Genomic DNA, 42,634 nt, shown 5'->3' with positions numbered 1-42,634 from the left:
CCATGGGCGCCGGTGCGAGCCTTCGACGACGGCGAGCTGCGGAGCGCGATGCGAACCGCGCGCCGGCTGCTGCGGGCGAACACGCGGGGAGGGGCGCGCGTCACGACCGGCAGTCGGGCACCGGGCGAGGCGCTGTGGGTCTACGGGCGCGGCGGCCGGGGGTGCCGTCGCTGCGGGACGCCGATCCGGCACGGCCGCCAGGGAGAGCTGGCGCGCCTCACGTACTGGTGCCCGCGATGCCAGCCTCAGCGGAGCGCCCTGTGAGCGGCAGCCCGAACCGGACGATCAGGCCTCGATGCGGTTGATCCGCGCACCGAGCGCGACGAGCTTGGCCTCGATCTGCTCGTACCCGCGGTCGACGTGCTCGATCCCGGAGACGACGCTCGTGCCGGTCGCAGCGAGCCCGGCGAGGATCAGCGTGGCGCCGGCCCGGAGGTCGGCGATGCCCACCTCGGCGCCGTGGAGCGGCGTTGGGCCGGTGATGCGGGCGCGCCGCTCGTCGATCAGCTCGATATCGGCGCCCATGCGGACGAGCTCGCGCATGTGGTCGAGACGGTCCTCGAAGATCGTCTCGTGGACCGTGGAGACGCCCTCGGCCTGGGTGAGCAGCACCGACAGCGGCGCCTGGAAATCCGTCGCGAATCCGGGATACGGCTCCGTCTCGACGTCGACGGCGCGCAGCGGGACGCCATCGGCGCAGCGGATGCGCAGGCAGCGGTCGGTCGGATCCGCCTCGTAGGCGATGCCCATCCGCTCGCAGACCTCGAGAAATGCGCCCAGGTGGGCCGGATCGACGCCACGCAGGTCGACCTCGCCACCGGTGATGGCGGCCGCGATCGCGAAGGTCTCGGCCTCCAGCCGATCGCCGAGGACGCGGTGCTCGGCGCCACGCAGCCGGTCGACGCCGTCGATCTCGATTCGCCGTTCAGCCGTCCGCGCCACGTGCGCGCCCATCGCGCCGAGCATGGCGATGAGGTCGTCCACCTCCGGCTCGAGCGCCGCGTTGTCGATCACCGTCGTCCCGCGAGCCAGCGTCGCGGCGAGGATCACGTTCTCGGTGCCCATCACGGTGACGCGGGGAAACTCGACGTGTGCGGCCCGCAGGCCGTCGGGGGGCGCTGCGGCGAAGTAGTAGCCGTTGCGGTACGCGATCGTGGCGCCCATCTGCTCCATCGCCCGGACGTGATAGTCGACCGGCCGCCGGCCGATCCGGTCGCCGCCGGGGTTGGGCAGGATCACGCGACCGAAGCGCGCGAGCATCGGCCCGAGCAGGATGAAGCTGGCCCGCATCTTCACCGCCGCCTCGAGCGGCACGAACGGCCACGGCGCCTCGCTGGCCCGGATCTCGAGGGCGTCGCCGTTGACGCGACGGACGTCGAAGCCGATGTCGGACATGAGCTCGCGGAGGATGACGACGTCGCTGATGCGCGGGACGTTGCGGAGCAGGACCGGCTCGTCGGTCAGGGCGGCGGCGGCCATCTGCTTGAGGACCGCGTTCTTGGCGCCGGCGATGCGGACCTCGCCGTGGAGCGGGATCCCGCCGGTGATGACGAACTTCTGCATGGACCGGTGCAGTCTATCGGGCCGGTGTGGACCGCGGGCAACGGGACCATCGGCGGCTCACCCCGGCCACGCTTCCTTCCACTCGTGGGCGCCGGTGTGATGGCCGTCGCACAGTCCCACCCGACCGCCCATGTGCCGGCTCGGCAGGTACGGCTGCATGCCGTCCTCGAAGGGGGTCGGCTGGCGGTTGCAGATCATCATCTGCTGTTCGCGCACCCAGGCGTACAGGTGCTCCGCCGAGCAGAACCGATACGGCCGGGTGAAGTTCACCGTCTCCCCGTGCCTGGGATCGCTCGGAAGCCCGATGGGCCCGGTCTCGCGGACGACCTCGATCCTCACCGGAAGCTGCGGCATCCTCGTTCCGCAGTGTTCGCAGGTCAGCACGGGTCAGCGGTGCTGATGGATCGGGCCGAGGGGCGCACGGGGGCTTGCTCGCGCGCAGGCTGCCCGATGCATCGGGCCGAGAAGCACGGGAGACGGCGTCGCCCGCGGTTCATGCGCTGGATTGCCCGATGTATCGGTCCAAACGCAGCGCGAGAACCCGCCATGCGTCGCCCAGCCCGATAGATCGGCGGAACTCAGCCGCGCGTGCGGCGGCGGGTGGCGATCCGCTCGCGCATGAGCGCCGTCTGGAGGGCCGCACGGACGCGGGCCAGGTCGACCGGGTCCTTCGCCGACTCGAGCTCCTGCTCGGCCTGGCGACGCGCCTCGGCGGCACGAGCCTCGTCGATCTCGTCGGAGTGCTCGGCGAGGTCGGCCATGACGATCACCTTGTCCGGCCGGACCTCGACGAAGCCGCCGGAGATGAGCAGGGTCTGCTCGGTGCCGCCCTTCTTGATCCGCAGCTCGCCGATGCCGAGCGCGCTGATGAGGCGCGTGTGGTTCGGCAGGATGCCGAGCTGGCCGTCGATGCCGGGCACGACGACCATGTCGACCTCGTCGGTGTACGCAAGTCGCTCCGGACTGACAATCTCGAGCTGAAGCGGCATCGGTCAGCCCATCTTCTCCGCGTTCTCGACGACGTCCTCGATCGGGCCGGCCATGAAGAAGGCCTGCTCGGGAAGCGCGTCGTGCTTTCCCTCGAGGATCTCGGCGAAGCCGCGGACGGTCTCCTTGAGGTCCACGTACTTGCCAGGACGGCCGGTGAACTGCTCGCCCACGAAGAACGGCTGCGACATGAAGCGCTGCAGCCGGCGGGCGCGAGTGACGGTCACCTTGTCGTCCTCGCTGAGCTCGTCCATGCCGAGAATGGCGATGATGTCCTGCAGGTCCTTGTAGCGCTGCAGCGTCTCCTGCACCTGCGTCGCCACGTCATAGTGGCGCTGGCCGACGACCTGGGGGTCGAGGATGCGCGAGTTCGAGTCGAGCGGGTCCACCGCCGGGTAGATCCCGAGCTCGGTGATCGACCGCGACAGCACCGTCTGCGCGTCGAGGTGGGCGAAGGTGGCGTGCGGGGCGGGGTCGGTGATGTCGTCGGCGGGCACGTACACGGCCTGTAGGCTCGTGACCGACCGGCCCTTGGTCGAGGTGATGCGCTCCTGCAAGATGCCCATCTCGTTGGCGAGGGTGGGCTGGTAGCCCACCGCCGAGGGCATCCGGCCGAGCAGCGTGGACACCTCCGAGCCGGCCTGCACGAAGCGGAAGATGTTGTCGATGAACAGCAGGACGTCCTGGCGCTCCTCGTCGCGGAAGTACTCCGCCATGGTGAGCGCGGACAGGGCGACCCGCAGGCGCACGCCCGGCGGCTCGTCCATCTGCCCGAACACGAGGGCGGCCTTCTCGAGCACGCCGCTCTCCTGCATCTCGAGCATGAGGTCGTTGCCTTCGCGGGTGCGCTCACCCACGCCGGCGAACATCGACACCCCGCCGTGCTGCTCGGCGACGCGGTAGATCATCTCCTGGATGACAACGGTCTTGCCCACGCCGGCGCCGCCGAACATGCCGATCTTGCCCCCCTCGACGTAGGGCTCGATGAGGTCGATGACCTTGATGCCGGTCTCGAACATCTTCGACTGCGGCTCGAGCTCGTCGAAGGGCGGCGGGTCCCGGTGGATCGGCCAGTAGGTGTCGGGGGAGATCTCCTCCGGGGACACGTCGAGCGGGTCACCGAGGACGTTGTAGAGGTGGCCGAGGATGCCCGGGCCGACGGGCACGGAGATCGGCGCCCCGGTGTTCTTCACCTTGGTGCCGCGCACGACCCCGTCGGTGGGCTGCATGACGATGGCCCGGGCCACCCGGTCGCCGATGTGGCCGGCGATCTCGGCGGTGAGCGTCTGCTTGGCGCCTTCCACGGTGCGGTCGAACTTCAGCGCCGTGTAGATCGGGGGTAGGGCTCCGGGCGGGAACTCGACGTCGATGACCGGCCCGACGACGGTCAGGATGCGGCCGTCCTCCAGGTCGGTGTCCTGCGGCGGGGTGGCGGTATCGGTCATACGCGTTGCTCCTAGCTGGCCAGGGCTTCTGCCCCGCCCACGATCTCGGAGATCTCGGTGGTGATGGCCGCCTGCCGGGCCCGGTTCGCCTCGCGGGTGAGGTCCTCGACGATCTCTCCGGCGTTGTCAGTGGCTGCCTTCATCGCCCGCTGGCGGCTGGCGTGCTCGCTGGCGGCGGACTCCAGCAGTGCGGCGTACAGGCGGTGCTCGACGTAGCGGGGCACGAGCCGGGTAAGGATGGTGACCGGGGCGGGCTCGAAGATGAATTGCGGCGGGAACTCGTGGCCGCCGGCGAAGGCGCGCGCGTCGACCGGCAGCAGCTTGGCCACACTGGGCACCTGGTTCAGCGCGGAGCGGAAGTCGGTGTAGGCCACCGACACCCGGTCGATGCGCTCCTCCTGGTAGGCCTGGGTCACGGCGTTGCCGATGCTCACAGCGTTGGCGTAGCGCGGCTGGTCGCTCATGCCCGTCCACACCTCCTCCAGCGGCTGGCCGCGGTAGCGGAAGTAGGACTCCGCCTTTCCTCCCACGGCGTAGACGAGGACGTCGTTGCCTGCCTCGCGATGCTCGTCCATGAAGCGCTCGGTCCGGCGCAGGATGTTGGTGTTGTACGCCCCGGCCAGTCCCCGGTCGGAGGTGATGACGATGATGCCCACCGCCTCGGTGCGTTCGCGGGCCGCCAGCAGCGGGTGGTCGGCGATAGTGGACTCGGTCGCCAGGTCGCGCATCACCCGGGTGATCATCTCGGCGTAGGGCCGGGCGGCCTCCACCATGTTGCGCGCGCGGGCGATGCGGCTGGCCGCGATCAACTCCATCGCCCGCGTGATCTTCTGCGTCGACTTGACGCTGCGGATCCGACGGCGAAGCGCACGCATCTCCCCGGCGCCTGGCATTGCAGTCCTCCTCTCGCTCGAAGCCTCGGGGCTCGAGCAGGCTAGGCGGGCGGCTCCCCGCCCTTGACGGGCTCCGCGCTGTCGGGTGCCTGCCGGGTCTCGTCGGTCGGCAGCTCGGTCGTGTGCGCTGCCTCGACGGGTTCCTCCTCGTCCTCGGAGCGCAGCGTGTCGAGGGACTCCTGCGTGCGGTGGTCCCCGGGCTCAGCGACCTTCGAGGGCCGGAAGCCCTCCTTGAAGGCGGCGATCACCTGCTCGAGCTCGCTGACGCGCTCGTCGCTGAGCGCCTCCTCGCGCAAGGCGTCGAGGAGCTCGCCGTGGCGGTCCCGCGCGTACTCGCGGAGCTCGCTCTCGAAGCGGCGGGCGTCGACGACGGGGATGTCGTCGAGCTTGGCGTTGGTCACGGCCCAGATGACGAGCACCTGCTCCTCGACCGGCACCGGCGAGAACTGCGGCTGCTTGAGGACCTCCACGATGCGCGCGCCGCGGTCGAGCTGTGACTGCGAAGCCTTGTCCAGCTCCGAGCCGAACTGCGCGAACGCCTCCAGCTCGCGGTACTGCGCGAGCTCCAGGCGCATGGTGCCCGAGACCTTCTTCATCGCCTTGCGCTGCGCGGAGCCGCCCACGCGGGACACCGAGATGCCCACGTTGATGGCGGGGCGCACGCCCTGGAAGAACAGGTCGGTCTCCAGGTAGATCTGACCGTCGGTGATCGAGATGACGTTGGTGGGGATGAACGCCGAGACGTCGCCGCCCTTGGTCTCGATGATCGGCAGGGCCGTCATCGAGCCGCCGCCGAGCTCGTCGGACAGCTTCGCGGCACGCTCGAGCAGGCGCGAGTGCAGGTAGAACACGTCGCCGGGGTAGGCCTCGCGGCCGGGAGGCCGGCGCAGCAGCAGCGACAGCTGGCGGTAGGAGTCGGCCTGCTTGGACAGGTCGTCGTAGACGATCAGCGCGTGCTGGCCCTGGTACATCCAGTAGGAGCCGATGGCTGCGCCGGAGTAAGGGGCGATGTACTGGAACGGCGCAGGCGTGGCCGCCGGCGCGGACACGATGGTGGTGTATTCCATCGCGCCCGCCTGCTCGAGGCGGTCGTTTATCTCCGCGACCGTGGAACCCTTCTGCCCGATGGCGACGTAGATGCACTTCACCTGGCGCCTGGGGTCACCGCTCGCCCAGTTCTGGCGCTGGTTGATGATCGTGTCGACGGCGACCGCGGTCTTGCCGACCTGGCGGTCGCCGATGATGAGCTCGCGCTGACCGCGACCGATCGGGGTCATCGCGTCGATGGCCTTGATACCGGTCTGCAGGGGTTCCTTCACCGGCTGGCGGTCGATCACGCCAGGCGCCTGCACCTCCAGGCCGCGGGTGCCGTCGAGCTTGCTGTCGTCCAGCGGGCCCTTGCCGTCGAGCGGGCGGCCCAGCGCGTCGACCACCCGCCCGAGGTAGGCGTCACCGATCGGCACCGACAGCACCTGACCGGTCGGCTTGACCTCGTCGCCCTCCTCGACCTCGGCGGCGTCACCGAGGAGCACGGCGCCGATGCTGTGCTCGTCGAGGTTGAGGGCGAGGCCGTACAACCGGCGCCCGTCGTGGGCGATGCCGAAGTCGAGGAGCTCGTTCGCCATGGTGCCCGGCAGGCCAGACACCCGGGCGATGCCGTCACCGGACTGGGTGACCACGCCGACCTGCTCGCGCGCGGGCCGGTACGCGTAGTCGTCGATCTTTGCCCGAAGAACGCTGGTGATGTCCTCGGGGGAAAGCCTCAAGTCGGTCATATAAAGACTCCTCGTCAGCTGGCGCCGGTGAGGCGCCCACGGAGCTCGGCAAGCCGGCGGGCGACGCTGCCGTCGATCACGGTGTCGCCCATCTTCACCACCATGCCACCAACGACGCTGGGGTCCACGACGACTTTCAGCTCGACGGGCGAACCCGTCGACCCGCGCAGGGCCTCGGCCAGCTGGTGGCGCTGGTCCTCCGACAGCGGCACCGCGGTGCGCACCTCCGCCACGACCGCCGACCGGGCCGCAGCGGCCCGGGCCGCCAGCGCGTCCGCGATCGCGCCGAGCTGGCGGGCCCGGCCGGCCTGGACCAACCACATCACCGCGCTCGCGCTCTGCGGGTGGCCGCCGAGCAGCTCGTCGATGAGCTCGAGCTTCGCGCCGACCGGGACCCCCGGGTCGACGAGGCGGTTGCGCAGCTCCGGGTTGCCGTCGACCGTACGGGAGAAGCGGTACAGGTCGTCCTCGACGCGCGACAGCGCCCCCTCGGCCTCGGCCACCTCGAGGATGGCCCGTGCGTAGGCGCCGACGACCGGGTCGGTGGTGTCGGTGGCGTCGGTCACCCCACCCTCCCACCTGGCTGCTCGGGTGCCACTAGTTCAGGCCCGACAGCTCGTTGATGTACTGGTCGACGAGCTGGCGGTGCTGGGCGGGGTCGAGCTCGCGCTGGACGATCTTGCCGGCCAGCTCGACCGAGAGCTCGGCCACCTGCCCGCGCAGGTCCTGCACGAGCCGGCCGCGTTCGGCGACGACGTCGTCGCGGGCGCGGGCGACGATCTGCGCCGCCTCCTCCTCGGCCTTGCGCAGCGCCTCGGCGCGCACCCGCTCCGCCTGGCTGCGCGCATCCTCGATGATGTCGTTCCCCTGGTTGCGGGCGTCGGCCAGCTGCTCCTCGTACTGGCGGCGCAGCTGCTCGGCCTGCGAGCGCTGCGACTCGGCCTCCTCGATCTGGCCCTGGATCTTCGCGCTGCGCTCGTCGAGCATCGCGTTCATCTTCGGGAACACGAACTTCGACATGAAGGCCATGAGCAGCGCGAACGCTACGAGGCCCCAGATCAGCTCGGGAACGTCGGGCAGCAGCAGCCCGGCGCCGCCCTGCTCCTCCGCTTCGACGGCCAGCACCATCGACGCAATTGGTCCGCTCATGGTGTCGAGCTCCTTGTCGAGGTAAGCGGCGGCTAGCCGCCGATGACGAACACGAGAACGAAGCCGAGCAGCGCCAGAGCCTCCACGATCGCGATCCCGATGAACATGGTGGTGCGCACCATGCCGGCGGCTTCGGGCTGGCGGGCCATGGCCTCGATGGCCTTGCCGACGAGGATGCCCAGGCCGATCCCCGGCCCGATGGCTGCCAGGCCGAAGACGAGACCCTGTCCGATCGGTTCCATCAGTGTGCTCCTTTTTGCGGCGTGCTGGCCGCGGTCAACAGCGGTCGGGCGAGATCACCGCTCGCAGCGCTCAGTGCGCGGCATGGAGCGACGAGGAGATGTAGACGGCGGTCAGCATCGTGAAGATGTACGCCTGCAGGGAGATGATGAGGAGCTCGAAGCCGAACACGAGCGGGGAGGCCACGAGGGCGAAGAGCCCGACGGGCAGGCCCGGCCCCAGGACGAGGAACGCGTGGATCGTGATGAGGGTGATGACCACGAGGATGTGACCCGCGACCATGTTGGCGAACAGACGGACGGCCAGCGTGAAGGGCCGCAGGATGATGTTCGACACGAGCTCGATGGGCGCGAGGATGACGTAGACGGGCTTCGGCACGCCGGGCGGGAACGCCATGTCCTTGAAGTAGCTGATCGGGCCCTGCTCCTTCATTCCGACACCCACGAACACGAGCCAGGAGATGACGGCCAGGAAGCCGGGGATGGCGATCCGTGAGGTCGGCGGCAGCATGAGGAAGGGGGTGATCTTCGCGAGGTTGTTGAGGAACACGAAGACGAACATCGTGAAGAGCAGCGGGACGAAGCGCGACCCCTCGGGGCCGATGATCTCGATGGCCACCCGGTCGCGCACGAACGACACCGCGGCCTCGGCCGTCGCCTGGAGCTTGCCGGGCACGACCTGGGGAGACCCGAGGGCCATGCCGAAGAAGGCCATCGAGACGAGCACCGTGAGGAAGATGATGAGTATGGTGCGGTTGATCCCGAGCTCGAGGCCGAACAGCTGGAAGTCCAGCCACGGGAGCGTCGGCATCTCGAACAGGTGGCTGATGTCCGGCAGCTCCCAGGGGCCGCCGTAGGGCACGGCCGCCACCATGGCGTTGAGGGACGTCACAGGTCGCTCCTTGTCGCGGCGCTCGTCGGAGGGGCGGCGCGCACCCAGAAGAATTCGGGCGTCGTCGAGATGACGCGAATCTCGTAGGCGAGCGTCGCCGTGAAGGCCACTGCGGTGGCCATGGCGAGGCTCGGGCGGTGCAGGCCGTCGAACCTCGCGAGCACCGCCAGCGCGGCGCCGTAGCCGGCGAGCCGCAGCCCCACGCCGGCGAGGCTCACGCCGACGACGACCGAGGGGTGCACACGCTTCAGCGGGGCGAGCAGCAGCCCCGTCACGCCGAACAGCACGACGACGAGCAGGACGCCTGCGGCGGCGCCGGCTGCTCCCCCGCTGCCCGCGACGAGCCAGGAGCCGCCCATGAGCGGCACGGCGAGCAGCGCGAGCAGCTTCGCCGCGGCGACGCCCATGGCCTGTTCGGGGCGGTGGTCGGGCGCCGCCAGCCGCTCAGCCACCTCCACGCGCTCGTTCCTTGCCTGCGCGCGCCGCGCGCGTCGCGGGGCGGGGGACGGACCGCCGTCCCTCATCGGTTCGGAGCCAGACGAGGTAGAGACCCGCGGCGAAGCCGAGCATCACGCCGACGCCGAAGAACCAATGGGCGGTGCCGAGCCACCGGTCGACCAGCCACCCTGCACCTCCCCAGACGAGGATGCCCGACAAGAGCTCCAGCGACATGACCGTCGCCTGGTCGATGCCGACCCAGAGCTCCCGACCATGGCTCGTGGCACGACCGCTCGGTGACTCCCCGTTCTCGGGGGAAGGCGGCACGCCGACGTGCGAGGGCTCCGAGGAGGTCATGACCGCGGCTAGTCTACGCATCGCCCGCTGAGGGTGTCAAAGACGGTTACGGGATCGTTTTCGCTGGTCAGCGGCAGGTTGGGGCGCGTGCGGGGGGGACTTCGTGAAAGAAGACACAAACCGGCGGGCACGTCCCGCGCGCCGGTGTCGGGCCCGCAGGAGGCGCCCGACGACCATCGCCGCGAGGGCGAGCACGACGCCGGCGGTGAGCACGCCGACGACCACGGGGAGCGGCAGGAGGCTGACGCCGACCCCGGCGAAGGCGAGCAGGGCCGACCAGTAGTACATGATGAGGACCGCGCGCCGCTGGGAGTGCCCGATCTCCACCAGACGGTGGTGGAGGTGCTGCTTGTCGGGGCTGAACACCGCCCGGCCGCTGCGCAGCCGGCGGAGGATCGCCCAGACCGTGTCGGCGAAGGGGACTGCGAGGACGATCGCGGGAACGAGCACGGGGATGGAGAACGCCGCGAACGCCCCACGGCTCGGCTGGATGGTGCCGCCGACCGCCGACACGCCGGCCGCCGCGAGCAGCAGGCCGAGCAGCATCGCGCCGGTGTCGCCCATGAAGATCGAGGCCGGGTTGAAGTTGTAGAGCAGGAAGGCAAGGCACGCCCCGACCACGGCGGCGAGGACGAGCCCCGCCGACGACGGCAGCCCGTCGGTCACGGCCACCGAGAGCTGGACGTAGGCGAACAGCGCCCCCGCGGCGATGGCGACGATCCCCGGCGCCAGGCCGTCGAGGCCGTCGACGAGGTTGACGGCGTTGACCATCGCGACGACCGCAAGGATGGTGACGAGCGCGGCGAGGTCGGGGCCGAGGGCGACGACGTTGCCGGGAGGCACGTAGACGAAGGTGAGGTTGACCCCGGACAGTGCGAGCACACCCGCGGCGACGACCTGGCCCGCGAGCTTCGCCGTGGCGGAGATGCCCCGGATGTCGTCGAGCAGGCCCACCCCGACGATGACGAGGCAGGCGAGCACGATGGCCTGCGGCTCGCTCGTCTCCTCGAAGACCCGGCTAAACCCCGGCAGCTGCGAGCCGACGGCCAGGCCGGCGAGCACCCCGAGGAACAGCGCGAGCCCGCCGAGCCTCGGGGTGGGTTTCGTGTGGACGCGGCGCTCGTCGGGTTGGTCCACCGCCCCGATGCGCAGCGCGAGCCGCCGCGCCCCCGGGGTCGCGACGGCCACCGTCGCGAACGCCACCCCGACGACGACGAGCTCGCTCAGCACGGCGGACCCCCGCGCTCAGTCTGCGGGGCCGTCGGGGTAGGCGGGGAAGCGCCGGACGAGCTCGGCGACCTGCGAACGGACGTCGGCGGCCTCGGACTCCGACTTCAGGACGCGTCCGATGAACCGGGCGATGTCGGCCATCTCGGCCGGCGTCATGCCCTGCGTGGTCACCGCCGCCGTCCCGATGCGCACACCGGAGGCGATCATCGGCGGCCGCGGGTCGTAGGGGATGGCGTTCTTGTTCAGTGTGATCCCCGCGGCGTCGCAGCGCTCCTCGGCCTCGGCGCCGGTGAGCTCGAGGGGTGAGAGGTCCGCGAGCAGGTAGTGGATGTCGGTGCCTCCCGACACGATGCGCAAGCCCTCCCCCGCGAGGGCCTGCGCGAGCGCCCGCGCGTTGGCGACCACCCGGCGGGCGTAGTCGCTGAACCCGGGCTGGCTGGCCTCCCTGAACGCGACGGCCTTCGCGGCGATGACGTGCATGAGGGGGCCGCCCTGGAGCATCGGGAACACGGCCTTGTCGACGGCCTTCGCGTACTCCTCACCGCAGAGGATGGTGCCGCCCCGCGGGCCCCGCAGGGTCTTGTGGGTCGTGAACGTCACGACGTCGGCGTAGGGCACGGGCGAGGGGTGCGCGCCCCCGGCGACGAGGCCCGCGAAGTGGGCGGCGTCGACGAGCAGCTTCGCGCCGACCTCGTCGGCGACGGCGCGGAACGCCCCGAAGTCGATGACGCGCGGGTAGGCGGTGTAGCCGGTGACGATCACCTTCGGCCGGTGCTCGCGCGCGAGGGCCGCGACCGCGCCCATGTCGAGCAGTTCGGTGCCCTCGGCGACGCCGTAGGGCACCACGGAGAACCACCTGCCGGTGAAGTTCACCTTCGAGCCGTGTGTGAGGTGCCCCCCGTGGGCCAGCGACATGCCCATGATCGTGTCGCCGGGCTCGACACCGAGCGCGACGTAGGCGGCCATGTTCGCCTGCGCCCCGGAGTGCGGCTGGACGTTCGCGTGGTCCGCGCCGAAGAGGTCCTTCACCCGCTCGATCGCGAGCGCTTCGGCGACGTCGACGAACTCGCAACCCCCGTAGTAGCGCCGGCCCGGGTAGCCCTCGGCGTACTTGTTCGTGAGGACGCTGCCCTGGGCGGCGAGCACGGCCGGCGAGGTGAAGTTCTCGCTCGCGATGAGCTGGAGGTTGCCGCGCTGGCGGGCGAGCTCGTCGGCGAGTGCCCGGGCGATCTCGGGGTCGGCCGTGGCGAGGTCGGTGTTCCAGTCGGTCATGTCGACCGCTCCTCTCGTGTGCTCGTCGACTCGATCTCGCGGATCTGGTCGATGCGCCGCTGGTGGCGTCCGCCCTCGAAGTCGGTGGCGAGCCACACGCCGACGATCTCCTCGGCGAGGCCGTCGGCGACGATGCGTCCTCCCATGGCGAGGACGTTCGCGTCGTTGTGGGCGCGCGACATGCGGGCGGTGTAGAGGTCGTGGCAGAGCGCCGCACGCACGCCGGGCACCTTGTTCGCGGCGATCTGCTCACCCTGCCCACTGCCCCCGAGCACGATGCCGCGGTCGGCGGCCCCCTCGACCACCGCGCGCCCCACCGCGGCGCAGATCGGTGGGTAGTCGACCGACTCGGTCGAGTCCGTGCCGTGGTCGGCGACGTCGTGACCGAGCTCGCCGAGCACCGTCACGAGGTGGCGCTTCAGCGGGTAGCCGGCGTGGTCGGAGCCGATGGCGATACGCATGCGGGGGGTTCCCTTCCGTCAAGCCGGGTCGTGTCGGTGGGTGGAGGGTTCGTCGAGGTCGCCAGGTGCGGGGCGCTGCCCCCACCCGACGGTGCCATCGGCCACCTGCCTGATGTGCGCTTCGGCGATCGCCCCGGGGCGGAGCACGTGGGCGCCGTCGCGGGTGACGTCGACCACGGTCGAGGGAGGGCCGTCCCGGCGACCGCCGTCGACGTAGAGTGCCACGTCGGCGCGGAGCTGCCGGCGCACCTCCGCCACGTCGGCCGCCAGCGGGACGTCCCGGCGGTTGGCGCCCGTGCAGGCGAGCGGGCCGATCTCCGCGACGAGGTCGAGGAGGAAGTCGGCGGCGGGCATGCGCAGACTGACGCTGCCACGGGTGTCGCCGAGGTCCCAGGTCATCCCCGGGGCGGCGGGGAGCACGAGGGTCACCGGCCCCGGCCAGTACGACGCCATGAGCCGCTCCGCCGCCTCGGGCACGTGCTCGACGAGACCCGACACCTGACGGGGGCTGCGGACGACGACCGGCAGGGGCACGTCAGGACCTCGGCGCTTCAGGGCGTGCAGCCGCCCCGTCGCCGGCCGGGAGAACGCGTCGGCCACCACCCCGTACACCGTGTCCGTGGGGACCACCACGAGGTCGCCGGCGCGCAGGGCCCCCACGGCACGGGTGTGGGCCTCGTCCGCGTCGTCGAGGGCCACGATGTCGCTCACGCGCGGGATGCTAGCGGGCCCCGCGCCGGCCCCCGAGGCGGGGAACCGGCCGGCGGGAACGCCGGCGATCGCGCCCGGCGCCATGGCACACCGTGCCGGCCGTGGCGGGTTCGCTCAGGCGCGGCGGGCCACGACGATCCGCTCACGACCGGCGAGGTCGGCGACCACGGCCACGTCGGTCAGCCCGGCGGCCGAGGCGCGCCCCGCCGTCGCAGCCGCGCGGGTCTCGGCGACCTCGAGCAGCAGCCAGCCCCCGGGGACGAGCCAGCGGGTCGCCGCGGCGAGGAGGCGGTCGCTGGCCTCGTGGCCGGTCGGGCCCGCGACGAGCGCCGCGGGGGGGTCCCATGCGACCACCTCGGGCTCGAGGCCGTCGAGCTCGTCGGCGGCGACGTAGGGCGGGTTCGCGACGAGCACGTCGACGCGGCCGCGCAGGACGGGGTCGACGGGGTCGAGCAGGTCGCCGCACGCCACCGTCACCTCCACCCCGCAGCGTGCGGCGTTGTCGCGGGCGAGGGCGACCGCCGCGGGTGACACGTCCGTCGCCACCACCAGCCCCGGATCGGCCTCGGCAGCGACCGCGCACGCCACCGCGCCGCTGCCGGTGCACGGCTCGACGGCCACGCCGCCGGCGGGCAGGCGGGCGAGGGCCTCCCCGGCGAGCACCTCGGTCTCGGGTCGGGGGATGAACACCCCCGGGCGGACCTCGAGCTCGAGGTGGCGGAAGCCGACCGAGCCGAGGACGAGCTGGAGGGGCTCGCGGGCGGCCCGGCGACCGCCGAGCTCCTCCAGCCGGCTGAGCTCGTCGGCGCCGAGGACCGCGCCCGCGCGTGCCCGGAGCTCCGCGCGCGACCACCCGGTGACGTGGCGAAGGAGCCACTCCGCGTCCACCGCGGGCGTCGGCACCCCCGCGGCCGCCAGGCGGTCGGTGAGGACGTGCCGCATCGCGCCGACGACCGGTGCGCCCCCGTCGGCGAGCGGGACGCCGGTCACCGTCAGCGGCCCTCGGACAGCACGGCGAGCCGGCGGCGCTGCTCCTCCTCGGCGAGCGCGTCGACGACGGCGCCGAGGTCACCGTCGAGCACGTCGGTGAGGTTGTGGACGGTCAGCCCGATGCGGTGGTCGGTGACGCGGCTCTGCGGGAAGTTGTACGTGCGGATCTTCTCGGAGCGGTCCCCCGTGCCGATCTGGGCGGCGCGGGCGTCGGCGCGCTCGCGGGCGGCCCGCTCCTGCTCGGCCTGGAGCAGCCGCGCGCGGAGGATGCGCAGCGCCTTCTCCTTGTTCTGCAGCTGGGACTTCTCGTCCTGGCAGCTCACCACGAGCCCGGTCGGCAGGTGCGTGATACGCACCGCCGAGTCGGTCGTGTTCACCGACTGCCCGCCGGGACCCGACGAGCGGTACACGTCGATGTCGAGGTCCTTCGGGTCGATCGTCACGTCGACCTCCTCCGCCTCGGGCATGACGGCCACCGACGCCGTGGACGTGTGGATGCGCCCCCCCGACTCGGTCACGGGGACGCGCTGGACCCGGTGGACGCCCGACTCGTGCTTGAGGCGCGAGTAGGCGCCGGTGCCGCGCACCTCGAAGATGACCTCCTTGAAGCCGCCGACGCCCTGCGGGGAGCTCGACAGTTCCTCGACCTTCCAGCCCCGCCGGTCGGCGTAGCGGGCGTACATCCGGTAGAGCTCGCCGGCGAACAGCCCCGCCTCGTCGCCTCCCGCGCCCGCCCGGATCTCGACGATGACGTTCTTGTCGTCGAGTGGGTCGCGGGGCACGAGCAGCAGGCGCAGGCGGTCGGCGAGCCGCTCGGCGCGGGTCTCGTTCTCCTCGGCCTCCGCGCGAAACAGCTGGCGGTCCTCGGTCCCCGACTCGCGCGCGAGCTCGCGCGCGGCGGCGGCGTCGTCGCGTGCCTGCCGGTAGGCCGCGGACACCTCGACGATCTCCGCGAGCTCGGCGTGGCGCTTCGCGGTCTGGGCGTAGCGGCCGGAGTCGGCGAGCACCTGCGGATCGGCGAGCGCGGCGGTGAGCTCGCTGTAGGTGCGCTCGATGTCGTCGAGGCGGCGGTCGAGGCCGGTCGTTGCGGTCACAGGAATGCTCCAGCTCGGGGCGGCGAGAGCGGCGGGCGTCGGTCTCGCGCCGTGGCCCGCCGGTGCTCACCCACCGCTATCCCCCGGAGTGGGGCTCCTCGGGTGCGATCGGCGCGCCCGTGACGTCGGCGGGCAGACCGTAGGCGTTCGGCTGCGCGTCGTCGGGCCCCCACACGACGGGCGAGGTGAGCCCACCGTAGGTGCGCCCCTCGAGCTGCGCGCTTGGCACGACGGCCTCGAAGGCACGGATCGCGACCTCGATCTGGTCGTCGTCCGGCGGCTTCGTCGTGATCATCTGGAGCCACAGCCCCGGCTTCATCATCGCCCGGACGAGGAGGTTGTCCCGGCCGGCCCCGAGCCGCAGCGCCTCGTAGGCGAGGCCGGCCACCACCGGAAGCAGCACGACGCGCAGCACGATCTGGTAGGTCGCGTAGCCGAGCCAGCCGGTGGCCTCGGCCGGTGGCACGAGCGCGCCCGCGAGCGTGTAGACCACCATGGCGATGAGCATCACCATGAGCAGAAAGTTCGTCCCGCAGCGCACGTGCAGGGTCGTGTACTGGTCGACCGCGCGGGGTTCGAGCCGCTCCCCGTGCTCCCACGCGGCGATGGTCTTGTGCTCGGCACCGTGGTAGGCGAACACCCGCTTGATGTCGGCGAGCAGCGAGATCGCCCAGAGGTAGCCGAGGAAGATCGCCACCCGGGCGACGCTCTCCACGACGTGGTAGACCCACTCGGAGCCGAACACGTCGCGCAGCGTCGCGAGGCCCACGTTCGGCAGGATGATGAAGACGCCGATGAACAGCAGCAGCGCGAGGGCGAGGCTGCCGCCCATCGCCCTGCCCGACAGCTGCTCCTCCTGCTCCACGGACTGGTTCGCCGAGATGGTGAGCGCGCGGGTGCCGATGGTCAGGGCGTCGACGAGCCCGTACATGCCCCGGAACATCGGCTTGCGGAACAGCGGGTGGCGCTTGGGGAAGTCGCTGACCGGGTGGCGCTCGAGGTAGATCTCACCGCCCGGCCTGCGCACCGCGACCGCCCAGTTGTCCTGGCCGCGCATCATGACGCCCTCGATGACCGCTTGGCCACCGTAGTAGTGCGGCGAGTGGGCGCGCGTCGCCCGGTCCGTGTCCTGCCCCACGTCGGCGTCAGGCCCGCTTGCCGGTGTCGGCCTGGTTGGCTCCGGCCTGCTTCTCGAGCGACTTGGCGTAGCGCTGCTTGTAGCGCTCCACGCGTCCCCCGGTGTCCACGAGCTTCTGCTTGCCCGTGTAGAAGGGGTGGCACTCGTTGCAGAGCTCGACGCGGATCTCGTCCTGCGTCGCGCGGGTCGTGAACTCGTTGCCGCACGAGCAGCGGACCGTGGCGAGCACGTAGTCGGGGTGGATCTCGGACTTCATGGTCGTGTGGCTCCTGGAAGAGGTCGAACGCCGATGGTAGCAGCGGCCGCCCCGGCGTCGGCGCGCCGCGATCAGGGCGTGTCAGCTCTGCAGGTTGGACTGCTGGATCTGCAGAAGGAACTTGTTGTTGCTCCGCGTGGAGCGCATCTTGTCGATGAGCAGCTCCAGGGCGGCCGGGCCGTCGAGCGCGTGGAGGACGCGCCGGAGCTTCCAGATGATCATGAGCTCCTCCTTGTCGAGCAGGAGCTCCTCCTTGCGGGTGCCGCTCGCCTCGATGTCGATCGCCGGGAAGATGCGCTTCTGCTCGAGGCGCCGGTCGAGCCGCAGCTCCATGTTCCCCGTGCCCTTGAACTCCTCGAAGATGACCTCGTCCATCTTCGACCCGGTCTCGATCAGCGCCGTGGCGATGATCGTGAGCGAGCCGCCGCCCTCGATGTTGCGCGCAGCGCCGAAGAAGCGCTTCGGCGGATAGAGCGCGGTGGAGTCCACGCCGCCGGACATGATGCGGCCCGACGCGGGCGCGGCGAGGTTGTAGGCGCGCGACAGGCGCGTGATCGAGTCGAGCAGGATGACGACGTCCCTGCCGGCCTCGACGAGGCGCTTCGCCCGCTCGATGGCGAGCTCGGCGATGGAGGTGTGGTCGTCCGCCGGTCGGTCGAACGTCGAGGCGACGATCTCCCCGGGCACCGACCGCTGCATGTCGGTGACCTCCTCGGGGCGCTCGTCGACGAGCACGACCATGACGTGGCACTCGGGGTTGTTGTAGGCGATGGCCTGCCCGAGCTCCTTGAGGATGGTCGTCTTGCCGGCCTTCGGCGGGGACACGACGAGACCGCGCTGGCCCTTGCCGATCGGCGACATGAGGTCGACGATGCGCATGGAGATCGGCCCGTCGGGCGTTTCGAGGCGCAGCCGCTCGTCGGGGAAGAGCGGCGTCATGTCCTTGAAGTCGGGGCGGTGGGGGAGGTTGCCGTTCTCGTCGGGCTCCACGCCGTTGACCTTCATGACGTGGTGGAGGCCCGGGACCTTGTCGCTCGACTTCTGCTGGCGGATCGGTCCCTCGACGACGTCGCCGCGCCGCAGCCCGTGCCGGCGGATCTGGCTCTGGGAGACGTAGACGTCGGTGTCGCCTGCGAGGTAGCCGCTCGTGCGCAGGAACCCGTAGCCCTCGGGCAGGATGTCGAGCACGCCCGCGCGCACCTCGCCGGCCTCGCCGGCGCCCGGCTCGTCGGGGCGTCCCTTTGACTGCGGCGGGCCTGCCGCGTGACCGGCGCCCTTGCCGCGCCGGCGTTCGCGGCGGCTGCGCCGCCGCCTGTTCGCGCCGTCGCCGTGGCGACCGCCCTCACCGTCACGGTCGTCGGTGTCCGAACCCGACCCGTCGGGGTCGCCGACTTCGTCCTGTCGCTCGGGGGCGACCTGCGTGGCTTCGGCGCCTGCGCGTGGCGCGGCCGGGGTGTCGGCGCCTGCGCGCTGGGCTGTCGGGGCGTCGGCGCGGGTCTCGTCCTCGCCGTCGCGCTCCTGCCCGTCGCCGCTGTGGCGTTCGCGTGTCCGGGTGCGCACCCGGGGGCGGACCTCTTCACCGTCTTCACCGTCGCGGGGGCCGAGCACGGCGTCGGCCGGCCCGGCGGGCCGGGAGGAGCCGTTCGCGCCGCCTTCGGTGGCGGGCGGCAGGTGCGGTTGCTGACCGTTGGCGGCGCGCACGATGGCGTCGACGAGGTCGGCCTTCTTCAGCCGCTGATAGCCGCGCATGTCCAGCTGCGCGGCGATCGTCTTCAGCTCCGTGAGCGGCTTCGTCGCGAGGACGCTCGGGTCCATCGGTGGGCTCCTGTCGGTGATCGGTCCGGCCGGGCCTCGGTCAGGCGCCGGCCTCTCCGGCGGGTTCGGCTACGGACGGGCGGGGGTTCGGGAACTCGGTGGTTGCCGACACGATGAGCTCCATCACGCGCGACACTGTGGCGTCGAGGCTGTAGCTGTGCACGACCGGGACGCGATGCGCGCGGGCGAGGGTGCGAAGGTAGTCCTGCACGGTGCGGATGGCGTCGAGGCGCTCGAGGTAGCGGTTGCCACCTCCGGAGGCGTCGCTGCCGTCGCTCGCGCGGCTGCGTGCGTCCTGGCCGCGCGCGACGAAGTGGCTGCGGTGGATCTGCTCGTCGTCGACCGTGATCACCATGGGGGCGATGACGGCCTCCTCCTTGGCGGGCACCGCGACCGCCCCGGGGACGAGGTGGGCGCCCTCGACGATGAGGTCGGTGCCCTCGAGGACGGCCCGGCGGATGACCTGGCTGACCCCCACCGAAACCGCCTGCACCTGCTGGCGGAAACCCGCGATGACGGGGTCGACGCTGCCCGGCAGGTCGGGCAGCACCCGGCCGACGTCGAAGGAGGAGGAGTGCAGGCTGGGCATCATCTCGCGGGTGAAGATGCCGCGCATGACCTCACGGATGGCGTCGGTGGACACGATGCGGACGATGCCGAGGCGTCCGGCCACGGTCGTCGCGATCGTCGACTTGCCCACCCCCGTCGTGCCGCCGATCAGGACGATGAGCGGCGCCGGGCGGTCCTGCGCCCGCTGCCACAGCCGGTAGTTGTCCGCGTAGCGGGGTCCGACCTCCTCCTCGAGCACGCCCGCCGCGAGGTCGCGCAGCTCGGCGGTCGACACGTCGGAGCGCCCTTCGGCGTGCAGGCGCTGCTCGATGATCTCCGCCACGTGGAAGGCGCGGAAGGGCGGCAGCCCTGCAGCCATGACCGACGTCGCCATGAGGCCCTTCGAGTACGGCAGCCCCGCCTTGCCGTCGCGGATCGTCACGTGACGGTTCTGGCTCGGGGGCCGCTCTGCTGTCCTCTCCTGGATGTCTCTCACTCGGCTGTCCCGATCGACCCTTCTGGAGCGTCAGTCGGTGGTGAACCGCTCGTCCGCGAGGCGGGCCAGGTTTCGGAGCGCCACGTCGAGCCTGCCGTCGCGCTCTTCGTCGACGGCGACCGGGCGGTTGTCACAGAAAACCACGCGAGCCCCCTCTGCAGTGGCGGTGCGCACCGCGACGTCCACCGCCGCGGCCTTCAGCTCCACGAGGAGGACCTCGAACCCGGGCGCCGCCCGAAGATCGGCTCGCAGTGCCTCACGATCGGCGAGGTGGCTGCTGGTTGCGACCACCTCGCAGCCGTACCGGTCCTGCAGGTAGGGAGCAAGTCCGGTGGTGACAGCTTCAGGTGCGGTCGTCGCGAAGAACACTCGTGTCCCGGTCACCGGCCCGAGAGGGACAGGACGGAAGACCGTTCGCACAACAGGGCTCAGTCGCGAGAAGGTTCGGAGGACCTCGAGGACTGCCTCCACCTGGTGCGGGGAGGACCTCGGCGGTTCGGCCATTGTAACGACTACAAGGTCCGCCAGCAACAGACGGTAAGGACCGAGGTAGCCCCCGAGCAGCTCCGGATCCGCGTCCGCCGCGACGACGAGGACGGTCGCGTCGGCGTGCGCGGGGGGGAGCGCCGCGCCGCTGCCCTCGAGGACGGTCAGGTCGCCGGGCAGCTCCTCCGCCGCCCGGATGGCGTCGGCGACGTTGGAGAAGCCGACCGCACCGGCGAGACCGCCACCGCAGCGACGCGCGCCGACGGTCGCTACCCCCGTCGTTGCCGCGTCCTCGTAGAAGTCGCTCGATGCGTGCGCTCCCCCGTCGGCGATCGCGAGCAGGCGCTCGGGCCCGACGTCGTCGCCGGCGCGGATCACCACGGGCTCGGGCGGGCCGCCCCGCCCCATGGCCACCACGACGGGGGTGCGCCCCGCCGCCGTGAATTGGCGCACGACCTCGCCGGTGAGCGCGGTCTTGCCGGTGCGCTTGCCCGTCCCGACGACCGCGACCGAGGGGCGCCTGGCGAGGCGTGGCCGCGGGGGCGGCGTGAGCCGGAAGTCCGGACCCTCGAAGGGCACGCCGGCAAGGAGCGCGTGGCTCGCGAGGCGCAGCCGCCGCCGCGCGTCGACGACCGGCTCGTCGGACAGGTCGACGACGACGTCGGGGCGCACCCGCTCGAGCAGCACGCCGAGCGCCTCGGCGGCGGCCTGCACGTCCGCGGGCCGGCCGACCCATTCGGTCGGCACGCCGAGGTCGACGGCGGCCCCGTGCCCCGCGACCTTCTCCGTGCCGCCAAGCATCAACGCCGCGACCGCCCGAGTCCCCCGCGCGGCGAGGTCGGCGAGGGCGGCGCGCACGACCGGGGGGTAGTGCTCTCCGTCGACGAGCACCACGGCGGTGCGGTCGGTGCGGTTCACGCGCTCAGGCGGGGACGCGGCCCCGGAGGGGGGTCAGGCCGGCTCCGCCGCGGGTGTCGTCACGTCGGCGGAGTCGGGCGGGAAGGGTGCCGAGAAGAGCGGCTCGAACTCCCGGCGGTACTGCTCGCCGGTGCGGGGGTTCCAGTGGGCGATGAGGGCGGCCTCGCCGAAGGGTGCCTTGCGGTGGATGCGCACCTGCCCCTGGCTGTACTCGACGATCGCGTAGGACGGCTTCCCGTCGCCGCGGAGCTTCAGGCTCGAGCAGGTTCCCGCGTTGGCGATGTAGAGGTGCTCCAGGCGCCAGACGTGGGGCACGTGCTTGTGGCCGTTGAGGACGAGCTGCACGCCCGCGCCGAGGAGCAGCTCGAGCACGTCGCCGGCGTCCTGCATCGTGCTGCGCTCGCGGCCCGTGCCGGGCAGCGGGATGAGGTGGTGGTGCACGGCGAAGATCTTCAGCTCCGCGGGGCAGTCGAAGGACTCGCGCAGCCACGCGTAGTGCTCGCGGCCGAGCTTGCCCTCGTTGAGGTCGGGCTCGGAGGAGTCGGCCCCGACGATGCGGACCGGCCCGACGTCGTGGACCCAGTAGCGCGGGCCCCACGCCCGCTCGAAGTGTACGTAGCCGACATTGCGGCTGTCGTGGTTGCCGGGGACCATGAACAGGGGCTGGCGGATCTGGCTGAAGTAGCCGACCGCGGCCTTGTACTCGCCGGCCAGGCCGTTGTCGGTGATGTCACCCGTGCAGAGGACGACGTCCGGGGCGAGCTCGTCGATCTCCGTGAGCATGCGGTCGAGGAGGTTCGGCACGAAATGGGGGGATCCGACGTGCGGGTCGGAGATGTGGGCGATGGTGACCATGGTCTCCCTCGGCATGCGTGACGTGACCGCCACCTTATCCGAACGTGTCCGCCACCCCCGCGGCCTCAGCGCGTCGCGTCCTCGCAGCCGACCGCGGCGCGCCGGTGGACCGCGGCGCCGGACCGGTCCCAGCGCGACGGGCGCACCCGCCACCCGTGGCCCGCCGCGGCGCGGATGCGCGCGAGGACCCCCGGGTCGCCGGAGGCCACGACCGCGAGCACGGCGGGACCGGCGCCGGACAGGCATGCGGCGACGCCGGCCTCCCGCAGCGTCCCCACGAGCCGGCCGCTGTCGGGCATTGCCGCGAACCGCGCGGGTTCGTGGAGCACGTCGTGCATCGCCGCGGGGTCCCACGCGACCGCCCCCGCAAGCCCCGCGAGGACCACCGCTGCGCGCGCGCCGTTGGCCGCAGCGTCGGCGTGGGCCACGACATCGGGCAGGAGACCACGGGCGAGGGAGGTCGCCAGGCGCTGCTCGGGGATGCAGAGGACCGGGCGCAGGGCCGCGCTCGGCTCGAGCCGCAGCACGCGCCCGTTCGTGCAGACGACGAGGCCGCCGAGCACCGCCGCCGCCGCGTTGTCGGCGTGCCCCTCGAAGGGGGCGACGAGGCGGACGAGCTCGGCGTCGTCGGCCCGGCGAGCGCCGGGCGTACCCGCGACGAGGGCGCGGGCGAGCGCCGCCCCGGCCACCGCCGCCGCCGACGACGAGCCCATGCCGCGCTCGAGCGGGATGTCGCTCGACGCGCGCAGGCTGACGTCGGGCACCGGCACGCCGGCCCAGCCGCAGTACGCCGCGAACGCGCGCCACACGAGGTTGCCCTCGTCGTCGGGCAGCTCGTCGACGCCGCAGCCGTCGACGTGGACGCGGCAGCGGTCGCGCTCGGCGACCGACGCGGTCATGTGCACGTCGAGGGCGACGGCGAGGGCGTCGAACCCGGGGCCGAGGTTCGCGCTCGTGGCGGGCACCCGCACGGTCAGGGCGTCGGTCACCGTGGTCACCGGGGGACGCGCCCCGCTCACGTGCCGAGGCCGAGAAGCTCGGCGGCGGCGTCGACGTCGGGTGGGATGACCGGGGGAACCGCCGCGCCGGAGATGGCCCAGTCGGGCTCCTTGAGGCCGTGGCCGGTGAGCACGCACACGACCGTCTGCCCCGCCGCGAGGTGCCCGCCCTCGGCGAGCTGGAGCAGGCCGGCGACGCTCGCGGCCGACGCCATCTCGCAGAAGACCCCCTCGCGGGCGACGCGGCGGTAGGCGCGGAGGATCTCCCGGTCGGTGACCGCACGGATCGACCCGCCGGACTCGTCGGCGGCGGCGACCGCCTGCTCCCACGAGGCGGGGTTGCCGATGCGGATGGCGGTGGCGATCGTCGTCGGCTGCTCGACGACCGTCCCCCGCACGATCGGGGCGGCGCCGGCTGCCTGGAACCCCCGCATGACCGGCAGGCGGTCGACGAGCCCGTCGGCGTGGTACTCGCGGTACCCCCGCCAGTAGGCGGTGATGTTGCCCGCGTTGCCGACCGGCATGACGTGGACGTCGGGTGCCCGCCCGAGGAAGTCGCACACCTCGAACGCGCCGGTTTTCTGCCCTTCGATGCGCAGCGGGTTGACGGAGTTCACGAGGTCGACGGGGTACTTCTCGTCGAGGATCCGGCAGATGTCGAGCGCGGCGTCGAAGTTGCCGTCTACCTGGATGACCCGGGCCCCGTGGATGAGCGCCTGCGCGAGCTTGCCGAGCGCGATCTTGCCCATCGGGACGAGCACGCCACAGACGAGGCCCGCCTTGCCCGCGTAGGCGGCCGCGGAGGCGGAGGTGTTGCCGGTCGAGGCGCAGATCACCGCCTTCGCGCCGGCGGCGACGGCAGCCGAGATCGCCACGGTCATACCCCGGTCCTTGAAGGAGCCGGTCGGGTTGGCGCCCTCGAACTTCAGCCACACCTCGCAGCCGGTCGCCCCCGAGAGGTCGGCCGACGCGATCAGGGGGGTCCCTCCCTCGCGCAGGGTCACCGCCGGCGTGCCGCCGAGCGGCAGGCGGTCGGCGTACTCCTCGATGACGCCCCGCCACTGGCGCCCGCCCGCGAGCGGTGACGCCGGCGTCTCACTGCGGTCGAGGGCACCGGTCATGGCCGGTGCAGTGTACGCAGCCGCCGGCCCGCCCCGGCCCGAGGGGAAAATGGGCGGCGGCGCCTCGCTGACGTGCGAGGCGCCGCCGATTCCCGCCGGGAGCGTGTGACGGGGTCAGCCGGAGGAGCCCCCCACCGCCGGCCGCGCCCGCGCCCTGACACGGGCGGTGCGACCGTCGGACTCTCCAGCCAGACCTCGTACCTTTGCTCTGGACGCAGCATGGGCCAGAACGCGTCCGGGTGCATCATCAAAATTGATGAAATGCTGCACCGGAGCCGCGCGCGGGGGCTCGCGCTACGCCTCCCCGCCCTCGACCCGGATGACGCTCGCCACGTCGCGCACGACCGCAAGCCCGCGCAGCGCGTGGAGGGTGGCCTGCACGTCGCGCTCCTTGGCGGCGTGGGTGATGAGCAGCAGCTGGGCGGTGTCGCCCGCACCCTCCTGCCACACGCTCCTGATCGACACGTCGTGCTCGCCGAAGGTCGCGGCGATCGCGGCCAGGACGCCCGACTCGTCGAGGACGTCGAGGAGGATGAAGAACTGGACGGTGTTCTCATCGAAGGACCGCAGGGGCTTGTCGGCGAGGAGGCTGCCGTTCGCGGGGCGCTCGCCGGACAGGACCGCGCGCGCGACGGTGATGATGTCGCCGACGACGGCGCTGGCCGTCGGAAGCGACCCGGCGCCGCGCCCGTAGAACATGAGGTCGCCGACCGCCTCCCCCTCGACGAAGACGGCGTTGAACGACTCGCGCACGCTCGCGAGGGGGTGGTGGTCGGGAATGAGGGCGGGATGCACCCGCACGCCCACCCGCCCGTCGGTCTCCTCCGCGATGCCGAGCAGCTTGATGACGTAGCCCATGCGCTCGGCGTGGGCGATGTCGGTCGCGGTGACGCCGGTTATGCCCTCCCGGTAGACGTCGCCCGCGACGATCCGGGCGTCGAAGGCCAGGGAGGCGAGGATCGCGGTCTTCGCCGCCGCGTCGAACCCCTCGATGTCGGCGGTCGGGTCCCGTTCTGCGTACCCGAGGCGCTGCGCCTCGCCGAGAGCTTCGGCGAACGACGCGCCCTCCTCGGTCATCTTCGTGAGGATGTAGTTCGTCGTGCCGTTGAGTATCCCGAGCACCCGGCGCACCCGGTCGCCGGCGAGCGACTCACGAAGCGGCTTGATGATCGGGATGCCCCCGGCGACGGCGGCCTCGTACTCGAGCCGCGCGCCCCGCGCGTCGGCCAGCGCGATGAGCTCCGCGCCGAGGGTGGCCACGAGCTCCTTGTTCGCGGTGACGACGCTCTTGCCGCCCTCGAGCGCCTCGGTGATGAGTCCCCGGGCGGGCTCGATGCCGCCCATGACCTCGACGACGATGTCAACGTCGGCGTTGGCCGTCACCTCGTGCGGGTCGGTCGTCAGGCGCAGGTCGGCGACCTCGCGGTTGCGGGAGAGGGTACGCACGGCGACGGGGCCGACCTGGAGGCGGGCGCCGAGCCGGCCGGCGATCTCGTCGGCGTGCTCGCGGAGCAGGTGCACCACCCCCGACCCGACGATGCCGCAGCCGAGCAGGCCGACGGTGAGCGTCCGCCGCCGCGGCTCGTCCACTTCCGTTTCCATGTTGTCGCCTCACACCCCTGTGCGTCCTGGTCAGGAAGTGTAGGGCGCGCTCCTCACGGCTCGAGCGGCGCGTCGCGGGCCACGACGTCGTCGAGGGTCTCACGACGGACGAGCACCCGCGCCTCACCGTCGGCGACGAGCACCATCGCGGGGCGCGGCAGGCGGTTGTAGTTGCTCGACATGGAATGGGCGTAGCCGCCCGTGGCGGCGACCGCGAGCAGCTCGCCCTCGGCGATCCCCGGGCCGAGCTCGACGTCGCGGCCGAGGACGTCGCCGGACTCGCAGTGCTTGCCGACGACGGTCACGCGCGAGGGCGCGGGGGCGCCGGCCTGGCGGCCGGCGGGCGCGAACGTGTAGCGGGCGCCGTACAGGGCGGGGCGCGGGTTGTCGCTCATGCCGCCATCGACGCTCACGTAGGTGCGCACCCCGGGCACCTCCTTGACCGTGCCGACGGTGTAGAGGGTGACGCCTGCCGGGCCCACGATCGACCGGCCGGGCTCGACGGCCAGCCGCGGCTCGCCCAGCCCCCGGCGGCTGCACTCCCGGCTGACCGCCTCGCGCAGGGCCCGCGCGTAGTCGCGCACGTCGAGGGCATCGTCGCCCTCGGCGTAGGCGATGCCGAGCCCGCCGCCGACGTTGAGCTCCCCGAGCACGGTGCAGTGGCGGGTGCGCACGTCGTCGAGCAGGCCGACGAGCAGCACCGCCGCGGCGCTGAAGACCTCAGCGGCGGTGACCTGGCTGCCCACGTGGCAGTGCAACCCCCGCACGTCGATCCGGGGCAGGGCGAGCGCACGCTCGACCGCGGCGTGGGCGAGGCCGGCGGACAGGGTGAAGCCGAACTTCGAGTCGTCGTCGCCGGTGCGGATGAAGTCGTGGGTGACGGCGGTCACGCCGGGCGTGATGCGCAGGAGCACGGCGTAGTCGTGGCGGAGCCGCTCCCCCAGCGCGGAGAGCCGCTCGAGCTCGGAGAAGCTGTCGGCGACGACCCGCCCGACCCCGAGCGTGGCGGCCTGGGCGAGCTCGGCCTCCGACTTGTTGTTGCCGTGCAGGAGCACCCGCTCCATCGGGAAACCCGCACGGGCGGCGGTGTGGAGCTCGCCGCCGCTGGCCACATCCAGGTGCAGGCCCTCCCGGGCGGCGATCTGGAGCACGCCGACGACGCAGAGCGCCTTGCCGGCGTAGGTGACCGCGACGTCGTCTCCGAACGCATCCCGGTACGCGCGCATGCGCCCGACGAGCTCTGCGTGGTCGAGGACGTACAGCGGCGTCCCGTGCTCCCGGGCGAGCGCGTCGACGTCCACGCCGCCGAGGCGCGCGAGGCGCCCGTCCGCGAACGCGGCCGTGCGCGGCCAGACGCCGGTCACATCCGTTCCGGGGCGCTCACGCCGAGCAGGTCGAGCGCGTTGACGAGCGTCTGGCGGGCCGCCACGCACAGCCAGTAGCGGGCCCGTGTGAGCTCCGGATCGTCGCCGACCACCTGGCACTGGGTGTAGAAGCGGTGGAAGCCCTCGGCGAGGTCCTCGGCGTAGTGGGCGATGCGGTGGGGCGCGCGCTGCTCCGCGGCGTAGGCCACGGTCTCCGGATAGGCGCCGATCCGGCGGACGAGCTCCACCTCCGCCTCGTGCGTGAGCCGGTCGAGCGCCGCGTCGGCGACGTCGCCGGGCACGACCCCGCGGGCGGTGGCGGTCCGCATGATGCCGGCGATGCGCGCGTGGGAGTACTGGACGTAGTAGACGGGGTTCTCGCGGTCCTGGCGGACGACCGCGGCGATGTCAAAGTCGATGGTGACGTCGGAGGAGTAGCGGAGGAAGGTGTACCGGGCGGCGTCGCCACCCACCTCCTCGATGAGCTCGTCGAAGGTGATGATGTCGCCGGTGCGCTTGCTCATGCGCACGACCTCACCGGCGCGGTAGAGGTTCACGAACTGGTGGAGCACGACCTCGACACGTCCGGGCTCGAGGCCGGCGGCGGCGGCGATGGCCTGCAGGCGGGCCACGTAGCCGTGGTGGTCAGCGCCGAGCACGTACACGAGCTGGTCGAAGCCGCGCTCGAGCTTGTCGACGAGGTACGCGCAGTCGGCCGCGAAGTAGGTCATCGCCCCGTCGGCCTTGACGAGCACGCGGTCCTTGTCGTCGCCGAACGTCGTCGTGCGCAGCCACGTCGCCCCGTCGCCCTCGTAGACGTGGCCGGCCGCCCGCAGACGCTCGATCGCGTCGGCGATGCGCCCTGACTCGTGCAGGGTCCGCTCCCCGAAGTACACGTCGAAGCGGACCCCGAGCGCGGCGAGCGTCGCCTTGATCCGCTCGAGCATCCGCGCGTACGCGGCTTCGGTGACGTCCTCGCTCTCGCCGGACGCCACGAGCTCGCGGGCCAGCTCGGCGATGTAGGCGCCGTGGTAGCCGTCCTCGGGGGGTTCCTCACCGCGGATTGCGGCGGCCACGCTCTCACCGAACCGCCGCATCTGGCCGCCGGCGTCGTTGAAGTAGAACTCCCGGGTGACCGCCAGGCCGGTGGCCTCGAGCAGCGCGGCGAGGGCGTCGCCGAGCGCTGCCTGGCGGCCGTGCCCGACGTGCAGCGGTCCGGTGGGGTTGGCGCTTACGAACTCGACGTTGACCCGTCGTGGCGGAACCTCGGCGGGCCGCCGCCCCCACGCGTGCCCCGCGGCGACGGCCGAGCGGACCACCTCCTCGAGCGCGGCGTGCGACAGCCGGAAGTTGACGAACCCCGGACCGGCTACCTCGGCCGCCGCGACGTCGGCGGGCAGCTCGAGGTGGTCGACGATGGCCTGGGCGATCTCGCGCGGCGGGCGGCCGACGGGCTTTGCCAGCCTGAGCGCCACGTTCGTCGCCCAGTCGCCGTGCGCGCGCTGGCGGGGACGCTCGAACGTGGGGTCGGCCGGGGGCAGGCCCGCCGCCGTCAGCGCGTTGCGCACGAGGTCGGCGAGCCCGTCCGCCGCGGTCACCGCCGAAGCCGTCGGCGGTGCGGGGCCGTCACCGCCCACCGCGGGCCTCGAGCAGCCGGCTGATGAGCTCCATGAGGTCGATCGGGTCGAAGGGCTTCGTCACGTAGGATTCCACCCCGAGGCTCGCGCCCTTGCGCAGGTCGGCGTCCATGGCCCGCGCGGACAGGAAGATGATGGGGATGTCGCGTGTGGCCTCGTCGCTCTTGAGCTCCTCGGCCACCTGCCAGCCGTTGACGTTCGGCATCATGACGTCGAGCAGGATGAGGTCGGGAGGGTCGGCGCGGACCTTGGCGAGCGCGTCCTCACCGTCGACGGCGGTGACCACCTCGTGACCCTCCATCTCGAGATTCACCTCGAGCAACCCGCGGATCACGTGGTCGTCGTCGACCGCCATCACCCGTGCCACGAGTCACTCCTCGCCGTCCGTTTCCGACAGCGGATGCTAGACCGCCCGCCCAGAAGCCGCAGATCGGCCCCCCGCCGGCACGCGACTCAGCGGCAGGCCCGCCGGAGGATCGGGTAGGGGTTCATGGGCGCGTCGTCGGCCGTGTACATGCCGACGTGGTTGTGTGGCGGGGTGCCGCGCGCGTTGCCCGAGGTGCCGACGGTGCCGATCCGCTGGCCGGCCCTGACCTCGTCGCCCACCTCGAGGCCGTCGCTGACGGTGTCGAGGTGGGCGTTGTAGATGCGGTGCCCGTCGACGACGTAGGTGACCGACAGCCCCCCGAGTCCGACGTCCTGGCGGGACACCCGCTGCACGACGCCGTCCGCCATGGCGACGATGGGGGTGCCGCGCTCGGCGAACACGTCGGTGCCCTCGTGGCTGCGGCTCCCGGTCCGCGGGAACCCCCAGTCGTTCACGAACTGGACGGTGCCGTCGACCGGGCAGCGGAACTCCCGCCAGGGCGGCAGACCGTCCTTGCCGGCGGCGATGCGGTCGGAGCCGGTGCGCAGGCGCTCCGCGGTCGTGGCGGACTGGCGCGCCACCTCCGCGATGCGCGAGGCGAGCTGCACGTTGTCCGCGGTGACCGTGCCCGCGTCGGTCGCCTCGGCGGTGGCTCGTTGCGCGCTCGCGAAGCCGACGAGCTCCCCGACGCGCTCGAGGTGCGCGGCGAGCGCGGCCGCGAGCCGCCCCTCCTCTCGGGGTGCCTCCGACGCCGCGGCGGTATGCGTCTCCTCGGCGAGGGCGAGGGCCTCCTCGGCGCGCTGGCGCGCCACCTCGCGGGCTTTGGCGCCCTCCGTCAGGCGGTCGACGGTCTCCTGCGCCTCCTCGAACTGGCTCACCCGCGCGCCGAGCATGGCGTTGAGGTACCCGAGACCGGCTACGAACTGGCGGGGGTTGCGCGAACGGACGACCGCCTCGAGGGCCACCATGGCCGGTGTCTGGCTCGTGCTGCCGGCCTGGTAGGCGGCGACCGCCTCGGCGGCGAGATCCTCCCGTATGCCCTCGAGCCGCGCCGTCGACCGCCGCAGCTCGCGCTCGGCACGGCGGATCCGGGCCTCCGTGTCGGCGAGGCGCTTGCGGGCGTCCTCGAGGTCGTAGCGGGCGACGACGAGGTCACCGCGGGCCCGGTTCGCCCTGCCCAGGGCGGACACGAGGCCGGCCTCCGACGCGGACAGCTCCGCCCGCGCGGCGTCGAGCGCCTGGGCGAGCCGCGTCCTGCGCTCCTCCTCCCGGAGGAGCGCCTCCTGGCGGGCGGCTTCCTCACGCTCGGCCTGGAGGCGCGCGGCCTCCTCCGGGTCGGGCGCCACCGCGTCCGGTGGGGGGTCGGTGGGCGGCACCGGCGGCTCGAGCTGGACGGCCAGCGCGGGGACGGGCAGTGCGGTCGCCAGCAGTGCGAACAGGCACCCGAGCCAGATGGTGGCCCGGATGCCCGTCGCGCCGCCGCATGCGGAGGGGCGCAACATGGGCCCAAGGATGTCGTCGTGAGCCCGTCGGTGCATCCCCAAAGATGATGATGCTGCGCAGGGGTCAGCCCGCGGGGTCGAGCTCCACGCGGCGCAGCAGCTGCGCGTTGAGCGCCACCACGATGGTGGACAGGCTCATGAGCACCGCACCGAGCGCCATCGGAAGCACGAACCCGATCGGGGCGAGCACGCCGGCGGCGAGGGGGATCGCCGCGAGGTTGTACCCGGCCGCCCACCACAGGTTCTGCACCATCTTGCGGTAGCTGGCCTGCGACAGCCGGCGGATGGCCACGACCCCCCGTGGGTCATCGGAGGCGAGGACGATGCCGGCCGACTCGATCGCCACGTCGGTGCCTGCGCCGATGGCGATGCCGACGTCGGCCCGGGCGAGCGCCGGGGCGTCGTTCACCCCGTCGCCGACCATCGCGACCGCCTCGCCGCGGTCCTGCAGGCCGGCGACCTTCGCGTCCTTGTCCTCGGGCAGCACCTGGGCGAACACCTCGTCGATGCCGAGCTCGGCGGCGACGGCGTCGGCGACCTCCTGGGCATCGCCGGTGATCATCCCGACGCGCACGCCGAGGTCGTGCAGTAGGCGCACGGCCTGCCGGGAGGAGTCGCGGACCTCGTCCTCCAGGGCGAGGACGCCGACGACCTCGCCGTCACGGACCACCGCGAGGACGGCTGCACCCCGGGACCGCCACGCCGACACCTGCTCGTCGAGTGCGGCGGGCAGGGTGAGGCCGCGTTCGCGCAGCAGTGCGGGTCCGCCCACGGCGACGGGGCCGCCCTCGATGTCCGCCTCGACCCCGCGGCCGGTCAGTGACCGGAACCGCGACCCCTTCGGCGCGGGGACCTTGCGGTCGTGGGCGGCGCTGACGATGGCGCGCGCCAGCGGGTGCTCGCTGTCGGCCTCGACCGCCGCGGCGAGGGCGAGCAGCCGGTCGCTGTCCCCGTCCACCGCGGCGACGCCAGTGAGGACGTGCTGCCCGCGGGTCAGCGTGCCGGTCTTGTCGAACATGACGACGTCGATCTCGCGCATCCGCTCGAGCGCCCGGCGGTCCTTGACGAGGATGCCGCTGCGGGCCGACTTCGCCGTCGAGATCGACACGACGAGTGGGATGGCGAGGCCGAGGGCGTGCGGGCAGGCGATGACGAGCACGGTCACCGCCCGAACGACCGCGGCGTCGGGCCGGCCGAGCACGGTCCAGGCCGCGACGGTGAGGACGGCCGCGGCGAGGGCGGCGAAGAACAGCAGCGCGGCAGCCCGGTCGGCGAGGACCTGCGTCCGTGAGGAGGACGCCTGCGCCTCCGCGACCAGCCGCTGGATGCCGGCGAGGGTCGTGTCGTCGCCGACGGCGTCGACCCGCACCCGGATCGCCGAATCCGCGGCGACGGTCGCGGCGACGACCCGGTCGCCCTCCCCTCGAGCCACGGGGTTGGCCTCGCCGGTGATCATCGACTCGTCGAGCTCGGCGGCGCCCTCGACGATCGTGCCGTCGGCGGGGACGCGCCCGCCGGGGCGGACGAGGACGATGTCGCCGACCTGCAGGTCGGCGACCTTCACGGTCTCGGTGTCGCCGGTGACGGTGAGCCGCTCCGCGTCGTCGGGCAGCAGCTCGGCGAGCGCCGCGAGTGCGCCGCGAGCCTGGCCGATGGCTCGCATCTCCAGCCAGTGGCCGAGCAGCATGATCGTGATGAGCAGCGCGAGCTCCCACCACACCTCGACGGTGAACAGCCCGAGCGAGGTGGCGAGCGAGGCGGCGTAGGCGACGCTGATCGCCATCGCGATGAGCAGCATCATCCCCGGCTTGCGCTGCCTGGCCTCGGCCAGCCCACCGGTGAGGAACGGCCAGCCGCCGTAGAGGAGGATGACCGTCCCGAGGACCGGGGCGAGCCACTCGTGGCCGGGGAACTCCCACACCCCGTAGCCGAACCAGTGGCGCAGGTGCTCGGAGTAGTAGACGACCGGCAGGGTGAGCAGCAGGGTCAGCCAGAACCGGTCGCGGAACATGGCCGCGTGGTCACCGTGGTCGTGGCCGCCGTCTCCCTGGCCGCCGTCTCCCTGGCCGACGTGGGTCTCGCGGACGTGGAGCTGGTCGTGCTGGCCGTGCCCGTGGGTGCTCACTGCGCCTCCTGCCCGGACTGCGGCTTCGTCCAGCGTCGGGACGTCGTGTGCCATGGTCGGGTCCCCTTTGTCACTCGGTGACGGTCACGGTGGTCTGCATCCCGGCTTCGCGGTGCCCCGCGACGGAGCAGTAGGCGGTGTAGGTGCCGGGTTCGTCTATGCGCAGTGCGCCCTTGGCGGTGCAGCCGGGGTCCGCGGCGACGTGGAAGTCGACCTCGTCGATGACGAAGTCGTGGGTCAGGTCGGTCGAGGTCAGCCCGATCGCGACGTCCTCGCCGGCGGTCAGGGCGATCTCCTGGGGGTCGAAGGCGAACGCGCTGGCCGCGACGGGGATCGTGCGGGCGCCCTCCGCGACCGGGGCGCGGTCGCCGTGGTGGCTGTGCCCGTCGTGGGCACGCCCCCGGCGGGGCGGTCGGCGCAGCCCGCCAGGGGGCGATGGTGGCGAGCGCCAGGATCGCCGCGACGGCGCCACTCTGCAGCGCTGGTCGTGACGTGCTCATCGCAAGCCTCCTACTCGCGTCCCATTACATGATGGGCAGGGACGACTGCGTGAAGCGGCTGCGCCGGATCGGGGGGCAGATCAGGGGCTTGCAGCGGATGATCGAGGAGGACACCTACTGCATCGACATCCTCACGCAGGTCTCCGCCGCGTCGAGGGCGCTGCAGAGCGTGTCCATCGGCCTGCCCGACGATCACGTCCGCCACTGCGTGCGGGAGGCCGCCACCGGCGACGACCCCGCCCGCACCGACGAGATGATCGGCGAGGCGACGAGGGCCATTGAGCGTCTCGTCAAGTCCTGACGGCTGCTACCATCGTCCCACCCCGCCCGCGTAGCTCAGGGGATAGAGCGTCTGCCTCCGGAGCAGAAGGCCGCAGGTTCGAATCCTGCCGCGGGTACAAAACCACCTCTGATCTGACCGGCGGGTTTACCCTCCAGACGGTACCCCGCGCGGCGCCGTTCGGCGCCAAGACCGCCCAGGCGCCCAGGCAATCGACCGCTACCTCTACGAGCCGCGGGTCCCACGCCCGCAGAGTTCGATCGCTAGGCCGCAAGTGAGAGAGAAGTAGCATATCTAACTACTAACCAGTTCTATGAAGGTTGACCGTCACCTACAAGCAACTCAGAATCGTCGTCTGACCACGGCTCTTCGGCAACGGTCGGATCGATCTCGCCCCAGCTGGCGTTGGAATTAGCGAACTCGATCAATTGGCGGGTCTGCTCTTCAAACCGGGAGCCCAAAGCGCGCAGTCGGCGAAGTTGGCGGACCCAGCGTCCCCGCTCGGAGAAACTATTACTACCGTATGCCCACTGCCGTAGTGCTTCACCGAGTTGTGCAGAACCATCCGCTACCTCTTGCTCATCACGCGCATCGAAGCCTGCGAGCAGGCGTGACCAGCCAAGGAACAGCTTTGCATGGTTGTCGATACTGGAGGCGCCTTCGAGACAATCGATCGCCTCGGCGTATCGCCCTTGATGGTGCAGAAGCTGCCCCAGAGTTGAGAGTGGACGCAAGTTGGTGGGATCGTGCTGGAGGCTTTCACGGAGCAGTGCTTCAGCGAGTTGGTGGCTCCCGTGTTGCCGCGCGAGAGCTGAAGCCCTGCCGAGTTCCCGCGCAGCGGCCTGTAGTCCCTCCGCCGCTCCAATCCGGACGGCTGCAAGGGCGTAAAGCAAGCAGGCAAGGTTGACATCACCCCGGTCGCGCAAGAAGCGAGCTATACCCTTAAGCGGACCGATCGATTGTGGCCCGCTGCGCACAGCCAAGGCCGCCAAGTTCTCGTGCGCGTCTTCACTTGAGACCTCGCTTCGGACGTTCGCCCGAACGGGTCGCGGCATCATAGCGAGCACCATATACGGTGTCAACGCGGCACCAGTGTTTCCTTTCCGTCGGCCGCCGGCCGCGCCCCTTTGGCGTACAGCAGGACGAATTCGGCCTCTCCACCTCGCCGCTCAGCTCGAGCGCTTCGGCGCCGCTGCCCCACCACGATGACCCCGGCGCCGACAACACCGCCGCTCCGCCCGCTCGTCGGCTCGCTCGTCGGGCAGGTAGTAGTCGGCCTCGTCGGGGTCACAAGTACGTGGACGGGCCAAGCAACTACCTGCGGGAAGCAAGTCCGTCGATGTTTGGGACGTGAGGCATGGAATTGACACCTGAGCAGCGATCCCTTCGCTTCCGCTTGGCTGCACATGCGAGCTGGGCACGCACGAGCGATCGGACGAAGAGAACACGGCGCGCCCGCGAACGCGTTGATGCGCCGTTTCGACGACGAGGTGGACCCGGACCGCCGGCTCTGCGAAACCGAGCGGCACGGCGACCTGCGCCTGCGCACGGAGGGGACGGTCATCGTTCACAGTGAGCAACCCGGCTACCGGGACGGGCTCCAGCGGCTAGCTGACGGCGTCGCCGGCCTTGGCGGCGGCCGCACTGTTCGCCATGGAGCACCGCCTGCTGCGCTGAGCGCCGCGCGGAACGGGTATGCCACCGCCAGTGGGCGCATCCTCGATCCAGCGAGCCGCCGCTGTTCCGCGCGGATGCCTACCCGGCGCGCAGTTCCGGAAGGAGGCCCGCCGCGTGCTCGAAGTGCTCCATGTGATGCGGTTGCGGCCAGAAGGCGATGAACTCGCGGATGCCTGTCTCCACGAAGCGCGTCACGATCCGTTCGAACCAGTCCGAGTTGGCCCAGGCATCGAGCCCGCTTGTCGGAGCGAGGCGCGACTCGATCAGCAGCAGTGACCTGCGCAGGCTGGACGGGTCCCGCCCCGCCGACTCGCAGAGCTGATCGAGCGCGCTGTTCTGCTGTCGGGTGCGTGCGGCGATCTCGTCCAGGTCCGCACCGAACGGGCCGTGGGTGTTCCACACGTCGCCGTGGCGGGCGGCGGTGCGCAGCACCGTGGGTGACTGGCCGGCGATGATGATCGTCGGCCGCGGTTGCTGGACGGGGGCGGGCACCACGGGGACGCCGTCGCTGCGGTAGTGCTGTCCGCAGTGGCGAACGGGTTCGTCGCCGGCGCGAAGCCAGCGATCCACCACCTCGACGAACTCGGAGAAGCGCTGCACCCGCTCACGCGCTCCCCAGTAGGGGGTGCCGGTGGCGGCGTGGTCGAAGGCGGCGATGCCGCAGCCCAGACCCAGCTCGAGCCGTCCGCCGGAAAGCACGTCAACGCTGGACGCCGCCTTGGCGAGGACCGCGGGGTGGTGCAGGATCGGGTTGCTGGCCAGGATCCCGACCCGGATCCGCGTCGTGGACGTCGCCATGGCGGTCAGCGTCGTCCAGCCGTCGTGCCATACCCCGTGCAGGTCGCGGGGGTCGCCCATGTGGTCGGCGACGTGGATGACGTCGAACCCCAGCTGCTCGCACATCCGCCAGCGCTCCCGCAGCTCGTCGAACGGTGCGTCCTGCGGGACCTGAATGCCGAACCTCACCGCTTCCGTCGCCATCCCCAATGCCTCCCCTCGTCCGGCCGTCCGGCGCGTCTGGGGCCCAGAGCATGCCGCTCGGGCCCCAGACGAATGCAGATCCCTCGTCAGCCGCTCTGTGCGCGGTGCTTGCGGATCGTGTCGGCGTCCCACTCGCCGGTGCAGTAGGCGATGTGCTCGGCGATGCGTCCGTCCACGATCCGCACGAGCTCGAGCTCGCGGTACATGCGCTGCTGTCCGTCCCGGGTCAGGCTGACCTCGACCTCGAAGGCCTGCCAGTCGGACGGGTCGAAGGACCGGACCTGGACGTCGGTGACCGCGTCGACGCCGGCGAGCTCGTCGCCGAGGTGCGTGCTGATGGCGTCGGCGCCCTCCAGCTCGAACCGCCACTGCGGGACGTTGCAGTCCACGGTTGCGTCGTCGTGGTAGACGTCACGCAGTGCCGCGGCGTCCCGGTGCTTCAATGCCTCGCTGTACCGCTCGGCGGTCGATTGCGTGCTCTGGGCGATGGTGCTCATAGCGTTTCCTTTCTCGTTGACGGGTTGCCGGTCCGCGCGACGCAGGTCACGGGAGGAGACGGTAGAAGCGGAAGAAGTCGTGGTCGATCGGCAGGATCTCGGTGGTGGAGAACCCTGCTTGGTTGCCGTAGGCGCGCAGGGTCGCGGGTCGCAGGAGCGTGCCGGTCGCGGCGGAGGGCTGGCGGGACATGCCCACCGGGAGGCAGTGCAGGACGCTGGCGGCGTACAGGAACCGCTCGAAGTCGTCGGCGGGCGCGGCGAACTCGTCGCCGACCCTCTCGTCCATCACGATGACGCAGCCGTCGTCGGCGAGCACCTCGCGGATCGCGCGCAGCGTCTCGACGGGGTGCGGCAGGTCGTGCAGCGCCTCGAAGACGAAGGCGACCTCGTAGCGGTCGCCGGGTGGATCGGCGGCATCGCGCGTGTCGAACTCGACCCGCTCCTCCAGTCCCAGCGCCGACGCGGTCGCGCGGGCCTGCTCGATGGCGGGAGCGTCGAGGTCGATGCCGTCCACGTGGATGGTCGGGTAGCCACGAGCGAGCGCGATCGAGGACCACCCCGCGCCGCAGGCCACGTCGAGCACCCGGGCGGGCGGTGCCGCCTCCAGCCGCTGGTGCACGTCGGGGACGCCGTCGGGCAGCCAGGTGGAGGTGAGCAGGTGGGTGAAGGACGGCCGGTTGAACCCGGCCTGGCCGATGCGGACGTGCTCCCCGAAGTCCCCGAAGGCCAGTCCGGTCCCGGACCGGTAGGCCTGTTCGAGGTCCGGCAGGAGCGGGGGCAGCGCGACGAGGAAACGCGCGAGCGGGGCGATGTAGGCGAGGCTCTCCTCGTCCAGCAGCGCCTCGGCGTGGCCTGCCGGCAGGCGGTAGCGGCGGGCCTCCGGCGACGCGGACGGGTCGTCGACCGAGACGATCCCGGCGGCTGCTTGCTGCTCCAGCCACTCGCGCGCGTAGCGTTCGTGGACGCCGGCGGCGCCCGCCAGATCCGCCGCCCGGGCGTCGGGATGCTGGGCGAGCCAGGCGTACAGGCCCAGGTCGACGCCGAGCTGGACGGTGACGAGCTCGAACGCGCCGATGCTGGCGCCGAACAGCCGCTCCGCCAGCGCGACCGCCTCCTCGTGCGGTTCGGGAAACGGGGCGACCTGCGGGGGGACGGGCGTGGTGGTCATCGCTACCTCCTCGGGTTGGGCTGTGTGCACCCAGGGCGTGAGATGGCGGCTCACACCGTGAGGAGGCCGTGATGAGGCGGGTCGCTACAGCTGCCAGACCGTGGGCCGCTCCGGCTCGTAGCGGCAGAACGTGCCCGTCCGCACGGCGCTGCGCAGGTGGCGCCCCAGCTTCGGATGGACCCGCTCGACGGCCGTGATCGCGTCGCGGATGCGCCGGGTCACGGTGCTGCGCGCCCGCTCTGCCGGGTCACCGGTGCGCCGCGGTCGTCCGGCCAGTCCGTAGGCGCCGGCCAGCTGATCGACCAGGAGGTCGTGTTCGGCTCGTGCCCGCTCCGCGCGGACGCCGTCCCCGGCGGCCTCCGCCTCGGCGAGCTCGTCCTCCAGCTCGGACAGGCGCCGGCGGTAGGCGGCACGCGCCGTCGCGTCCAGGGCGGGTCCAAGGTCGCCCGGCGCGCCCATGCCCGCCTCCGGCACCGGGCCGGAGCCGCTGCCCGGCACGGCGAGGTCCAGGACGTGGAACTCACGGCCCGGCTCGGCGAGCAGGCGCGCCAAGTCGTGCAGGCCCTTGCGGTCGGGGACGTGCACGGTCTTCCCGTCGAACGTCAGCCGCCACAGGCCGCCGTCGCGCCGCAGCGTGTTGCCGCCTGGCGGTCCGGTGTCGACAGCGTCCGTCGGTCCCGGTGGTGCCACTTCCTCGGCGAGGCGGCCGACGCGGTGCAGCAGCCCGAGGGATCCGTAGGCGGCGTGGGCGGCTTGGAGGTGGTCTGGGTCACGCAGTACCCGCGCGGCGTCCAGGTGGGTGCGCGCCACCAGCAGCGCGCCCACGGGTTCGTTGGCGGCCAGCGCCGCCGTGAAGTGCCTCCGGGCTGCGTCCTGGTGGCCCTGCAGGGCCGCGAGGACGCCGAGCTGGCGCTCCACCGACCCGTACAGCATGGCGCCGATGCCGTCCACGGCGTGTCGCCGTCGGTACGGGAGCAGCTGCTCGTACGCGGTCGGGGCGGCCGGGTGGCCGCCGAGCATGAGCAGCACGTCGCAGAAGACGACGCTGGTGGACATCCACTCGGAGTCGAGCGGGGTGTCAGCGAGTACGTCGGCTGCCCGGTCGATGTGCCGGCGCGCCTCCGCCATCTGCCCGAGCTGCGCGCAGCGCATCGCGTGGACGTTCCACCAGGCGGCGCCGATGTCGGGGGGGATCAGACGAGCGGTCTCGGCCAGATCCTCGGCGGCCTGCTCGGCCTGTCCTCGTTCCGTGTGGAGGAACCAGGACAGGACGAGCCCGAGCACGTGCGCGTTGAAGCTGCCGGCGGACCGGCCGACGGCCCGTGCCTCGGCGAGGTGGCGATCGGCGTCGGCGAGGTCTCCGCGCACGGCGCAGCGCATGCCGCGCCACAGCGGCACGTACCACTGGTAGAGCGGCTGGCGCAACGTCCCCGCCGTCCGCGCGTAGGCCTCGATCTCCTCGTCTGAGCCGGCCACGTCGCCCGTCTCGAGGAGCGCGACGAGCCGGAGACGTCGCCCGAGGAGCTCCAGGCGCCGGTCGCCGAGCGAGGTGGCCAGGGCGATGATCTCGTCGGCCTCCGACTGCCGTGTCTCGCTGTCGTGCGGGCCCGCGATCGCGTCGCAGTGCGCGGCGAGGGCGTACGCGAGCCCGTGCTCGTCCCCGGCGCCGCGTGCCAGCCGGACGGCGGCCTCGGCGAGCCCGACCCGGACGGGGATCGGCTCGGTATAGGACAGGGCGACGGACAGCCGCGCGAGCAGCCGGGCACGCAGGGACGCGGCCGTCGGGTCGAGCCGGTCGAGCGCGTCGCGCAGCAGCTCGATCTGCTCGTCGTCGAACAGGTGAACCTCGAAGCCCCCGGCACCCCCGGCCAGGCCAAGGGCGGCGCGCGCGAGCTGCTCGGGCCGATCCTGGTCGCGCGCGCGCCCTGCCGCATCCAGGAGCACCGCTCTCGCACGCGTCGGATCCCCGGCCGCGGCCAGCGCCTCCCCGAAGGCGAGCAGCAGCTCGGTGCGGTCACCCGCAGTCGGATCGAGCGCCAGGGCCTGCAGGGCGCGCTCGTACAGCCGCGCGGCCTGCTCGTAGGCGAGCAGCTCGAGGGCCTGGTCGGCGGCCAGGACGGCATAGCGCACGGCGCGCTGGGCGTGTCCCGCGACCGCGGCGGCGAGCCAGTGGTGCGCCAAGGCGGACAGCTCCACCGTTGCGCCCCCCTCCAGCATGGCTTCGAGCGCCTCACCGACACGCTCGTGGAGGCGCAGACGGCCGGCCATCCCCGCCCGGTCCAGCAGCGCCGCGCGGACGAGCGCGTGCCCGAACGCGTACCGGCCGACGGCGACCTCCCCGATCAGGTTCGCGCGCCTTGCAGGGTCCAGTCGATCGATCAGCTCGCGCGCCTGCAGGCCGGTCGTCTGCTGGACGACGTCCAGGCCGAACGTCTCGCCGACCGTGGCGGCGACTTCCAGGAGGTCCAGCGTGTCGGCGGGCAGATGCTGCAGGCGCTGGCGCAGCACGTCACGGACGCCGGGTGGCAGCTCGCCCACCTCCTGCCCGTCGAACCCGGCGAGCTCCCCCCGTGCGTGGAGGAGCCTCAAGAACTCCCGGACAAACAGTGGGTTGCCGGCGGTGTGACGCTGCAGTGCCGCCGCCACCCGTTCGGGGAGCTCGGGCCCGACCGTCTCCCGCGCAAGCTGGGCGATCTCTGGGACGGTCAGCCCGTCGAGGTCGCAGCGGGTCCCGTGGCGCGCAAGGTCAGCCACCGCCTCGCCCAAGGCCGCGTCCGTCCCCGCCTCCTCGGAGCGCACGGTCACCAGCAGCGCCGCCGGTAGCCCGCGGAGGGCCGGGGCCAGGAAGGCCAGCAGCCGCAGCGACGCCAGATCCGCCCAGTGGATGTCCTCGATCACCATGAGCAGGGGCCGGAGGACGCAGGCCGCTCGGACGGCGTCCGCAACGGCGTCGAACAGCTCCAGCCTGGCTGCTTCGGGGTCATCGACCGTCGGTCCCCGGCCCGCCTCCACCGTCGGTGTCAGGCGCGCGATCGCGGTGGCGTCCCGGGCCCCGGCCGGAAGGCCGCGCATGAGCTGGCGCCAGGGCCAGAAGGCGGGTGCCGTGCCGGCGTGGCACGAGGTCCACACGACGTCGAAGCCGTGGCCGCGGGCGCAGTCGGCGGCGCGTCCAGCCAGCCACGACTTGCCGATGCCGGCCTCCCCGGCGACGACGACGAGCTCCCCGAGTCCGTCCCGCGCCCGTTGCAGCACGTCATCGAGCTGGGCGAGCGTCCGCTCGCGCCCCGCCAACCTCGGCGCCGTGCCCACGGTCGAAGTCTGACCGATCGGGCAGGGACGTTCCAGCAGAACGGGTGTCAGGCCGCAGGCCTGGCTCTGGCGCGCTCACGGTGTGAGTCGGTTTCTCACGCGGTGATGGAGGCGACCGGCGACTACTGGAAGCGTTCTACACCTGCTCGAGGACGCCGGGTGTTGGCTGTCCTCGGTTGCCTCGGACATCACTGGTGTCTCGGGCCGGGCGATGCTTGAAGCGCTCATCGAGGGTCAGCGAGACCCGGCCGTGTTGGCCGACCCAAATTTCATCCCAGGGTGCGGCTCTCCTGGAGGGACGTTATGCGGCCTGTGGGATGGTGCTGTGGGCGTAGCGTGACTGGTGGACACGTTGGTGTTCTCGGGCCAGGTGCATGTCTCAGTAGGCGTCGAAGTCACCGTTGCTGAACAGGGCGCGCAGTTTGAGGACGGCTTCGGCGCCCTGGACGCTCCAGCGGGCGCCGGTGATGTCCATGCGGTCCTTGATGAGGAATCGGCAGGCGCAAACCAGAGGACTGCGTGGGCTTTGTCGCGCACCCAGGGTTCGGCGTCGGGGTCGCCCTCGGTGAAGAACGACCAGGCCGCGCCCCACAAGTACTCCAGGACGTGAACGAAGTCGACCACGATCGAGACGGTGACGCCGCGTTTGCCAGCTTCGATCTTGATGCGGTCGATCTGGTGGTTGTTGCCGTCGACCAGTGCGATCCATTTGTGGGTGTGGCCGGGGTCGCGGCGTTGGGCCTCGTCGAACATCCGACCTACCACTGACGCGGCGTCGTCTGCCACCGAGGCCATCAGCCACTTGTTCTTGGCGGTGGGCGCGGGGGCGCGCTGGCGGGTGTCGCCGGTGTCGGGTAGCACGTCGGCTGGGGTGCGCGGCGCCGGTGTCAGCTCGTAGACGCTGGCCACGGTGGCCATGCGTTTGCGGTTGCGCTTTTCGCCTTTGGACAGGCGCGTGGCCAGCTTGGTGTCGGTCTGGGCGGCTGCTTTGGCGGTGGCGGCCCGCAGCGCGTCGGGGCGCATGACGATGCCCTTGGCGTCACACGAGATGACCAGCACGTCATCGGGGTCGGCGCCCGGTCTCAGCCGGTGGGCGTAGAAGTCGTCGAAGTCGGCCGCGGCGCGGGCGGCGAGCCCTTCGACCTGGCGTTTGCCCAGGGTCTGGCCGCTGGCGCGCTTGACCGCAGCGACCGCAGCGTCAAACGAGCCGCGTGCGGCCTCCACCGCGGCGAGTCGACGCAGCCCGTGGGAGTGGCGCTCAGCGGGCAGGTTCAACGTCGCGTCGGCGGGGTGCAGGTTGTGATGGCCGCGTCGGCGGTAGGCCATCCGGGCGACGTCGACCTCACCGAACACGGTGTGAAGCCCACGGACGTGGCCGGCCTCCACAGCGCCGTGGGTCGCGCCGTGCACGTCGGTGACCTCCACGCGGGTCTCGCGCTGGGCGCGCACGTCAAGGTGGTCCTGAAACATCTGACGCACCAACTCGCGGCCGGTGGT

The 42,634-nt window shown here is 72.1% G+C and carries 41 protein-coding genes and 1 tRNA gene; 3 read left to right on the top strand and 39 right to left on the bottom strand.

Annotation, left to right across the window (positions count from 1 at the left end; genetic code table 11):
* On the top strand, positions 1 to 264 hold a 264-nt coding region (locus tag VM324_13115; GenBank protein HVM00225.1), incomplete at its 5' end, for a zinc finger domain-containing protein.
* 21 nt (positions 265 to 285) lie between these two features.
* On the opposite strand, the gene murA is transcribed toward VM324_13115, so the two are convergent.
* The 33 genes from murA to VM324_12950 all read right to left on the bottom strand — a co-directional run bounded on the left by murA (position 286) and on the right by VM324_12950 (position 33,197).
* Complete coding sequence (gene murA / locus VM324_13110; protein HVM00224.1) at positions 286 to 1,563, bottom strand: UDP-N-acetylglucosamine 1-carboxyvinyltransferase; 1,278 nt, start codon at positions 1,561 to 1,563, stop codon at positions 286 to 288.
* A gap of 57 nt (positions 1,564 to 1,620) precedes the next feature.
* Complete coding sequence (locus tag VM324_13105) at positions 1,621 to 1,902, bottom strand: hypothetical protein (protein ID HVM00223.1); 282 nt, start codon at positions 1,900 to 1,902, stop codon at positions 1,621 to 1,623.
* Positions 1,903 to 2,141: 239 nt separating this feature from the next.
* Positions 2,142 to 2,552: a F0F1 ATP synthase subunit epsilon gene (locus VM324_13100; protein HVM00222.1), complete on the bottom strand. Its 411-nt coding sequence runs from the start codon at positions 2,550 to 2,552 to the stop codon at positions 2,142 to 2,144.
* 3 nt (positions 2,553 to 2,555) lie between these two features.
* A complete protein-coding gene (atpD, locus tag VM324_13095; protein ID HVM00221.1) occupies positions 2,556 to 3,995 on the bottom strand; it encodes a F0F1 ATP synthase subunit beta in 1,440 nt (479 codons plus the stop codon).
* An 11-nt stretch (positions 3,996 to 4,006) separates the two neighbouring features.
* Positions 4,007 to 4,888: a F0F1 ATP synthase subunit gamma gene (locus VM324_13090; GenBank protein HVM00220.1), complete on the bottom strand. Its 882-nt coding sequence runs from the start codon at positions 4,886 to 4,888 to the stop codon at positions 4,007 to 4,009.
* Between the two features lie 41 nt (positions 4,889 to 4,929).
* The gene (gene atpA / locus VM324_13085; protein ID HVM00219.1) at positions 4,930 to 6,663 is read right to left on the bottom strand and encodes a F0F1 ATP synthase subunit alpha; all 1,734 of its coding nucleotides are present in this window, start codon (positions 6,661 to 6,663) and stop codon (positions 4,930 to 4,932) included.
* A 14-nt stretch (positions 6,664 to 6,677) separates the two neighbouring features.
* Positions 6,678 to 7,229 carry an ATP synthase F1 subunit delta gene (gene atpH / locus VM324_13080; GenBank protein ID HVM00218.1) on the bottom strand — a complete coding sequence of 184 codons (552 nt, stop codon included), beginning with the start codon at positions 7,227 to 7,229 and terminating at the stop codon, positions 6,678 to 6,680.
* A 31-nt stretch (positions 7,230 to 7,260) separates the two neighbouring features.
* Positions 7,261 to 7,812, bottom strand: a complete 552-nt coding sequence (gene atpF, locus VM324_13075) for a F0F1 ATP synthase subunit B (GenBank protein ID HVM00217.1) — start codon at positions 7,810 to 7,812, stop codon at positions 7,261 to 7,263.
* A 32-nt stretch (positions 7,813 to 7,844) separates the two neighbouring features.
* Positions 7,845 to 8,054 (bottom strand): ATP synthase F0 subunit C, encoded by a 210-nt coding sequence (gene atpE / locus VM324_13070; GenBank protein ID HVM00216.1) that lies wholly within the window; start codon positions 8,052 to 8,054, stop codon positions 7,845 to 7,847.
* Positions 8,055 to 8,124: 70 nt separating this feature from the next.
* Positions 8,125 to 8,943 carry a F0F1 ATP synthase subunit A gene (gene atpB / locus VM324_13065; GenBank protein ID HVM00215.1) on the bottom strand — a complete coding sequence of 273 codons (819 nt, stop codon included), beginning with the start codon at positions 8,941 to 8,943 and terminating at the stop codon, positions 8,125 to 8,127.
* On the bottom strand, positions 8,940 to 9,401 hold the full coding sequence (locus VM324_13060) for a hypothetical protein (GenBank protein HVM00214.1): 462 nt from the start codon (positions 9,399 to 9,401) through the stop codon (positions 8,940 to 8,942). Before VM324_13060 ends, atpB begins: the two co-directional genes overlap by 4 nt.
* The gene (locus VM324_13055) at positions 9,388 to 9,738 is read right to left on the bottom strand and encodes an AtpZ/AtpI family protein (protein ID HVM00213.1); all 351 of its coding nucleotides are present in this window, start codon (positions 9,736 to 9,738) and stop codon (positions 9,388 to 9,390) included. The genes VM324_13060 and VM324_13055 overlap by 14 nt, the downstream gene beginning before the upstream one ends.
* Positions 9,739 to 9,774: 36 nt before the next feature.
* Complete coding sequence (locus tag VM324_13050; GenBank protein ID HVM00212.1) at positions 9,775 to 10,968, bottom strand: MraY family glycosyltransferase; 1,194 nt, start codon at positions 10,966 to 10,968, stop codon at positions 9,775 to 9,777.
* Between the two features lie 15 nt (positions 10,969 to 10,983).
* Positions 10,984 to 12,240: a serine hydroxymethyltransferase gene (glyA, locus tag VM324_13045; GenBank protein ID HVM00211.1), complete on the bottom strand. Its 1,257-nt coding sequence runs from the start codon at positions 12,238 to 12,240 to the stop codon at positions 10,984 to 10,986.
* Positions 12,237 to 12,701, bottom strand: a complete 465-nt coding sequence (gene rpiB / locus VM324_13040) for a ribose 5-phosphate isomerase B (GenBank protein HVM00210.1) — start codon at positions 12,699 to 12,701, stop codon at positions 12,237 to 12,239. The genes glyA and rpiB overlap by 4 nt, the downstream gene beginning before the upstream one ends.
* A gap of 18 nt (positions 12,702 to 12,719) precedes the next feature.
* Positions 12,720 to 13,412, bottom strand: a complete 693-nt coding sequence (locus tag VM324_13035; GenBank protein HVM00209.1) for an L-threonylcarbamoyladenylate synthase — start codon at positions 13,410 to 13,412, stop codon at positions 12,720 to 12,722.
* Positions 13,413 to 13,526: 114 nt separating this feature from the next.
* Positions 13,527 to 14,402, bottom strand: coding sequence for a peptide chain release factor N(5)-glutamine methyltransferase (prmC, locus tag VM324_13030; protein ID HVM00208.1), 876 nt, complete (start codon positions 14,400 to 14,402; stop codon positions 13,527 to 13,529).
* A gap of 2 nt (positions 14,403 to 14,404) precedes the next feature.
* Positions 14,405 to 15,496 (bottom strand): peptide chain release factor 1, encoded by a 1,092-nt coding sequence (gene prfA, locus VM324_13025; GenBank protein HVM00207.1) that lies wholly within the window; start codon positions 15,494 to 15,496, stop codon positions 14,405 to 14,407.
* Positions 15,497 to 15,572: 76 nt separating this feature from the next.
* Positions 15,573 to 16,634: a DUF1385 domain-containing protein gene (locus VM324_13020; GenBank protein ID HVM00206.1), complete on the bottom strand. Its 1,062-nt coding sequence runs from the start codon at positions 16,632 to 16,634 to the stop codon at positions 15,573 to 15,575.
* A 7-nt stretch (positions 16,635 to 16,641) separates the two neighbouring features.
* Complete coding sequence (rpmE, locus tag VM324_13015) at positions 16,642 to 16,890, bottom strand: 50S ribosomal protein L31 (protein HVM00205.1); 249 nt, start codon at positions 16,888 to 16,890, stop codon at positions 16,642 to 16,644.
* 81 nt (positions 16,891 to 16,971) lie between these two features.
* A complete protein-coding gene (gene rho / locus VM324_13010; protein ID HVM00204.1) occupies positions 16,972 to 18,705 on the bottom strand; it encodes a transcription termination factor Rho in 1,734 nt (577 codons plus the stop codon).
* Positions 18,706 to 18,745: 40 nt separating this feature from the next.
* The gene (locus VM324_13005; protein ID HVM00203.1) at positions 18,746 to 19,696 is read right to left on the bottom strand and encodes a hypothetical protein; all 951 of its coding nucleotides are present in this window, start codon (positions 19,694 to 19,696) and stop codon (positions 18,746 to 18,748) included.
* 84 nt (positions 19,697 to 19,780) lie between these two features.
* On the bottom strand, positions 19,781 to 21,154 hold the full coding sequence (locus VM324_13000; protein HVM00202.1) for a hypothetical protein: 1,374 nt from the start codon (positions 21,152 to 21,154) through the stop codon (positions 19,781 to 19,783).
* 33 nt (positions 21,155 to 21,187) lie between these two features.
* Positions 21,188 to 22,042: a metallophosphoesterase gene (locus tag VM324_12995; GenBank protein HVM00201.1), complete on the bottom strand. Its 855-nt coding sequence runs from the start codon at positions 22,040 to 22,042 to the stop codon at positions 21,188 to 21,190.
* Between the two features lie 32 nt (positions 22,043 to 22,074).
* On the bottom strand, positions 22,075 to 23,007 hold the full coding sequence (locus VM324_12990; GenBank protein ID HVM00200.1) for a hypothetical protein: 933 nt from the start codon (positions 23,005 to 23,007) through the stop codon (positions 22,075 to 22,077).
* A 17-nt stretch (positions 23,008 to 23,024) separates the two neighbouring features.
* Positions 23,025 to 24,128 (bottom strand): threonine synthase, encoded by a 1,104-nt coding sequence (gene thrC / locus VM324_12985; protein ID HVM00199.1) that lies wholly within the window; start codon positions 24,126 to 24,128, stop codon positions 23,025 to 23,027.
* Between the two features lie 294 nt (positions 24,129 to 24,422).
* Positions 24,423 to 25,730, bottom strand: a complete 1,308-nt coding sequence (locus VM324_12980; protein HVM00198.1) for a homoserine dehydrogenase — start codon at positions 25,728 to 25,730, stop codon at positions 24,423 to 24,425.
* A gap of 53 nt (positions 25,731 to 25,783) precedes the next feature.
* Positions 25,784 to 27,094: a diaminopimelate decarboxylase gene (lysA, locus tag VM324_12975; GenBank protein HVM00197.1), complete on the bottom strand. Its 1,311-nt coding sequence runs from the start codon at positions 27,092 to 27,094 to the stop codon at positions 25,784 to 25,786.
* Positions 27,091 to 28,692, bottom strand: a complete 1,602-nt coding sequence (gene argS / locus VM324_12970; GenBank protein ID HVM00196.1) for an arginine--tRNA ligase — start codon at positions 28,690 to 28,692, stop codon at positions 27,091 to 27,093. The genes lysA and argS overlap by 4 nt, the downstream gene beginning before the upstream one ends.
* 28 nt (positions 28,693 to 28,720) lie before the next feature.
* A complete protein-coding gene (locus tag VM324_12965) occupies positions 28,721 to 29,098 on the bottom strand; it encodes a response regulator (GenBank protein ID HVM00195.1) in 378 nt (125 codons plus the stop codon).
* Positions 29,099 to 29,184: 86 nt separating this feature from the next.
* Positions 29,185 to 30,600: a peptidoglycan DD-metalloendopeptidase family protein gene (locus tag VM324_12960; protein HVM00194.1), complete on the bottom strand. Its 1,416-nt coding sequence runs from the start codon at positions 30,598 to 30,600 to the stop codon at positions 29,185 to 29,187.
* Between the two features lie 64 nt (positions 30,601 to 30,664).
* Positions 30,665 to 32,725 (bottom strand): heavy metal translocating P-type ATPase, encoded by a 2,061-nt coding sequence (locus tag VM324_12955; GenBank protein ID HVM00193.1) that lies wholly within the window; start codon positions 32,723 to 32,725, stop codon positions 30,665 to 30,667.
* A gap of 70 nt (positions 32,726 to 32,795) precedes the next feature.
* Entirely contained in the window at positions 32,796 to 33,197 is a 402-nt protein-coding gene (locus VM324_12950; protein ID HVM00192.1) for a cupredoxin domain-containing protein, read from the bottom strand.
* A 20-nt stretch (positions 33,198 to 33,217) separates the two neighbouring features.
* Between VM324_12950 and VM324_12945 the strand changes: the two genes are divergently transcribed.
* Positions 33,218 to 33,526 carry a metal-sensitive transcriptional regulator gene (locus VM324_12945; protein ID HVM00191.1) on the top strand — a complete coding sequence of 103 codons (309 nt, stop codon included), beginning with the start codon at positions 33,218 to 33,220 and terminating at the stop codon, positions 33,524 to 33,526.
* 24 nt (positions 33,527 to 33,550) lie between these two features.
* Positions 33,551 to 33,623, top strand: a tRNA-Arg gene (locus tag VM324_12940).
* 193 nt (positions 33,624 to 33,816) lie between these two features.
* Here VM324_12940 and VM324_12935 read toward each other — a convergent pair.
* From VM324_12935 to VM324_12910, 6 genes are all read right to left on the bottom strand, one after another.
* A complete protein-coding gene (locus VM324_12935; protein HVM00190.1) occupies positions 33,817 to 34,431 on the bottom strand; it encodes a tetratricopeptide repeat protein in 615 nt (204 codons plus the stop codon).
* Positions 34,432 to 35,260: 829 nt separating this feature from the next.
* Positions 35,261 to 36,163: an LLM class flavin-dependent oxidoreductase gene (locus tag VM324_12930; protein ID HVM00189.1), complete on the bottom strand. Its 903-nt coding sequence runs from the start codon at positions 36,161 to 36,163 to the stop codon at positions 35,261 to 35,263.
* Between the two features lie 86 nt (positions 36,164 to 36,249).
* On the bottom strand, positions 36,250 to 36,660 hold the full coding sequence (locus VM324_12925; protein HVM00188.1) for a nuclear transport factor 2 family protein: 411 nt from the start codon (positions 36,658 to 36,660) through the stop codon (positions 36,250 to 36,252).
* 46 nt (positions 36,661 to 36,706) lie between these two features.
* Complete coding sequence (locus VM324_12920) at positions 36,707 to 37,828, bottom strand: methyltransferase domain-containing protein (protein HVM00187.1); 1,122 nt, start codon at positions 37,826 to 37,828, stop codon at positions 36,707 to 36,709.
* A gap of 84 nt (positions 37,829 to 37,912) precedes the next feature.
* Complete coding sequence (locus VM324_12915; GenBank protein ID HVM00186.1) at positions 37,913 to 41,137, bottom strand: AAA family ATPase; 3,225 nt, start codon at positions 41,135 to 41,137, stop codon at positions 37,913 to 37,915.
* Between the two features lie 234 nt (positions 41,138 to 41,371).
* Positions 41,372 to 42,634: hypothetical protein (locus VM324_12910; protein ID HVM00185.1), on the bottom strand; the 1,263-nt coding region annotated here is incomplete at its 5' end.

Source organism: Egibacteraceae bacterium, assembly GCA_035540635.1.
Lineage (GTDB): Bacteria > Actinomycetota > Nitriliruptoria > Euzebyales > Egibacteraceae > DATLGH01.
Note: the sequence above shows the minus strand (reverse complement) of the source record. Positions and strands in the feature narration are given on the sequence as shown.

Bases quoted from the DNA above. Each gene is read 5' to 3' on its own strand.
- VM324_13090 (HVM00220.1), bottom strand. From the start codon at position 4,888: ATGCCAGGCGCCGGGGAGATGCGTGCGCTTCGCCGTCGGATCCGCAGC.
- rpiB (HVM00210.1), bottom strand. From the start codon at position 12,701: ATGCGTATCGCCATCGGCTCCGACCACGCCGGCTACCCGCTGAAGCGC.
- glyA (HVM00211.1), bottom strand. From the start codon at position 12,240: ATGACCGACTGGAACACCGACCTCGCCACGGCCGACCCCGAGATCGCC.
- VM324_12920 (HVM00187.1), bottom strand. From the start codon at position 37,828: ATGACCACCACGCCCGTCCCCCCGCAGGTCGCCCCGTTTCCCGAACCG.
- VM324_13100 (HVM00222.1), bottom strand. From the start codon at position 2,552: ATGCCGCTTCAGCTCGAGATTGTCAGTCCGGAGCGACTTGCGTACACC.
- atpE (HVM00216.1), bottom strand. From the start codon at position 8,054: ATGGAACCGATCGGACAGGGTCTCGTCTTCGGCCTGGCAGCCATCGGG.
- rho (HVM00204.1), bottom strand. From the start codon at position 18,705: ATGGACCCGAGCGTCCTCGCGACGAAGCCGCTCACGGAGCTGAAGACG.
- rpmE (HVM00205.1), bottom strand. From the start codon at position 16,890: ATGAAGTCCGAGATCCACCCCGACTACGTGCTCGCCACGGTCCGCTGC.
- VM324_12960 (HVM00194.1), bottom strand. From the start codon at position 30,600: ATGTTGCGCCCCTCCGCATGCGGCGGCGCGACGGGCATCCGGGCCACC.
- atpA (HVM00219.1), bottom strand. From the start codon at position 6,663: ATGACCGACTTGAGGCTTTCCCCCGAGGACATCACCAGCGTTCTTCGG.
- VM324_13055 (HVM00213.1), bottom strand. From the start codon at position 9,738: ATGACCTCCTCGGAGCCCTCGCACGTCGGCGTGCCGCCTTCCCCCGAG.
- atpD (HVM00221.1), bottom strand. From the start codon at position 3,995: ATGACCGATACCGCCACCCCGCCGCAGGACACCGACCTGGAGGACGGC.
- VM324_12930 (HVM00189.1), bottom strand. From the start codon at position 36,163: ATGGCGACGGAAGCGGTGAGGTTCGGCATTCAGGTCCCGCAGGACGCA.
- thrC (HVM00199.1), bottom strand. From the start codon at position 24,128: ATGACCGGTGCCCTCGACCGCAGTGAGACGCCGGCGTCACCGCTCGCG.
- VM324_12925 (HVM00188.1), bottom strand. From the start codon at position 36,660: ATGAGCACCATCGCCCAGAGCACGCAATCGACCGCCGAGCGGTACAGC.
- murA (HVM00224.1), bottom strand. From the start codon at position 1,563: ATGCAGAAGTTCGTCATCACCGGCGGGATCCCGCTCCACGGCGAGGTC.
- atpF (HVM00217.1), bottom strand. From the start codon at position 7,812: ATGAGCGGACCAATTGCGTCGATGGTGCTGGCCGTCGAAGCGGAGGAG.
- VM324_12980 (HVM00198.1), bottom strand. From the start codon at position 25,730: ATGGAAACGGAAGTGGACGAGCCGCGGCGGCGGACGCTCACCGTCGGC.